Here is a 55,749-nt window from a genome sequence, read left to right as displayed (position 1 = left end):
CTGACCCTGTCGGCGCAGCGCGCGCTCGAGGTCAACCGGGAGGACCTGGCCCGCGAGGCCCTGACCCGCAAGTCGGGCCTGCAGAGCCAGCTCGACGACCTGATGACCCAGCACGCGACGCTGCAGGGCGAGGAGGAGAAGCTCGTCCGTGCCAGCACCCGCCTGCAGGCCAAGGTCGACGCCTTCCGCACCCGCAAGGAGACCATCAAGGCCACCTACTCCGCGGCCGAGGCCCAGACGCGCATCAACGAGGCCTTCACCGGCATCTCCGAGGAGATGGGCGACGTCGGCTTGGCGATCCAGCGAGCCGAGGACAAGACGGCCCAGATGCAGGCCCGCGCCGGCGCCATCGACGAGCTGCTGTCCTCCGGCGCGCTCGAGGACCCGACGGGCTCCTACAAGGACGACATCACCCGCGAGCTCGACTCCCTGGCCTCGTCGTCCCAGGTCGAGAACGAACTGGCCTCCCTCAAGGCGTCGATGGGGGCACTGCCCGCCGGGAACGGCGCGCAGGCCACCCCGCAGCTGTCGGCGGCGCCGGTCGACGCCGAGGTGACCGAGGTGCCGGACGCCCAGGCCGAGGGCAAGCCCGCCGGTCGGGGGGAGTGATCGGAGATGATCGTCCGCATCCTCAATGAGGGGCAGTACAGGCTCGACGATGACGAACTCGACCTGCTCAACGCTCTGGACGACGACGTCGAGTCCGCGGTCAAGGCCGGCGATGAGGACTGGCTGCGCCGCGCCCTCGGACGGCTCCTGGAGGAGGTCCGGAGTCAGGGCACCATCCTGGACGACGACCTCCTCCTGGACTCGGACGTGATCGTGCCTGACGAGGACGTCTCGCTGGAGCAGCTCCAGGAGTGGATCGGCGAGGGCGACTCCTTCGACGGGTTGCTCCCTTCGTGAGAGTCGTCGTCTGCACCGACCGGATCGGGGCCCTCGCGTCGTCTGACGCGGGGGCCGCGATCGCTCGTGCCTTCGTCGCCACGAGGCCGGGCGTCCACGTCGCCGTGGTGCCCATGGCCGCCGGTGGTCCCGACCTGGCCGCCGCACTGGACGCGCTGGGCGACGACTCGGTCGTCGTTCGGGACCCGGACGCCCACGCCCTCCCCCACAGCCACCACGACCACACCCACGGGGACGAGGAGCCGCTCGGCGTGGATCCCGCCTCCAGCTCGCTCGGGGTGGGGCGGGCGCTGGCGTCCGCCCTGGCCGAGCGACCGCGGCGCGTCGTCGTCGACCTCACCGGCCTGGTCACCCACGACGGGGGAGCCGGCATCCTGCACGCGCTCGGGGCGGTCTCCGACGTCCGGCTGGACGCCGGCGCCGGCAAGCTGCGCGACCTGACGGCGGTCGACCTCGCTCCCGCCCGCGACCTCGTCGGCGACACCGAGCTCGTGGCGGTCGTCGACTCCCACGAGATGGGGGACATGCTGCTCGGCCTGCGGGGCCTCACCTCGCGGCGCGGGCGTGCCGCGGGAACCGACCCCGCCGTGATGCTCGCCACCGACGCCGCCCTCGGCTCCCTCGCCGGCGCGGTCGGCGTGCCGGACGCCCCGGGCCTCGGCGCGGCCGGGGGAGCCGTCCTGGCGCTGACCGCCCTGGGGGCGTGGACGACGTCCGGGCCCTCGCTGTGCGCGGGGATCGCCCAGCTGGAGCGCACGGCGTCCGTCGCCGACGTGGTCGTGACCGGTTCGGACGTCCTGGACTTCGCCCACCGCGGCGGCGACGTGGTCACCGAGGTGGCGGCCCTGGGGGAGCGGACGCTCCGGCCCGTGGTCGTGGCGGCGCGCAGGGTCGACATCTCGGGGCGTGAACTGCGCACGTTCGGTGTCGAGGTCGCCTATCCGCTCGGCGGCGAGGACGACCTGGGGTCCGACGAACTGACCCGTCGCGCCGCGGGGATGGCGTCCAGCTGGACATGGTGAGCTTCGCTTGTGGGCAAGGCTGACCTAAACTTGGGTCGCACGCGTTGGAAAACGACGCCTTGTCGGGCGTTGCGCGGCATCTGACTCACCCGGAGGAACCATCTCATGAGCGTTGACACCCAGACCGAGGCCGTGGCCGACGGCATCATCCTGACCCAGGGCGCGGCCCAGAAGGTCTCCGACCTGGCCGCAAGTGAAGGAGAGGAGGGCTTGGCCCTGCGCATCTCCGTGGCACCGGGCGGCTGCTCGGGTCTTCGCTACCAGTTGGCCCTGGACGACCGTGAGCTCGAGGGCGACATCGAGAAGGAGTGGTACGGCGTCAAGGTCGTCACCGATCGCATGAGCGCCCCGTACCTCGCCGGCGCGACGATCGACTTCGTCGACACCATCCAGCAGCAGGGCTTCACCATCGACAACCCGAACGCGGGCGGCTCCTGCGCTTGTGGAGACAGCTTCCACTGACGAGACGGTGGCCTTGCAGGTCACGATCGGGACACGTTCGTCCCACCAGTCGACATCCCGGCGCTTCGTGAGAGGCGTCGGGATGTGTCTTTGGGTTAGTCTTTCGCCGAGCATCGACTTCCATGGCCGGGCGCTGCCCGGAAGCAAGGGTCGACCCAAGAATCGGAAGGGTGTGACAGTGGCTTCGAAGAGAACCTCCAAGGCCGCGCGACGCATCTGGGGAGCTGCAGCCGCCACCGTCGGCGCTCTGGCCCTCAGCGGGTGTTCGCAGGCGACGATGGAGCAGTGGGGCCGATGGGGGCTTCCGGAGGCCGCCAGTGACCGGGCCCCGTTCATCGGTAACCTCTGGAATGGGGCCTGGATCGCCTCGATGGTGATCGGCGTCCTCGTCTGGGGGCTGATCGGTTGGGCGATCTTCCGCTACCGCCGCAAGCACGACGACGAGGTGCCCCGTCAGGTCAAGTACAACCTGCCGATGGAGATCCTCTACACCTTGGTCCCCTTCCTGATCATCGGCGTCCTGTTCTTCTTCACCGTCCAGGCGCAGAACGGTGTCCTGGCCAAGGAGAGCGATGACGCGGTCCACAAGATCGACGTGATCGGGCAGAAGTGGTCGTGGACCTTCAACTACATGGAGGCCGACAACCCTGCCATCGGCGTCGACGCGCACACCGTCGGCACGGTTGAGGAGATCCCGACCCTCGTCCTGCCGCTCGACAAGCCGGTCCGGTTCAAGCTGAACTCCGCCGACGTCATCCACTCCTTCTGGATCCCCGACTTCTACTTCAAGCTGGACGTGATCCCCGGTCGCACGAACACCTTCGACGTGACCGCCACCAAGCCCGGCACGTTCCTCGGCAAGTGCGCCGAGCTGTGTGGTACGTACCACGCGGCCATGGTCTTCCACGTCGAGGTGCTGCCCGAGGCCGAGTACAACGCGTACGTCAAGAAGCTCGCCGCCGATGGCCAGACCGGCGCGCTGATCGTCCCCGAGTTCCCGTCCACCGGGCCGAAGCAGGAGGGCTGACCCCATGACCACCCTTGCCCGAACCGATTCCGGCGTGGCTGCCCGTCCGGCCCGCTCGAAGGATCTGGGAGCCATCATCTGGTCGTGGATGACCACGACCGACCACAAGGTCATCGCGAAGCTGTACATCTGGACGGCGCTGGCGTTCTTCGCCTTCGGCGGCCTCCTCGCGCTCGCGATCCGTGCGGAGTTGGCCTTCCCCGGCCTTCAGTACCTGCACTACGAGACCTTCAACCAGTTCTTCACCATGCACGGCACGATCATGCTGCTGATGTTCGCGACGCCGATGTTCGCGGCCTTCGCGAACGCACTCATGCCGCTGCACATCGGTGCGCCCGACGTCTCGTTCCCGCGCCTCAACATGTTCAGCTACTGGCTGTACCTGTTCGGCTCGCTGACGGCCTGCGCGGGCTTCCTCAGCCCGGATGGCGCCGCGTCCTTCGGCTGGTTCGCGTACGTCCCCCTGTCGGACGCCGTGCACTCGCCCGGCGTCGGTGGGGACCTGTGGCTCGCCGGCCTGTACATGCTGGGCCTGTCCTCGATCCTCGGCGCGGTGAACTTCGTGACCACCATCGTCACGATGCGTGCTCCCGGCATGACCATGTTCCGCATGTCGATCTTCACCTGGAACATCCTCGTGACGTCGATCCTGATCCTGGTGGTCTTCCCGGTGCTGGCGGCCGGCCTCCTGGTCCTGCTCAGCGACCGCGTGCTCGGCACGCACATCCTGGACGCCGCCACCGGTGGTGCCCTGCTGTGGCAGCACCTGTTCTGGTTCTTCGGTCACCCCGAGGTCTACGTGCTGGCGCTGCCGTTCTTCGGCATCATCACGGAGATCATCCCGGTGTTCAGCCGCAAGCCGATCTTCGGCTACGTGGGCCTCGTGGGTGCCACCCTGGCCATCGGTGCCCTGTCGATCTCCGTGTGGGCGCACCACATGTTCGTGACCGGCGCGGTGAACCTGCCGTTCTTCTCGTTCATGACGTTCATGATCGCCGTGCCGACGGGCGTGAAGTTCTTCAACTGGATCGGCACGATGTGGAGCGGATCAGTGAGACTCGACAGCCCCATGTTGTGGGCCGTCGGCTTCCTGACCACCTTCCTGTTCGGTGGCCTGACCGGCGTCATCCTGGCCTCGCCCCCGCTCGACTTCCAGGTGTCCGACACCTACTTCGTCGTCGCCCACTTCCACTACGTGCTGTTCGGCACCGTCGTCTTCTCGATGTTCGCCGGTTTCTACTTCTGGTGGCCGAAGTGGTACGGCTACATGCTCGACGAGAAGCTGGCCAAGCTGCATTTCTGGCTCGTCTTCGCGGGCTTCCACCTGACCTTCCTCGTCCAGCACTGGCTGGGCGTCGAGGGCATGCAGCGCCGTATCGCGGACTACCTGCCGGGTGAGGGCTTCACTCTGCTCAACCAGATCTCCACTGTCGGCGCGTTCCTCTTGGGAATCTCGATGCTGCCGTTCATGTGGAACGTCTACAAGAGCCACAAGACTGCCGAGCGCGTGACGGTCGACGACCCGTGGGGTTGGGGCCGCTCGCTGGAGTGGGCGACGTCCTGCCCGCCCCCGCGTCACAACTTCACCAAGCTGCCGCGCATCCGTTCCGAGGCGCCCGCGTTCGACCTGCACCATCCCGAGGTCGCCGGCATCGGCCCGCACCCCGTCAATCCGTTGCAGGAGGCGATCGTGGCCGAGGAGTCCGAGGCCGCCACGTCCGAGGAGGCCACCCGATGAGGACCGAAGCGAAGATCTTCCTGTTCCTGGTCATCTTCTTCGCGGTCGTGTCGCCGGTCTACGCGTACATGACCTTCCGGATGGAGGGCCGGGTCGAGCCCATCGGCACCACGGTGCTGCTGCTGACGCTCCTGTTCTCCGCGATGGTCTGGGGCATGCTCGCGCTGACCGGTCGCTCCAACGGTCCGCGTCCCGAGGACCGCTCCGACGGCGAGATCGTCGAAGGGGCCGGCGCCCTCGGCTTCTTCCCGCCGACCTCGATCATCCCGTTCTGGTCGACCGTGGCCATCACGGTGATGCTGCTCGGTGTCGTGTTCGGGTGGTGGTTGACCCTGCTGGGCATCGGTCTCGGCATCTACGCCGCCATGGGCTGGGCGTACGAGTACTACGTGGGCGACTACCAGCACTGAGGCGAACACCCACAGACGGGGACGGACCTTCGGGTCCGTCCCCGTTTCCGTCGCCAAAACGCGCTGGACGGCCCTGTGGGGCGATGGGACGCCGGACTTGGCAAAAGGGTGTGGGCTACTCGGACGAAGGTCCGCACGAGGCCCCTGTGGCCCTTGGGAGGGGCCTCTCCGGGAAGGCAGAGGCTTCTCCGGATTACCAGCTGCTGTGCAGCGGGCGGCCCTCCTCGTAGCCTGAGCGGCTCTGGACGCCGATGGTGGCGCGGGCGTGGAAGTCGGGCAACGTCCGCGCGCCGGCGTACGTGCACGACGAGCGGACGCCCGAGGTGATGAAGTCGACCAGGTCCTCCACGCCCGGCCGAGCCGGGTCGAGGTACATCCGCGAGGTGGAGATCCCCTCCTCGAACAGGCCGGCCCGGGCACGCTCGAAGAAGGTCTGCTGCTGCGTGCGGGCCCGCACGGCACGGGCGGAGGCCATGCCGAAGGACTCCTTGTAGACGCGGCCGTCCGGATCCTGCATCAGAGACCCCGTGGATTCGTGCGTTCCGGCGAACCAGGAGCCGATCATCACGGCCCCGGCGCCGGCCGCGAGCGCCAGGGCGACGTCGCGGGGATGCCGGACGCCGCCGTCCGCCCAGATGGCCTTGCCGGCGTCCGCGGCCGCCGCCGCGCAGTCGAGCACGGCCGAGAACTGGGGGCGCCCCACACCCGTCTGCATGCGCGTGGTGCACATGGCTCCGGGGCCGACGCCCACCTTCACGATGTCGGCGCCGGCCTCGATGAGGTCGAGGGTGCCCTCCGCCGTGACGACGTTCCCGCCCACGAGGGGAACCCGGTCGCCCGTGGCGGCCTCGTGTGCGTCGCGCACACCTCGGACCGCGGCAAGCGTCTCGAGCATGCGGTCCTGGTGGCCATGGGCGGTGTCCATGACGAGGACGTCCGCCCCCGCCGCGAGGAGGGCCCGGGCCCGCTCAGCGGCCTGACCGGAGATGCCGACGGCGGCACCGATGCGGAGGCGACCGGCGGCGTCGACGCTGGGGGAGTAGATGGCCGAGCGCATGGCGCCCTTGGTGGTGAGGACGCCGACGAGGTTGCCGGCGGGATCGACGGCGATCGCGATCTTGCGACGGCTGTCCGTCAGGGTGTCGAAGACCTCGCCGGGGGAGGCGGTCTCGGGCACGATGGTGAGGTCCGTGGTCATGACCTCGTGCACGGGCACGAAGCGATCCACTCCCGCGGCACCCGAGGCCGACAGCAGGCCGACCGGCCGTTCGCCGTCCAGCACCACGGCGATGCCGTGCGAGCGCTTGGGGATGAGGGGGAGTGCCTCGGCCACGACCATGTCCGGCGTGACGCGGATGGGGGTGTCGAAGACGGTGTGCGCTCCCTTGACGCGTTCGATGGTCGACGTCGCCGCTTGGTGCGACAGGTCCTGGGGGATGATCGCCATGGCGCCCCGCCGGGCCACGGTCTCGGCCATGCGGCGTCCGGAGACCGCTGTCATGTTGGCCACGACCAACGGCGTCGGAAGTCCCAGCCCGTCCGTGGAGGTGAGGTCGACGTCCATCCGGGATCGCACGGATGAGCGGTTCGGCGACATGAAGACGTCGTCGTAGGTCAGGTCGTGGTCGGGCTTGCCCGTCGTGAAGCGCACCGGCCCAGACTACCGCCGCAACGCAACGGGCCCCCTCCCGAAGAAGGGGGCCCGATGGATTCCGGTGACTCAGGTGAGCTGCTTGGGCCCATCCTCGTGGTGGTGCGCGTCCTCGATCTCGGACCGGGTCGGCTTGGGCACGTCGTCCCCGGTGAACCAGCTCGACAGACGGGCGCGCAACCCGGTGATCGAACCGGGGCCTGACAGCTTCACGCCGTGCTCGTCGTGCGCCGGCGTGGCCTCCAGCGGCTCGAACTGGCGGTGCTGGGTCAGCGTGAACGCCTCCTCCTGCGAGATGGGGGCGTGGGGCTCGTGGTACCCACCGGCGGGGGACTGGACGATGATGCCCGATTCCGAACCGTGCAGGACACGCTCCCGGTCGCGGCGCTGCAGTGAGACGCACAGCCGCTTGGTGATGATGAACGCGATGACCGGGCCCACGAAGACCGCGACGCGCAGGAACCAGGTGACAGCGTTCAACGAGACGTTGAACTGCGTCGCGATGATGTCGTTGCCGCCACCGGCCCACAGGAGTCCGTACGCGGTGATGCCTGCCACTCCGAGCGCCGTCCGGGTCGGGGCGTTGCGCGCGAAGTCGAGCACGTGGTGGTCGCTCTTGTCGCCGGTGAGCCACTGCTCGACGAACGGCCAGGCGGCCAGGGCGGTGTACAGGATCCCCATGAGGATCGCGAACGGGATGAAGATGTTCCACGACCACGTGGTGCCGCCCCAGTGCGACTCCCAGCCCGGCATGATGCGGACGGCGCCCTCGACCCAGCCCATGTACCAGTCCGGCTGCGAACCGGCGGTGACCTGCGCGGGGTTGTACGGGCCGTAGAGCCAGACCTGGTTGATCGCCATCGTGGCGCCCATCAGGACGAGGACGCCGAAGACGATGAAGAAGAAGCCGCCCGCCTTGGCCATGTAGACGGGGAAGAACGGGTAGCCGACGACGTTGTTCTCCGTGGCGCCCCGGCCCGGGAAGTGCGTGTGCTTGTGGTACACGAGCAGCGCCATGTGGGCGGCGATGAGGCCGAGCAGGATGGCGGGGACCAGGAGGATGTGCGCCATGTAGAACCGGGCGATGATCGCGTCGCCGGGGTACTCGCCACCGAAGACGAAGAACTCCATCCAGGTGCCGACGATCGGAATCGATCGGATCGCGCCGTCGGTGAACCGGAGGCCGGTGCCGGACAGCAGGTCATCGGGAAGCGAGTAGCCGGTCATGCCGGCGATCATGCCGAGGCTCAGGAGGACCACGCCGATGAGCCAGTTGAGCTCACGCGGCTTGCGGAAGGCGCCGGTGAAGAACACGCGCAGCATGTGCGCGGTCATGGCCGCCATGAACAGGAGGGCAGCCCAGTGGTGGATCTGGCGCACCAGCATGCCGCCACGGACGTCGAAGCTGAGCTGCAGGGTCGACTCGAACGCCTGGCTCATCTGGAGGCCGCGCATGAGCTCGTAGCTGCCGTGGTACTCGACCTCGGCCATCGACGGCTTGAACCAGATCGTCAGGAAGACGCCGGTCAGGAGCAGCACGACGAAGCTGTAGAGGGCGATCTCGCCGAGCAGGAACGACCAGTGGTCGGGGAAGACCTTGCGCAGGCCGTTCCCGATCTTGGCGAACCCCACCCGGTCGTCCACCCAGGCCGCGGGGCCGGACAGGGTCTTGATGGTGTTGGTCTCCTCCGGGCGACGCGCCTGGAGGATGTCGCTCTCCGGAGTGATGCCGATGGGCTTGGCCATCACCGATCACCGTCCTTGTAGTCGTTGCGGGAGTCGCGCTCGAAGTAGCTCGGGCCGACGGGGACCGTGAAGTCGCTCTGGGCGACGAGGTAGCCCTGGGCGTCCACCTTCAGGGGCAGCTGCGGCAGGGCGCGGGCCGCCGGGCCGAAGACGACGACACCGGAGTTGCCGAGGTCGAACGTCGACTGGTGGCAGGGGCACAGCAGGTGGTGCGTCTGCTGTTCCCACAGGGAGATGGGGCAGCCGACGTGCGTGCAGATCTTGCTGTAGGCGAGGATGCCGCCCACGTGCCAGTCCTGACGAGACTCGGGGACCTTGATCGAGTTCGGATCCATGCGCACGACGATCAAGGCCGCCTTGGCCTTCGCATTCTGGTAATCCTTGCCGTGGAGGTCGCGGAGGTTCTCGGGCTCGGCGTTGACGAGCTGGCCGATCTCGAGGTCGGAGGCCTTGAGCGGGATCCAGTTGGTGTCGTTCACCACGCGGACGCCGTCGGCCCAGATCGTCTTCTCGATGGTCTCGCGTCGGAGCGCGGCCACGGGCCACGGACCGAGGTCGGCCAGGGTCACCAGTGCGGGGACCGCGACGATGCCGAGCGCGCCGCCCAGGGACAGCAGGACCATCTTGCGGCGGGACACACCGGCATCGGCGACGCCGTGGCCGGCGGCCTCGACGAACGCGGCCCGCTCCTCCTCGCTGGAGGCTGCCGGGTGCCGGTACTGGGAGATCTCGGTGTCGGTCATCAGCTGGCGCGCCCAGTGGATCAGCCCGATGCCGATGAGCAGGACGGCGAGGCCACCGGTGAGGCCCAGCAGCACCGAGTGGACGTGCCAGTTGACGCCCAGCAGGTGGGCGGTGGCGTTGCCGGGGACCGCGAAGTAGATCACCACGAACGCGATCGCGAACAACGGCACCAGTCCGAAGATCGTGACCACTTGGCGGTAGGCCCGGTTGCCGGCGTCGGGGTCGACGTCGGACCACCGATCGACGTGCTCCTCGGGGCCCGGGTTGGGCACGGGGTAGCGCTCGGGGTCGTCCTCGATCGTGGCGAGGGTGGTCAAGTGGTCGTGGCTCATTTCGCGCGTGCTCCTCGAGAAGCGATCCAGGTGGCAACCAGGGCGAGACCGCCGATGCCGAGGACCCAAGCCGCGAGGCCCTCGGTCACGGGGCCGAGGCCGCCGAGGGAGAAACCGCTCGAAGGCTGCTCCTCCAACTCCTTCAGGTAACCGATGATGGAGGCCACGTCCTTGTCGGGGATGGCCCCCTCGGAGAAGACGGGCATCTGCTGCGGGCCGGTGCGCACGGCCTCGTAGATGTGCAGCGGCTCGACGCCGTGCAGGGCGGGGGCGTACTTGCCGTTGGGCAGTGCACCGCCGTTCGCCGCGGCCTGGTGGCACGCGGAGCAGTTGGTGCGGAACAGTTCACCGCCGCGGGCGATGTCCTCCTCGCTCAGCTGGCTGTAGTCGTAAGCATCGCTCTTGGGGATCTCCGGGCCCGGGCCGAGGGTCTGCACGAAGCTGGCGATGTTGTTGATCTCCTGCGGCGTGTACTGCACCACCTTGCGGGGAGCCTGGGCGCCCGGCTTGGCCATCGGCATGCGGTTCGTGGCCATCTGGAACTCGACGGCGGCCGCACCCACACCCACGAGGGACGGGCCCTGGGAGGTGCCTTCGCCGTTGAGGCCGTGGCAGGAGGAGCACGTCACCTGGAACAACGCCTTGCCCTCGGCGACCTGGGCGGACATGCCCGTGTCGGCCGCCACCTGCGTCGCGGGGGCGAGGGCGGCGTACAGCGCGCCCATCAGGACGAGGGCGAGCGCCAGCGAGAGGGGGCGCGCAGCCTTCCTTCGCTGAGCAGAGGAGGGCCGCCTCCTGATGTTTCGGAATCGCATCGATGCGCCTTTCGAAGTGAGGGGGACGGTCAGCGGATGAGGTAGATCACCGCGAACAGGATGATCCAGACGATGTCGACGAAGTGCCAGTAGTACGACGTCACGATCGCATGGACCCGCTGCTCATGCGTGAACGTCCGCGCCACGAAGGTGCGGCCGATCATGAGCAGGAAGGCAATGAGGCCACCGAGGACGTGGAGGCCGTGGAAGCCCGTGGCGAGGAAGAACGCGGAGGTGTACGCGTTGGTCTGCGGGATGAAGCCCTCCGACGCCAGCAGGGCGTACTCGTAGGCCTGGCCCCCGATGAAGAACGCGCCCATCAGGAACGTGAGGACGTACCACTCACGCATGCCCCAGGAGGCCGGGTTGAGGATGCTGCCGGTGCGCGACACATACCCCTTCTCCGCGCGGAACACGCCGATCTGGCAGGTGACGGAGCTGAGCACCAGGACCGTGGTGTTGATCAGCGAGAACCACGGCAGGTTGATGCCGAACCAGTCCTGCATGAAGTGGGCGGTGCCCCACTCCCACATGGTCTGCTCACCCGGTGCCGCCATGGCCGTCGTGTGGTTGCGGAGGTTGAAGTACGCGGCGAACAGGGCCGCGAAGAACATCAGCTCGCTGGCGAGCCAGATGATCGTACCGACCGCCAGCATGTCCGGCTTGCCCTTGATGCCGTGCAGGCGTGCCGGGGCAATCGGGTGGATGGCTCCATGAGGGATGACCGGGAGCGCACTCGACTTCGTTGTATTCGCCACGGGCGTCATTATTACCGGGAACCCTTCTCCGGGTCACGTTGCGGCGAGCCACGGTGGACAAAATGGGTCGGTTCGTTACCTGTCCGTGACTTGCCCCGCGCCAGTCTGGGCTCTCGTGCACGTCCCATGGTGGCGGGGCTACGATGACGAGGAATCCCGACTTGGAGAAGTGAGGACGCGATGAGCGAAGAGGCACCCGCCGCGAAGGCGACCATCTTGGTCTACTCCGACGACCGGAGCACCCGCGACCAGGTCAGGTTCGCGCTGGGGCGCCGAGTCGCCGCCGACCTGCCCGAGGTCGAGATCGTCGAGTGCGCCACCCACCAGGCGGTGAGCCGGGCTCTGGACGCCGGGGGCATCGACCTCGTGGTCATGGACGGTGAGGCCACCCCCGCCGGTGGGATGGGGTTGTGCCGCCAGGTCAAGGATGAGCACGCCAACTGCCCGCCGGTCGTCCTCCTGGTGGCACGCGTCGCCGACGCCTGGCTGGCCACCTGGTCCCGAGCGGACGCCGTGGTGGCCTACCCGATCGACCCCCTGCGCCTCCCCGCCGCTGTTGCGGACACCCTTCGGCTGCGTCTCGCCGGCAAGGCGCAGGCACGGTGAGCCCGACCTGGCCAGACCTGCTCACCTCACTGGTCAACCGCCAGGACCTTGACCAGGAGAACACCTCCTGGGCGATGAATGAGATCCTCGCCGGCGCCGCCACGCCCGTGCAGGTGGCCGGCTTCATGGTCGCGCTCCAGGCGAAGGGGGCGACCCCTGGCGAGCTCAACGGGCTCGTGACCGCGATGCTCGACAACGCTCGCCCCATCCAGTTGCCCTCCCGCGAGGCGGTCGACATCGTCGGCACCGGCGGCGACCGTGCCAACACGGTCAACATCTCGACCATGGCGTCGATGGTGGCGACGGCTGCCGGAGCGAAGGTCGTCAAGCACGGCAACCGGGCCGCGTCCAGCAAGAGCGGAACGGCTGACTGCCTGGAGGCCCTGGGTGTCGTCCTGGACCTCGACCCATCCGTGCAGGGCCGCGTGTTCGAGGAGACCGGCATCGTCTTCCTCTTCGCGTCCCACTACCACCCTTCCCTGCGGCATGCGGCGGTGCCGCGGCGTGAGCTGGGGATCCGCACCACCTTCAACTACCTCGGACCGTTGGCGAACCCGGCCCGTCCCCTCGCCCAGGCGATCGGCGTGGCCGATCCCGTGGTGGCGGCCCTGGTGGCCGACGTGGTGGCCGGACGCGGCAATCGCGGCCTGGTCTTCCACGGCGGTGATGGCCTCGACGAGCTGACCACCACCACGACGTCGGACGTCTGGGTCATCCGCGATGGTCGCGTGGTGAAGACGACGCTCGACCCGACCGAGCTGGGGATCGCGGTCGCGACGAAGGAGGCGCTCGTCGGGGGCGAACCCGCGTACAACGCTCAGGTCGTCCGTGACACCTTCGCCGGCCAGACCGGGGCCGTCCGGGACATCGTGCTCCTCAACGCAGCCGCGGCGATCCTTGCCTTCGACGGCCCCGACCTGGATGCCGACCTCACCGAGCAGTTCCGTGAGCCGCTGGCGCGCGCCACCGCCGCCATCGATTCGGGTGAGGCGAGCCGCCTGCTGGAACGGTGGGTGGCCCTCACCCAGTCGCTGGCCAGCTGAGCCCCGACCCGCCCAGCGTGGCGCGGGCCAGCAGAGCCAGGAAGGGCCCGGCCAACAGTCCCGGCCCGTAGGGGAACGCCCCCGTTCGGCCGGTCAGGCGGTGGGTGACGCCGACGCCGGCACCCGCAAGGGTGCCGAGCAGGAGGGCCCAGAAGACCAGCTCCACCGAGTCCACCGCGGTGACCGCGCCAATGGTCGCCGCCAGCCGGACGTCCCCGTACCCGAAGGCTCCCGTCACGCGCCACAGCACGTGGAAGAGGCCGCCGAGGGCGACGGCACCCATGACGGCGGCTAGCACCGGGGACCAGGCGCCGGCGGTGACGGCCACCACGAGCACGCCGGCCGATGCCATGAGCCAACCGGCGCGGGCCAGCGGCAGGGGCAACCACGTGGTGCGCGCGTCGATCATGCAGGCGATCACTCCCGCCGTCGACAGTGCCGCCCACGCCGGCCAGTGCTGCCACGGCAGGCTGAGCGCGACCACGAGACCCGCGGCGAGGCTCGTGGCGGCTGTGGCGGTCACGAAGGGTCGCGTGGACAACGAGTGGTACGGCGGCTTGCCGTCCGGGGCAGCCGGTTCGGGCAACGCGCGCAGGGTAGCAGGCGTGAGGACGGCGGTCACCAGGGCTGTCGTCGCCGCCCAGAGGATGGCGGTGGCGGGGGTGGGCCAGAGCACGGTTGCACCTTAGGCCGCGGCGAGGGCGCGGAGCGTCAGGGCCCGGTCGGCGGTCTCGATGGCCACGCGGGCCCGCACGGCGACCTCGGCGGACACCGTCTCCGGTTCGCCGTCGACCAGGGCGGCGGCATGGGCGGGGTCGCACCCGAGCAGCTGCGCGAGGTGACCCAGCGGGAGGCCCATCGAGAGCAGGTGGGCCGCGCGGGCGCAGGTCGGACCGGACTGGACGTGGGTGTGGCGGAGCCGGTCCAATTCCTCGGGTTGCACCGACCAGATCCTGTGGGCGGTCACGCGGGGGATGCGCCGCAGTCGCGGGGTCGGCTTGGGCTGGTCACCTTCGGGTGGCACGAGGCGGGAGGCCGTGCGGAGAGGGACGCCCGCGAAGGTCGCCACCACCTGCCACGGCAGGCCTGAGGCGCTGCAGAGCCGGTGGAGGTGGGCGGCGAACGGCGCGGCGTCGACCCATTTGTCGAGTTCGATGGTGCGGATGGGACGGGACATGGTGGCCTCCTGGGGATGTTCCAACCAAGAAGGCCTCTCGGAGGGCCGGATCGTGAGTGGCAGGCGTCACGTTCATCGAGCAAACGGCGGAACGGGGCGCGACCGTGGTGGTCGCGCCCCGTTCCCGGGTCCATCACAGGGATGTCAACGCTGGGCCTTCGTGAAGCCGGCGGCTTCTGCGGCAGCCTCGTTGGTGAACCAGACGTCGGCGATGGTGCGCTCATAGCCGCCCTTGCCCGGCACGTGGTACTTCATCGATCGTTCGTTGCCCTTGATGTCGAAGCCCTCCGGCGGCTCGGCCCCCACGTAGGAGTCGGCCCCGTAAGGGCTAGCCACGAAAGGGGCCGCATCGCCCTCCCCGGTGTCGGTCACGTCGCCTGCGCTCGTCGCGATGGGATCGTCGGTCGGCAGGGTCTGGCCGCCGTCCTCGATCCACTGCTCAGCGGCGTCCTCCTCGGTCTGCTCGTCGGCGGCCGCCGTGGCGAGGTCGTCGACGATCTTCTGCGTCGAGGTGGGGACGTACGGCTGGCTCGGCTCGTGGGCCTGCCAGCCGGAGTCATCGGGGGAGAGGAACTTCTTCACGGCGAAGACCACGACCGCGAGGAGACCGCCCGCAAGGAGGACACGACCCAGGGTGCCCCAGACCGACGACTTCTTCCTGGGGGCGGGAACCTCGGGGAGTTCGACCTTGGCGATGTCATCGGCTGCAGTGTGCAGGACGTCGCTCAGCGCGGGCAGGAGGCCGTACTGGACCTTGGTGCGAGCCGTCTCGACCGCGGGCGCGATGCGGGCGTAGGCGTCGTCAAGGGCGGGGGACACGCGCTCGAGGGCTTCGTCGAGCTTGGGGCGGGCGGCGTCCACAGCGCCGGCCGCAAGCTTGGCACCCCGCTTCTTGGCGTCCTTGGCGTAGGGGCCGATGTACTCGCCGGCCTGCTGGAGTGCGTCCTGCGCCCGCGGGGCCAGGTACTCCTGGGCCTGCTGCAGGTACACCTGAGCCTGGGCAAGGGCGTCCTTGCCGAGGTCGCTCGCGGCGTGGGTGGTGTCACCGACGGCGCGTTCGAACTGCTTCCGGTTCACGGGTTTCCTCCGTTGCGGTTGTGTGGTTCGCGTGATCGCGTGCCCCCACCGTACCCAAGGCGTGTCGCCGAACAACAGGGTCTGTTGGGTAACGTGGACCGCGCACGTTGCGCCGTCCGGCGCGAGTAACGACGCGAAAGGATCGACCGTGGCCCAGCAGGCGACGCTCCACACCAACCACGGGGACATCGTCCTCAACCTGTTCGCTGAGCAGGCTCCCAACACCGTCGACAACTTCGTCGGCCTCGCAACCGGCACCAAGGAGTACCGCGACCCCGAGTCCGGAGCCGCGACGACCGGCAGGTTCTACGACGGCCTCGTCTTCCACCGCATCATCGACGGCTTCATGATCCAGGGCGGCTGCCCGCTGGGCACCGGTACGGGCGGCCCCGGCTACCGCTTCGGGGACGAGTTCCACCCCGACCTGGCCTTCAACAAGCCCTACCTGCTCGCGATGGCGAACGCCGGCCCGGGCACCAACGGCTCGCAGTTCTTCATCACGGTCGCTCCGACCCCGCACCTGAACTTCCGCCACACGATCTTCGGCGAGGTGGCCGACCAGGCCAGTCGCGACGTCGTCGACACGATCGCCAACGTGCGCACCGGCCGTGGCGACCGCCCGGTCGAGCCTGTCGTGATCGAGTCGGTCGAGGTCACCGAGGCCTGAGCCCCAACGCCAGATCGGACGCCCCCGCCGCAGTGGCGGGGGCGTCCGTCGTTCGTGGGCCTCGAGATGCGTTCACTCCCCGAGGGAGAAGGCCGCCTCCAGGTCGTGGGTGGAGTAGGCGCGGAACGCCAGGTGGGTCTCCGTGGCCGTGACGCCGGGGACCTTGTTGATCTGGCCCGTGACGACGTCGGCGATCGACTCCACGTCGCGGGTGCGGACCATGGCGACGAGGTCGATGTCACCGGTCACGGAGTAGACCTCGGTCACGCCCTCCAGGGCGGCAACCTCTTCGGCGACCTCGGGCACCCGGTTGACCTCGGTCCTGATGAAGACGATGGCGGTGTTCATGGTTCCACCCTAATCCAGCACGGGGGCGCCCGGGAGCGCGTGCCGTGGCAGGTCGTCGAGCGCGATGGATCCGTGGAGCGGCCAGGCCCAGTCGCCGGTGATGTCGATGATGCGGGTACCCGCGCGCTCCAGCCAGGAGGCGACCCGCTCCGCCTCCTCGATCGTCGCGGCGGGCAGCCCCGGCAGCGGCTCCGCCACCTGCTCGGCCGCACGCAGCGCGTCCCGTGCCACGGCCTGGACGACCTCGCCCGGCCTGGCCAGCGCCGCTGCGGCGAGCCTTCCGTGCCGGATGACGTGGACCTCCCACCCCTCCTCGCCCCGGCTCGCGGCGACCACCTGGGGGCAGCGCGCCAGGGCCTCGATGCGGCGGGCCCGCGTCGAGGCGCGGACGAACGCCTCCAGTCGGGCCGTGAGCCGCCCGGCCTCCTCGAACCGCTCGGCCTCGATGAGCTTCGCGAGGCGCTCCCGCGGGGCTCGGAGGACCCCACGCACGTCGACCGTGAGGCTGGCGCGCACGGCGTCCGTCATGGTGGCGTAGTCGGCGCGGGAGGTCGTGCCGTCGCAGGGGGCGAGGCACTTGCCGAGGTCGCCCAGGGCACAGCGGCCCGTGCGTCTGCGCTCCGAGATGCGCTCGGTGCACTGGCGGATCGGGAAGGCCTCGTACACCGCCAGCGCCGCCTGTTCGGCGGCCTCGCGGCGGGAGAAGGGCCCGAAGTAGCGCGCGCCGTCGTCCGTGACCCTGCGCACCAGCGACAGCCGCGGGTACGCCTCATCCGTGAGCTTCAGCCACTGTTGCCGTTCGGGGAACTTCGACCGCTTGTTGTAGCGGGGGGCGTGGGCGGCGATGAGGCGCAACTCCAGGACCTCTGCCTCCAGCGGCGTCCGGCAGACGGTCGTCTCCACGCCCGTGCTGATGCGGACCATCTCCTCCATGCGCGGGCGCTTCTCCGCCGCGGTGAAGTAGCTGCGCACCCGGTTGCGCAGGTTCACGCTCTTGCCGACGTAGAGGACCTGCCGTCGGACGGTGCCGTCACGGTCCGGCAGGTCGGCGACGAACTGGTAGATGCCCGGCGCCGCGGGCACGTCGGACGCGAAGGTGCGCTTCGCACGCCGCTCCGGTGAGACCCCTCGGGTGAACTCCAGCAAGTCCTCCAGCGTGTGGACGCCGAGGTTCCCGACCCGCTCCAGCAGGCCGTGCAGCACGTGGACCGTCGCGCGGGCGTCCGTCAGGGCCCGGTGGTTCGGCGCCTCGGGGGCGTGGAAGTGCCGGGCGAGGGTGGCGAGCTTGACGTTCGGCACTTCGTCGCGCAGGAGGACGCCGCGGGCCAGGGCCACCGTGTCGACGACCCCGAAGCCCGGCCACGGGATGTCCTGGGCCGCGCACGCCCGCTTCAGGAACCCCACGTCGAAGCCCGCGTTGTGGGCGACGAGGACGGCGCCCCGGGCGAACTCGAGGAAGGGTGGGATCACCTGGTCGACGCGCGGGGCGTCCGCCACCATCACGTTCGTGATGCCCGTCAGGACGGAGATGAGCGGCGGGATGTGCGCGTTCGGGTTGACCAGCGTCTGGAACTCGCCCCTCACCTCGCCTCCCTCGACCCGGACGGCGCCCACCTCGGTGATCGACGCGTCCGCCCCCGCCCCCGTCGTCTCAAGGTCGACCACCACGAACGGCGTGGTCGCGAGGTGGCGGCCGAGGTCGTCGAAGCTGGGTTGGAGGGCGGACGTCGTCATGGCAGGAGACGATAGGGGCGGGGTCCGACGTTTCCGGGCAACCCGGGGGGCCGGGAATCGAACGGGCGCCGCGCCGGTTGGGATGAGCATGACCTTGATCGCCCAGCTCGCTGACCGCCACGTCGACGTCACGATCGTCGGTGCCGGACAGGCCGGGCTCGCCGCCGCCCACGAACTGGTGGTGCGAGGCTTCGTGCCGGGCGAGTCGATGGTCGTCCTCGACGGCAACGACGGCCCGGGCGGGGCGTGGCGGCACCGCTGGGACAGCCTGACCTTCGACCGGGCGCACGGCGTCGCGGACCTTCCGGGACTGCCGCTCGGGCGTCCCGACCCCCAGGTGCCCTCGCGCCTGGAGGACGCCTTCGGCCTGGCGGTCGTCCGGCCGGTGCAGGTGGTGGCGGTCCGGGAGGCCGGGCTCGCTGGACGACCCGGGGCGCTCCGGGTCGAGGCGACCGGTCCGGACGGGCCGTTCAGCTTCACCACCACACTGCTCGTCTCGGCGACGGGCACGTGGACGAACCCCTTCGTGCCGCACGTCCCGGGCATCGAGACCTTCACCGGGCGCCAGCTGCGCACGGTCGACTACACGCGCCCCGAGGACTTCGCCGACCAGCGCGTCCTGGTCGTCGGGGGAGGGCTGAGCGCGGTCCAGTTCCTGCTGCCGATCGCGAAGTTCGCCGCGACGACGACGTGGGCGACGCGGCGTCCGCCGAACTTCACCGCCTCGCCGTTCGTGAAGAGCGACTGGGGCGTGGCCGTCGAGCGGGCCGTCCGGGAGCGGACGGGTGCGGGGCTCCCGCCGGCGTCGGTGGTGCGGACCACGGGGATCCCGCTGTGGCGCGACTACCTCGACGGGGTGGACGCCGGCGTGCTGGTCTCGCGCGGCATGGTGCGCTCCTTCGGTCCGACGACGGCGCGCTTCGAGCCCGAGCCGGCGTTCGCCCACGGCGCCGAGGGGCTGGGGCCCAGCGCGTCCGGCGCGCTGGTGGTGCCGCGGTCCTGGCAGCCGTACGACGCGGTCACCGACGTGGAGGTGGACACGGTGCTGTGGGCCACGGGCTTCCGTGCCGCGCTCAAGCACCTCGCGCCCCTGCGGCTCCGTGAGCCCGGTGGCGGCATCCTCATGCCTGACGAGGTCCGCGTGGCGAAGGACGACCGGATCCTGCTCGTGGGCTACGGCTCATCCGCCTCCACCACCGGCGCGACGCGGGCCGGACGCCGTGCGGGCCGCGCGGCGGCGGCGCGGTTGGGGGTCCGGGGGACGGCGCGCGAGCTCGTGCGACAAGCCTGAACGTCGGCTCACACCCTCTCCGGAGAAATGTCGGACCGCCCTGCGAGGGTGGGCACATGGAGACGATGCTGGTCGATTGCCACGCCTGTGCCGCCCGCGGGCCGGCCTGTGGCGAATGCGTGGTCTCGGTGCTGCTGGGTGCACCGGGCGAGCAGGGGGCGGGTCTGGCCCCCGATGAACGGGCGGCGCTGGACGCCTTGGCCTCCGGCGGCCTCCTGCCGCCCCTCCGGCTGGTGCACGCCGTCGAGCGTGTGCCCGAGGAGAGGTGGCCCCGGACGCGCCGGGCCTAGCTCACTGCTGGCGGCCCCGTGCCGCGATCCGGTCGACGAACTGCAGCGACTGCTCGACGATGGTGTTCGCGTCGTGGTCGAGCGTGGCCACGTGGTAGCTGTTCGGCAGGTGCACCTCGGTGATGTCGGCCGACGACACCAGGCGCAGGATCGTGTCCGACGAGGAGCCGGGCACGACGTGGTCCACGGTCGAGCGGAACAGGATCATCGGGCACGTGACCAGGTCGAGCACCGATCGCACGTCGGTCCACAGCTTGTGCAACTCGTGCACGCCGTAAACCGGGGTCATGTCGTAGGCGCCCTCGTCGACGCCCTCCAGCGCGATGTCGTTGCCGATCGAGGGCGTCGCCGGCACGAGGTACTTCAACACGCCCGCGAAGCGCGCCATGGGGTCGACGGCACCGAGGGCGGGATTGACCAGCATCAGCCCCGCCACGTCGGTGTGGTGCTGGGCCAGCCGCAGGGCCAGCGAGCCACCCATCGACAGCCCGGCGATGAACACCTGCTCACACCGCTCCTGGAGGCGCTGGTACTCGGCGTCGACGCAGTCGTACCAGTCGCGCCAGCTGGTGACGTTGAGCTCCTGCCACACCGTCCCGTGCCCGGGCAGGAGGGGCAGCGCCACGGTGTGTCCGGCCTCGGCGGCCTGGTCGGCCCAGCCGCGCAGCGAGGCGGGCGAACCGGTGAAGCCGTGGCAGAACAGGATGCCCACGTCGTCGCCGTCGGCGTGGAAGGGGCGCAGGTGGTCCGGGTTCGCCATGGCGCCATCGTAGGGGTGCGCGACCATTAGGCTGCCCGGCAGGAGGTAAGCGATGAGTTGGTACGGGTTCTTCAAGGTGCCCTTCGTGCAGTTCGTCAAGCACGGGTACAAGGCCACGATCACGGGGGCCGAGAACATCCCGAGCACGGGCGGGGTCATCCTCGCCAGCAACCACGTCTCCTACGCCGACACCTTCCTCACGCCGGCGCTCATCGACCGCCAGGTCACGCTCCCCGTCAAGGCGGAGGCATTCCGCCGCGACCAGGGCCTCGTGTGGGGCGTCATCGGCTGGTTCCTCAAGGCCGTGGGCATGGTGCCGATCGACCGCACGGGCGGACGCGCCGCGATCGACGGGCTCGGTCCGGTCATCGAGGCGCTCGAGCAGGGGCGCGTCGTCGGCATCTACCCCGAGGGCACTCGGTCGCCCGACGGGCGGCTCTACCAGGGCAAGACGGGGGTAGCGCGCCTCGCGCTGACCACCGGCGCACCGGTGGTTCCGGTCGGGATCCTCGACGCGCAGATCACCGGCAAGAAGTTCGGCATCCCGTGGGTCGATCGCCCGCGCATCGTCGTCGGCAAGCCGTTGGACTTCTCCCCGTGGAAGGGCCTGCAGGAGGACCGCGCGATGGGGCGCTGGGTCACCGACGAGGTCATGGCCGCCATCCAGCAGCTCACGGGCCAGACGTACGTGCAGGCCTACGCGTCCTCGATCAAGTCGGGGTCGATGGACGCCGCGGAGGCGGATCGTCGCGTCCGGGAGCGCCCCGGAGGCGGCCCCGCGCCCACGCCGCCCCCCAACGCGTCCGCCTGAGGGGCGCAGCCGGCTGGGTACCGCGTGGCGGTACCGGTCGGGGAGGGGGTGGGGTGCCGACTATTCTGGGCCGGTGTCCACGACCATCCCTTCGCTGACTGACCTCCACACCATGGGAGCGGCCCAGCAGCCGACCTATCCCGACGCCGAGGCGCTTGCGTCCGTGGTGAGTGAGTTGCGGCAGCGGCCGCCGTTGGTGTTCGCGGGCGAGGCGGACGAGTTGAAGTCCCGCATCGCCGACGTCGCGGCCGGCCGGGCGTTCATGCTCCAGGCCGGTGACTGTGCGGAGACGTTCGGCAACGTGACCGCGGTGAACATCCGCAACGCGCTGCGGGTCCAGCTGTCCATGGCGGTCGTGCTGCAGTACGCCGCTCAGGTGCCGGTCGTGAAGGTGGGCCGCATCGCCGGCCAGTACGCCAAGCCGCGCAGCAGCAACGACGAGACCCGCGACGGGGTGACCTTGCCGTCCTACCGCGGCGACGCCGTCAATGGAATCGACTTCAACGCGGCGTCCCGCTCCCACGACCCGCGGCGCCTGCTCGAGGTCTACAACTCCTCGGCAGCCACGCTGAACCTTGTCCGGGCGTTCGTCCACGGCGGCTTCGCCGACCTGCGGACCGTCCACAGCTGGAACACCGACTTCGTCCGCAACTCGAGGGTGGAGGCGAAGTACGAGCAACTCGCCGACGAGATCGAGCGCGCGATGGCCTTCATGATCGCCTGTGGCGTGCACGACGATGCGTTCCGCACTGTCGACTACTGGGCCTCGCACGAGGCGCTGCTCATGGAGTACGAACACGCGCTGACCCGCATCGACTCCCGCACGGGGTTGGCCTACGGCACGTCCGGGCACCTGCTTTGGATCGGCGAGCGCACGCGCCAGATCGACGGCGCGCACGTCGAGCTGCTGAGCAAGCTCCGCAACCCGGTCGGCGTCAAGCTCGGCCCCTCGACGACGCAGGCGCAGGCGCGCGAGATCGTCGAGCGGCTCGACCCCGACAACGAGCCGGGACGCCTCACGCTCATCACGCGCATGGGGGCCGGCAAGGTCCGGGACGCGCTGCCGCCGATCATCGAGGCCGTGGAGGCCACCGGGCGCAAGGTCGCCTGGGTCTGCGACCCGATGCACGGCAACACCTACTCGACGGCTCGTGGCTACAAGACGCGTGCCTTCCCCGTCATCTGGGACGAGGTGGACGGCTTCTTCGACGTGCACGCCGAGCTGGGCACTTGGCCGGGCGGCGTCCACATCGAGCTGACGGGCAACGACGTCACCGAGTGCGTGGGCGGTGTCGACGAACTCGACGAGGACGCGCTCGCGGACCGCTACGAGACCGCCTGCGACCCGCGCCTGAACCGCAACCAGGGCATCGAGCTCGCGTTCTACCTCGCCGAGCGCCTGCGGAACGACATCCTGCGCCGCGGCAGCAACCCGGTGCAGGAGTTCGTGCCGCGGGAGATGTGATGATCGACCTCCGGTCGGACACGCTCACCCAACCGACGGACGCGATGCGCGCGGCGATGGCCGCCGCACCGGTCGGGGACGACGTGTACGCCGAGGACCCGACGATCGGCGAGCTCGAGGCTCGGGTGGCCGCGCTGCTCGGCCACGAGGCGGGCCTGTTCTGCGCGACCGGTTCGCTGGCGAACGTCTTGGGCGTCGCGCAGCACGTCCGCCCGGGGCAGGAGGTGCTCTGTGACTCGGGTGCGCACATCGCCCGAGCCGAGATGGGTGCCCACGGGGCGCTGACCGGCGTGACCATGCGGACGTGGGTGACGTCCGACGGGCGTGTCGACCCCGCCGCGGTGGAGGCCCTGCTGTCTCCCGACGCCGGCCCCTACCTCGTCTCGACGGCCTGCGTCGAGGTCGAGAACACGCACAACTTCGGTGGCGGGACGGTGCAGGCGCTCGACGCGTTGGGGGCCGTGTCGTCCCTCTGTCGGGACGCGGGGGTCGCGCTGCACCTGGACGGCGCGCGCCTGTGGAACGCCCACGTGGCGACCGGCGTGCCGCTGGCCACCTACGGCGCGCTGTTCGACACGGTCAGCGTGTGCTTCAGCAAGGGGCTGGGGGCGCCGGTCGGATCGGTTCTCGTCGGCTCGGCCGAGGCCATGGCGTCCGCGCGTGTGCTGCGCAAGAGGCTGGGGGCCGGCTGGCGTCAGGCCGGCCTGCTCGCCGCGGCCTGCCTGCACGCGCTGGACCACCACGTGGAACGGCTGGCGGACGACCACGCCGCGGCACGCGCCCTCGTGGAGCCCCTGCGCGCGGCGGGGGTGGCGGTCACCGATCCCGAGACCAACATCGTGGTCGTGCCCACCGGCACGCGCCCGGCCGCGGAGGTCGTGGCGTCGGCGTCCGAGCGTGGGGTGCGGATCTCGGCGGTCGGCTCGCGGGTCGTCCGAGCGGTGACGCACCTGGACGTCACGGTCGACCAGTGCCACGACGCCGGTGCGGTGCTGGCGGACCTCCTGGGCTGATCGGCGGTCAGGCGTCCAGGGCCGCGATCGCCTCGTCGACGGCCTGGCGGCTGCCCGGACGCACCACGCGTGACACCTCGACGCCGTCCCTCAGGAAGATGAGCGTCGGCCACAGCTTCACGCGGAACGAGCGACCCAGGGGACGGCCCTTGCCGTCCTCGGCGCGGATGCGGGTGATGTCAGGGCGCTCGGCCAGCGCCGGCTCGACGAAGCGGGAAGCCGCGCGGCAGTAGCCGCACCAGTCGGTGCCGAACTCGACCACGACGGCTCCGGGCATGGCGTCGACGGCGTCGCGGGTCGGTTGGTCGTGGAGGTAGCCAGTGCTCATGCGCCGAGCTTAGGTTGGTCCCATGCAGATCACGCACCTGGGCCATGCGTCCGTCCTGTTGGAGGTGGCCGACCGACGGATCATGTTCGATCCGGGCAACTTCTCGGACGTCTGGCACGGCCTGACGGACTTGGATGCCATCGTCGTCACACACCTGCACCCCGACCACATCGACCCCGACCACATCGGAGCGTTGATCGCCGACAACCCGGGCGCACAGGTGTGGGTGGAGCCGGGTGTGCTGAGTCACCACCAGCTGCCCGACGGCGTCCAAGGCATCGCGGAGGACGAGACGGTCGAGCTGGGCGGCGTCAGCATCGAGGCGGTCGGGGGCCTGCACGCGGTGATCCACCGCGACATCCCGCGCATCGGCAACGTCGGCCTCGTCGTGAGCGCCGAGGGGGAGCCGACGTTCTTCCACCCCGGCGACTCACTGGACACCGCGCCGGCGGGGGTCGACGTGATCGCGATCCCGATGATGGGGCCGTGGGCGGCCATGAAGGAGCACATCGACTTCCTGCGTGAGGTGGGGGCGCCCCAGGGGTTCGGCATCCACGAGGCGCTGCTGTCCGAGCGCGGCTGGAAGCTGGCGTTCGGGCGCTACAACGAGATGACGTCCACGACGGTGCACGACCTGCGTGACCGGACGCCGTGGGTCCCGACTCCGTGACGGTGGTAGACAGGTCGCCATGACGTCTCCCTCCACCGGCGTGCTCGAGTGGCTCGACCGCCTCATCGGCATCGACACCACCAGCCGCGACCCGAACCTGCCCCTCGTCGAACTGGTCGCCGAGCATGCACGGTCGCTGGGGTTGAGCGCGCACCTGTTCCCCAACGCGGACGGCACCAAGGCGAACCTCGTGGTGACGGTGCCCGACGCCGACGGCGGCACGGACGGTGGCGTCATGCTGAGCGGCCACAGCGACGTCGTCCCGGTGGACGGGCAGGCCTGGACGTCCGACCCCTTCGCGTTGGTCGAGCGCGATGGATTGCTGTACGGACGCGGCGTCACCGACATGAAGGGCTTCGACGCGGTCGTCGTCAACGCGCTCGCCGACCTGGTCGCCCAGCCCCTGCGCGAGCCGGTGCACGTGGCGCTGTCCTACGACGAGGAGATCGGCTGCGTCGGCGCCCAGCCGCTCGTGGACGGCCTGCGCTCGGTGGGCATCCTGCCGCGCGTGTGCTTCGTGGGGGAGCCCACGTCGATGCGGATGATCCGTGCCCACAAGTCGATCAACGTGCTGAAGGTCACCTTCCACGGCGTGGCGGCCCACTCGAGCCTGACCGCGGATGGTGTCAACGCGATCGAGTACGCCGCATCCGCGGTGCGGTACTGGCGTGACCAGTGCGACCGGTGGCGTGCTGAGGGTCCGTTCGACGACGCCTACCCCATCCCCTACACGACCGGTTCGGTGAACCTGATCAGCGGTGGCAACGGCGTGAACATCGTCCCGGCGGAGTGCACGCTGACGTGCGAGTTCCGATCCATCGCGGAGACGGACGACGAGCAGGTCTTCGCCGACTTCGAGGCGCACTGCCGTGAGCTCGAGCGGGCCATGAAGGCCGAGCACGCCGACGCGTGGGTCGACTTCGAGGTCGAGACCGCGACGGTCGGCCTCGACACCCCCGAGGGCGATCCCGTCGTCGAACTGGGCCGCGAGCTCGGGTTGGCCGTCGAGTCGGACAAGGTCACCTACGGCACCGAGGCCGGCATCTACTCGCTCGCGGGCATCTCGACGGTGGTGGTGGGTCCCGGCGACATCGCCCAGGCCCACAAGGCGGACGAGTTCATCGACCCCGACCAGCTCGCCCAGTGCGAGGCCTTCATCGGGCGGCTCATCCAGCACGTGCGGGTCTGAGCTCGGGGGAGCCTTCGGCGTCGGGAAGGGGAGCCTTCGGCGTCGGGAAGGGGAGCCCTCGGCGTCAGACGAGGTTCAGCGTGACCTTCGAACCCTTCGGGATGCTGGTGCCCTCACCCGGGTCGACGCTCAGCACCATGCCGAAGCCGCCGTTGACGAGGCGCCTGAACTCGGGGACGAGACCGGCGTCACGGAGCTTGGCGGCGGCGTTGTCGGCGCCCATTCCCCGCAGGCCCGACGGAACCGTCACCATGACCGGGCCCTTGGACACCACGGCCGACACCGATCCGCCGCGCAGCAGCGTGCCCCCGGTGGGGTCCTGGGAGATGATCGCGCCCTTGGGGACGGTGTCGTGGTTCTCCTCACCGAGGGAGAGCTTGAGGGCGTTCGCCTTGGCCCAGGCCTGCAGGTCGCCGGCGGGTTTGCCGGCGAAGCTCGTCACCTCCACCGGCGCGGGTCCCTTCGAGACCACGAGGTCGATGGGGGCGTTCCGCTTGGCGGCCGACCCGGACTCGGTACCCTGCGAGATCACCACGCCGGAGGGGATCGTGTCGTCGTACTCCTCGGTGACACGCCCGACCGACAAGGACGTCCCGGTGATCGCCTGCTCGGCCTCGTCGCGCTGCTTCCCGGCCACGGAGGGCACCTGGAACCGCTCGGGGCCCCGCGAGATCCACGCCGTCACCGTGCCCTCGCGCAGCACGCGGTCGCCCTCGGAAGGTTCATGACGGATCACCTGACCGGCGGGGACCGTCTCGCTGTACTCCTGCTGGAACTCCACCCGCACGTCGGACGCCAGGGCCGCGGCCTCGGCGTCCGCCTGCGTCAGGGAGGCCAGGGTCGGAGTGGTGGTCCACCGGCCCTCGAGCAGGTACCAGCCGCCTCCGCCGGCAGCGCCGAGGATGGCCAGCGTGGCGATCACCGCCACGATCCGGCCCCACCTCCTGCGCGGTTGCCGCGACGCGTGGGAGCCGCGGGGCCGGGTCGTCGGGGTCGGGCTCGGGGACAACTCCGGCAGCGCGCGCGTGTGCGGGGACTGCGGTGAGTAGGGGACGGGGCCGGTGCTGTAGAAGGGGGCACCGTCGACCGACACGTCGAACGTCGGTGACACGGGGGTCACCGGGGTGAAGCGCCGCTCGGCGCCGAGGTGCGGCGGCAGGGTGGGGACAGGGGTGGTGGCGCCGTCGGCCGGCTCCGGCTCCGTGCGGTGCATGCGGGCCGCGAGCGCCGGGTCGTCGACGATGCCGCGAGCCAGCGCGTCCTTCGCGGCGCGGAGGTGCCCGAGCAGGACGCCGGCGTCCGCGGGCCGGTTGGCGCGCTCACGATTGGCGGCGGTCATGACGAGGGCGTCCACGTACGGTGGGATGCCGCCGCGACCGTCGCGCCACGTCGCGGAGACCTCCATCGACGGTGCCGGGATCTGGTTGTGCACGTGGCTGTAGGCCACCTGGATCGGCGTCTCGCCCTGATGGGGCTTGCGACCGGTCAACAACTCGTACAGCACGATGCCGAGGGAGTACACGTCGGAGCGGGCGTCCCCCCGGCCGCGCGTGACGAGTTCCGGCGCGATGTAGCTGACGGTGCCGATCACCAGGCCCGTCGTCGCGGCGTTCGACTGCGCGGTCACCGCGCGGGCGAGCCCGAAGTCGGCGACCTTGACCTGGCCACGCTCGGAGATGAGGACGTTCTCGGGCTTGATGTCCCGGTGAATGATTCCCGCGGCGTGGGCGGCCGCCAGCGCGGACGCCACCGGTTCGAGGAGTTCGATGGCCCGCTGGGGATCCATGGGGGCCTCGCGGGTGATGAGCTGGCGCAGGGTGAAACCCTGGACGTACTCCATCACGATGTAGGGCCGCCCGTCGTCCATGCCCTGGTCGAACACGCTCACGACGTTGGGGTGCGACAGGTGGGCGGCGGCCCTGGCCTCGGCGTCGAAGCGGGCGGCGAAGTCGTCGGAGTCGCCGAGCCCGTCGTTCATCACCTTGATCGCGACCACGCGGGAGAGCCGCAGGTCGTTGGCGACGTAGACGGTGGCCATGCCCCCGCGCGCCAGCTTCTTGACGACCTCATATCGGTCGTCAAGCACTTGGCCCACCAGGCCACCGTTGCGGTCAGTCGTCAACACAGTTCTCCGGCATGGATCGGGGAAGAGAGGCATGCCAGCCCGCTTCGAGTGTAGGCAGGCGCGCGACACGCCCTCGCCTCGACCCGCCGGTGATGTGGCAGGCTTGCCTTGTGACCGCACTGATGGGGATTGAAACCCGGCTGAAGCTCGCCCGCCTGATCCACATCCTGCCCGACGAGCCGGTGTCGGCGGGGCCGCAGGCCCGCGCGTCCTACACCGGCGGCGCCGACGCGGTGATGCTGGACGAGAACCTCGCCGAGGCCATCGCCGACGACACCGCCGCTGTCGCGCTGGACGCCATCACCGAGGCGGCCCGCGCCACGCAGGGCCTGACCGCCTACTTCGGGCGGCCCGTCCGCGCCGCGGCCCTGTCGCCGGACCTCTTCGTCCTCGCCGACGACGAGGCCGACCCGGCCCGCACCCGCCGGATCGTGGGGGAGTGGACGCTGATCGGACGCCGGTGCAACTCGACCGAGGAGACCGAGGCCGCGCTGGCCCACCCCGACGTCGCCTTCCTGCTCGTGGGCCCGGGGCCGAACCTGATCCGGCACGCCGCCGAGAAGGCGCCGCAGCACGATCCGACGTCCAAGCCGTGGTTCGCCGTCGGTGGCATCACCCTGGAGTCGCTGGACGCCGTCCTGCGCGCCGGTGCCATGCGCGTCGCGGTGGGCGGGGCCATCACCCGGGCGTCCAACCCCGAGGCGGCCGCCCTCGCGATCAAGGATCGGCTGCGCACCGCCTGGAACGCCGACCCCCGGATGGAGGAGGTCACCAGCTCTGCGTTCGGCACGTCGCCGAAGCTGACCTTCGACCCCAACTTGGTCCCGCCGAGCGACGGCCGGCACCTCTGACGGCAACGGGCCTCGCGGCCCGATCACCCCGCTCTAGAAGTCTCGACGCACGGCGAGCCGGGCCAGGTTGGCCAGGCCCTCGCGTCCCGCGTCGCTGAGGTTGGCGTCCGCCAGGGCGGCCAGGGCGGCGTCGTATTCGCGGTGGATCTCCTCCTCCACGGCGTCGCGCGCGCCGGAGGCGTCGATGATGGCGCGGGCCCGGGCAACGCCCGCGGCGTCCAGATGGGGGTCCCCGAACAGCGTGGCCAGTTCGGCGGCGTCCGACTCGGTGGCCCGTCCGAACGCCTCGGCGGCGAGCAGGGTGAGCTTGCCGACGCGGAGGTCCTCGCCGGAGTCCTTGCCGGTGAGCGCCTCGTCGCCGTAGATGCCGAGCACGTCGTCGCGGTACTGGAACGCGCGGCCCAGCGGCTGGCCGAACGCGGTCAGGTCGTCGAGCTGCCCGGCGGACGCCCCGGCGATCGCGGCACCCAGCATCAGGGGGCGGCGGATCGTGTAGGAGGCTGACTTCCACGTGACGACGGTCCGGGTCAGCGCCGTCAGCTGCTCGCGTCCCTGCGGGGTGCGGCTCAGGGGGTACGGGTGGCGAGCCTGGGCGACGACGTCCAGGTACTGGCCGGCGGTCACCTCGGTGCGCACGGCCTCGACGTGCGGACGCCCGCGCTCGACCTCGTCGGGCCCCAAGCCGGCCCGGCGGAACATCTCCTCCGACCACACCAGGAGCAGGTCACCGAGCAGGATCGCGCCAGCGCGACCGAACTGCTCGGGGTCGCCGCGCCAGGACTCGCCGCGGTGGTCCGCCTCGAACTGGCGGTGGGCGGCGGGGACGCCACGGCGGAAGTCGGAGGCGTCCATCACGTCGTCGTGCATGAGCGCCGAGACGTGGAGCACGTCCAGCGAGGCGGCGGCCGTGACCACGGCGTCCGGGAGGTGGAGCGTGTCGGCCACGGCGGCGTACGCCCAGGCGCAGAACGCCGGACGAAGGCGCTTGCCGCCGTCGGTGAAGACGCGGGCGCGTTCCAGGAGCGGCGCCGTCGCGGGGTCGATGCCGTCGAGCACGAGGGACTGGCCGTCCAGGAACGAGGTGATCGCAGCCGACACCGCCGCGCGGAACTGGGCGGAGACGGGGCTGGAGGAAGCGAGGCTGACCACGTTGCGAGCGTACCGGCGCCCGCGCAGCGCCCCTGAACTAGGGTGGCCCGCATGTCTGTCTCCATCGTCGAACGTTTGGCCCGCCATGATGGCCCGACGTTCAGCGTGGAGTTCTTCCCGCCGTCCGACGACGCCGGCGTCCAGCAGCTGATCAAGACCGTCGACAGCCTGCGCCAGCACCGGCCCGACTGGATCTCGGTGACCTACGGTGCCACGGGAGCGAGCCGCTACAAGACCTTCGCCGCCGTGGGGGCGATCCGGGGGACGACCGACATCCCGTTGATGGGCCACCTGACGGTGGCCGGGCAGCCGCTGGGGGAGGTCCGGCGTGCGCTGGACGCCTACGCGCGGCTCGGCGTCACCCACATCCTCGCGCTCCGGGGCGACCCGCCCGGCGGCGGCGCGTTCGAGCCCCACCCGGACGGCTTCATCAACGCCACCGAGTTGGTGCGGTTCATCAAGGGCTACGGCGACTTCACGGTCGGCGTGGCGGCCTTCGCGAACCCGCACCCGGAGGGCTCGCCCGAGTTGGATGCCCGGATCCTGCTGGACAAGCAGGAGGCCGGCGCCGAGTTCGCCGTCTCGCAGATGTTCTTCGACCCGCAGGCGTACGTGTCGATGGTCGGACGGTTCCGCTCGCTCGGCGGCACCATGCCCGTGATCGCCGGCATCATGCCGATCACCGTCGCGTCGCAGATCGAGCGCTTCAGTGCGATGTCCGGGGCTCCGTTGCCCGCCGACGTCGTGGACCCGCTGCGCGCGGTGGGCGACGACAAGGAACGCTTCCGCCAGGTGGGCGTCGAGTTGGTCACCCAGATCTGTCGCGACGTCATCGAGGCCGGCGCCCCCGGGTTGCAGTTCTTCACGCTGAACCGCTCGACGGCCACATCGGAGATCCTGGGTCGGCTGCGCGCCGAGGGGCTCGCTGAGGCTTCCTGAACCCTGGGCTGGGTTACTGCCGAGGGCTCGGGTTCCCTACGCCGAGGGCTCGGGTTGGTGGTGCCGAGGGCTCGGATCGCATTGACGGAGCGCGTCTGGGTGATGCGGCCGGGGTGTTCAGGCCAATGTCGTAAGGCGACCGCGGGGCGCCGGCCACGGGTCCGCGCGTCGGGCCTGCTTGAGACGTCACGCACCGCCAGAGCAGCTCGTCCCGAACCTCGAGCCATGAACGACAAGTGGTTGGGGGCGACCAAGGGTGGGGGCGAGGGGCGGTCCCATTCCGGCTCACCACAGCCCAACAAGTCCGATGAAGTGTGGCGACGAAGGCGACCGAGGCTCTGGGCGCGCCGGTCACCCGGAGGTGAGCCCAGACTTCCCGAAGGATGGCCAGCAGTCAGCTCGAGTCTCGTACGGGAAACTCCACTCACGAGGCCGGCCGAGCCCTCGGCGCAGGGAAAGGGAGCCCTCGGCGCCACCAACCCGAGCCCTCGGCGCAAGGAACCCGAGCCCTCGGCGGGTGGGTCAGTCGGCCGGACGCCACGTCCCGGGGCGGTCGATGTCGACGGTCACCAACCGCTGGGTCGGACGCGTGAGGGCCACGTAGAGCACCCGGACTCCGCCGGGGGACTCCGCGACGATCTCGTCCGGGGCCACGACCACGACGGCGTCGTACTCCAGGCCCTTGGCCTCCAGGGGCGACACGAACAGGATCCGCTGCAGGTTGGCCGGGTTCATGCGGGTTCCCAGCCGCGGGGGCAGGAGTTCACGCAGGGCTTCCAGACGCGACGGGGGCGCGATGATCCCGACGGTGCCACCGACCGAGTCGGTGAGCCGGTCGACGATCCGGACCAGGTCGCTCACCAGCGCCGACGAGCTCGTCACCACGAGTTCCGGCTCGTGGCCGGTCGACCGGACCGCGCGCGGCAGGTCGGCGCGCGGGTAGGACTCCTTGACGACCTTGGAGGCCAGGTCGAACACCTCGGCCGGGGACCGGTAATTGACCGACAGGCGGAACTCGCGGTGCGGCGCGTTGCCGATCAACTCGCGGACCGCGCGTCCGACCTCGTCCAGGTCCGGCCAGGAGCTCTGGGCGATGTCGCCGACGATCGTCCACGAGGCCTGCGACCCGCGGCGACGCAGCATGCGCCACTGCATCGGCGTGATGTCCTGGGACTCGTCCACCAGCAGGTGGGTGTACGTCTCGTGGCGGTCCTCGGTGAGGTCCTGCTCGACGGTCCGACGCAGCTTGTCGGCGGTGGTGACGAACTCGGTCACGTCCTCGCCGCCCTCGATGAACAGGCTCGGCCCGGTGTCCTCGACGGGTTCGGGCCCGAGGATGGCGACGAGCTCGTCCAGGAGCGCCATGTCGGCGACGGTCCACTGGTGGCCGTCCGCGTAGGACGCCGCGAGCAGCGACTGCTCCTGGGCATTGAGCACCTTGTCGGCGACCCGGGCGGTGACGCGCGGGTCGGCGAGCCGGCGCAGCACGTCCGTGGCAGACAGGGGAGGCCACCAGGCTTCCACGAACTCGCGGTACGCGGCGGAGTCGGTGATGAGGTCGGGGACGGCCTCGGGGTCGACGTCCGCGTCGGCGGGGACCTGCGCGGCCAGGGCGGCCACGAGCGCCTTCTCCGCGGCGGCGCGCCCGAGGTTGACCCGTTGGTGGGAGAGCACGCCGGTGCGGATGCGGGTCAGCTGGGAGTGGTCCAGCTTGAGCACGTTGCCCTTGACCGTGACCAGCAGGGTCGGGGGCTCCGCGTCGGGGTCGCCGAGCGGCAGGTTGACGAGCGCCTTGAGCACCGGGACCATGCGCAGCGAGCCCTTGACGTAGGCCGTCTCGGCGCCGTCGACGATCGACGCGGACAGTCCGCCCAGCACGTCGCCGGCCACCTGCCCGATTGCGCGCAGCGTGACGGAGTCCTCACCGAGGGAGGGGAGCACGCGCTCGATGTAGTTCATGAACACCGGCCCCGGACCCACCACGAGGATGCCGCCGCGCTCGAACCGGCGGCGGTTGGAGTACAGGAGGTAGGCGGCGCGGTGCAGCGCCACGACGGTCTTGCCCGTGCCGGGCCCGCCGCTGATGATCGTCACGCCGGCGTGTTCGGCGCGGATCGCCAGGTCCTGCTCGGCCTGGATCGTCGCGACGATGTCCTTCATGCGGGTCCCGCGCGAGCGGGACAGGGACGCCATGAGCGCGCCCTCGCCGATGATCGGCAGGTCGTCGGTGTTGGAGTCGGCGTCCAGCAGGTCGTCCTCGATGCCGACGACCTTGTCGTTGCGGCAGCGCAGCACGCGGCGGCGTACGACGTCCATCGGCTGTTGCGGCGTGGCTCGGTAGAACGGCTCGGCGGCGCGGGCGCGCCAGTCGATCACGAGGGGTTCGTACTCCTCGTCGCGGACGCCGATGCGCCCGATGTAGCGCACCTCGCGGTGCTCGGGCTCCTCGAGGTCGAGGCGTCCGAAGACGAGGCCCTCGTGCTCGGCGTCCAGCACGGCGAGGCGCTTGGCGGCCTGGAAGGTGAACGCGTCGCGCTCGAACAGTGCGGTTCCGTCCTCCTCGCGCATCCACGTCTGCCGGTCGGACTGGAAGATCTGCTGGCCCGTCTGGGCCGCGGTGCGGGCCGACTCGGTCGCCTCGTCGAGGCGCGCGTAGACGGCATCCACATGAGCCTGCTCGTGGGCGAGCTCATGGACGAGGAGTTCAGAGTCGTTCAAGGCGGAGGGTCCCTGTCCTGTCTGTTTTCGGCCAGAGACCAACTCTACCCCTTCGAATCAACGCGCGAGCGCCTTGTTCGTGGGGCGGATGTCCTCACCGGTCAGGAACTCGTGAGCCGCGTACGTCGCGAGCGCTCCGCTGAGGAGCTGGGCCCAGGGCTCCGTGCCGCCCGGGCTGGACGCCGAGGCATGGAACAGGCCCGGACGCCGCGGGTCGCGCAGGGCGGGGCGTGCCAGCAGTTGGTCGAGGAAGGAGTCGCGGCGCGACCACCGGGGTGGCTTGCGCCACCGGACGCCGGGGTCGCGGGTGTCGATCGTGGCGTCAGCACCGTCGGGCGCCACGTCCGTGACGGTCACCCCCCGTTCCTCGAGCCGGTCGTCCAGCACGTCCACCAGCGCGGACGCCGGCCGCGCGTCCCCGGAGGTGTCCTCCAGGCGCCAGCGCCCGAAGGTCCGCTCGACCGACAGACGGGCGGTGAGCCAGGCGGGTGCGGCGTCCGGCGCCAGCCCGCGGTCGGACGCCAGCGCCACGACCCGGGTGGCCAGGGCGGGGTGCGGGAGCGTCCTCGCGACGTCGGCGAGGCTCCGGCGCGGGTGGAGGCCGGCGCGGGCGACGGCGTCCGGGGTCAGTTCGGCCTCCAGGCCGAGGGGGCGCAGCGCCTGCCAGGTGTCGTCGGCGGCGTCCACGAAGTCGCGCCAGGCCCGGGCGTTGGACTCACCGAGGGCGGCGGCGTCGGCGTACCAGACGTCCCCGCGGTCGGTGGGGGAGCCGGCGGGGTCCGGTACGAGGTCGAGCCCGTGCAATCCCAGCGCGCCGGCGGCGGGGCGTCCGGACTTCTTGAACAGGTCCCGCCAGGGGGCGGGGAAGTCGAGCGTGTCGCCGAGGGCCGAGCGCAGCGCGTCCGCGTCGCCGGGTGCCTCGACGAGGGTGACCTCGTGGCCGACCCGTGCCAGTCGGACGGCCGCCGCGACGCCGGCGAACGTGCGGCCGAGGACGGTGACGCGGCTCACGTCAGGCAGGTGTGGGGGAGTCGGTGCGGTTGCGCCAGCGTTGGAAGGCCGCCCAACCGCGTCGGACGCGACGGGAGATCCGCCACAGCACGAGGACGCCGACCACGAGCAGGACCGCGACCACGATGGCGGCGGCGACCGGGGCCAGCGCGACAAGGGTGGCCACGCCCGTCACCGCCACGTCGCCGGCGGAGGAGGCTGCCACGTTGGTGAACGGCTCGGGTGAGGTGTTCACCGCGAGCCGTATGCCCGCCTTCGTGAGGTGGCTGACCAGCGCGGTGATGCCGCCGACCGAGGCCAGCGTGACTGTGGCGAGGTCGCCCGTGGCGCCCGCGTACAGGGCGCCGATGACCGCTCCCGCGATGGGGCGGATGACGGTGGAGACGGTGTCCCACGCGCTGTCGACGTAGGGGATCTTGTCGGCGACCACCTCGATGGCGCACAGGACGGCCACGATGATGAGGACCTCGGTGCGCTGGAACCCGGCGGGGATCCCCTCGATCCCGGCGAAGCGGCCCAGCACGCCGAGCACGAGCACCGTGCCCCACGCGTTGATGCCGCTGGCCCAGCCCGAGGCGAAGGCGGCGGGAAGCATCTCCATGGGCTCAGGTTAGTACCGGTAGGGTGGGCGCCGTTCCGGCCCTTCTGGGGCACCCCACCCAACAGGAGGCACCATGAGCGATGCGCTGGAGTTCCTGAAGGGCGTGGACAAGCTACACGCCTTCTACACCGAGCACGTCCGTATGCTGGCGCACGCCTATCACCTCACCGACGAGGAAGCGGCACACATCCTCGACACGCACGACTTCCGCAATGTCGCCCGCTCGATCCTGCGCCCGCCGCGGGTCGACGTGATGGACGATTCGTTCCGCCAGCAGTGATCTGCCGGGGTGGCCGCGCGGTCGCCTGGGTGGTCGTCCTGTCCTTGGGGCTGGGTGGTTGCGCGGCGTCCCCGCCGGCGGCGATGTCCTCGCCGGGGGCGACGACCGCTCCCGCAGCGACGGCCACGCCCGCACCGACGGCCGCGCCTCAGCCCGTCACGTCGGCGTCCAGCGCGGCGCCGGCCCTCGGCCCCAGTTGGACCGTCGAGACACTCTCCCACGACGACCCGACCCGCGCGGTGCACCTCCAGTGGCCCGTCGTGCCGGGGGCGTACGCGCTGACGCGCCTGATGGCGACGGACCTGGGCGCGCGGGAGGCCCGTTTCCTGGCCGACACGTCCCCCTCGAAGACCGCACCCCCGGAGTTGCATGCCACGTGGGAGACCGTGCTGGACTCGCCGGGCTGGGTCGGCATCCGCACCTTTGTTTCAGAGTTCGTCGGCGGCTCAGGGGCGGAGTCGTCGTCGGTCCGCTACGGCGAGCGTGCTGCCGGACGGGCGCTGCGCTCAGCCGAACTCATCGCGCCGAGCGCGCGTCGTTCGGCCGCGGACGCCGTGGTGGACGCGCTGCGTGCCCAGGGGCGTCCCGTCCTGGAGGATCGCGCCGCGATTCCGGAGGTGTCGGACCGCCTGCTCGATGACCTCGTGTTCGGCCCGCGTGGCGAACTGGTCGTCCGGGTCGCCGCGAGCCTCGTGCTGCCGTCGGAGGACGGCGTGGCCGAGGTCACGCTGGCACCCTCGGTCGTCGACGGGTTCCTCTCGGAGCAGGGCTGGCTCGTCCGGGAGGCGGCCACCGGACTGGTGCACTCGGCGTCCCCGTCGGCGGCTGGGCCGGTGGCGCCCCCGCCCAGGGACCCGGTCGACTGCTCAGCGGTGGCGTGCGTGGCGCTGACGTTCGACGACGGTCCCGGCAAGTCCACGCCGCGGCTGCTCGACGAACTCGCCGGGCTCGGCACGCCGGCGACCTTCTTCGTGCTCGGGTCCTCGGTGCGCGTCGCACCCGACGCGGTGCGGCGGATGGTCGCCGAGGGGCACGAGGTCGGCAACCACAGCCATGACCACCAGCAACTGATCCGGCTCGACGCCGCCGCGCAGCGCGCCCAGGTGGACCGGGCCCAGGCGGAGATCGCGCGCGCCGGCGTCCGGGCCACGCTGTTCCGACCGCCGTACGGCGAGTACGACGTCACGACTCAGCAGGTGGCCGGCCTCCCCCTCGTGCTGTGGGACATCGACACCCTCGACTGGAGGACCCACTCGGCGGACGCCACGGTGACGGCCGCGGTGGGCGGCGCCAAGTCGGGTTCGATCGTGCTCCTCCACGACACCCCGTGGACGGTGGACGCCGTGCCGCGCATCATCGAGGGCCTGCACCAGCGCGGATTCACGCTCGTGACCGTGTCGGAACTGCTGGGGACGACCGAGCCCGGGAGCGTGCGCTCGCGTCGGTGAGGTTCCTGGTTTCCGCCCCCTCCAGCCCTCTGGACGAACCCTCTTGACGGACTGTCGGAGGGGGTGCGTAGAGTGGTGAATCCATCGAACAAGTGTTCGAAAGAGGGCTTTCCGGGGGTGAACCATGCGACGCTATGACGAACCGATCGCGGTGCGCGCGGGCGAGGTGGACGGGCTGCCCGGGCCGGTGGAGTTCCTGTGGCGCCGCAAGCTGTGGCGCGTGCTGGGGGTGGAGTCGCGTTGGCGTGAGACTGCGGACTGGTGGCGGTTGAAGGAGTCCGACGACCTGCTCGCCGAGGCCGAGGTGTACCGCGTGCTGGCCAGTTCGGGGCGTTCGTCGTTGCCGGGCGTGTACGAATTGGCGCACCCGGTCAACGGCGAGGAATGGATCCTGCGGACGGTGGTGGACTGATGTCCGCCGAACAGGTCCGCACCATCGGCGTCCCGGACGCAGCCGACGACATCGCCGCAGCCCTGGCCGCCGCCGAGGACGCCGTACGTCCCGCCGAGCGCTACCTGGCCGCCCACCGTGCCGCGCTGCGGGTGGCCGCCGGCGTGCTGGCGCGCCGGCGTCCGCGGTTGCGGGAGCGGGTGGGCATCTGGACGGTGCTCGCCCGCGTCGCGCCCGAGCTGGGGGAGTGGGCCGAGTACTTCGCGATGATCCAGCTCAAGGTGCGGGCCGTCGATGCCGGGGCCGTGGGCATCATCAGCACGCGTCAGGCCGACGACCTCGTCCGCGACGCGCACGCGTTCGCTCGGGCGGCGGCCAGCCTGGGGGCGTCGCATGCCTGATCCCTTCGTCCACCTGCGCGTGGCGTCCGGGTACTCGCTGCAGTACGGGGCGTCCCACCCCAGCGCGCTCGTCGAGGCCGCCGCCGGCCACGACATGGACACGCTGGGACTCACCGACCGCGACGGCCTCTACGGGGCGGTCCGGTTCGCGAAAGCGTGCCTGGCCAGCGGCATCGCGCCGGTGGTGGGGGCCGACCTCGCGGTGGCGAACGACCCACGGCGTCCGGAGCGGGGCAGTGCGCGGGCGGTCGTCCTGGCCGAGTCGCGAGAAGGGTGGGGGTCGCTGTGTCGGCTGGTCAGCGCCACCCACGCCCGCGGCGAGCGGGGGGCGCCGGTCACCACCCGGGAGCTGGTGGGGGAGCACCGCGACGACGTCGTGGTCGTGCTCGGTCCCGACTCAGACCTGGGGGTCGCGCTGGCCCGCCGCGACGACCGGGCCGCCGAGGGGGTGCTGGCCGACTGGCTGGAGGTCGTCGCGCCCCACCAACTCGTCGTCGGCGTGACCAACCACCACCTCGCGGGAGCCGGACCGGGGTCGGCGCGGCTGGCCGGGCGCATGCTCGGGTTCGCGGACGCCCACGGCCTGACCGGCGTCCTCACCAATGCCGTCCGCATGGCGCACAAGTCGGACGCCCCCGTCGCCGACGTGCTGGACGCCGCCCGCCGCCTCGTGCCGTTGGACGTCCGCAACGTCGACCGGCGCAACGCCGAGGGGTACCTGAAGTCCGGCAAGGAGATGCTGCCCACCGCCGAGGAGGTCGCCCTCCTGGCCGGTCGCCGCGACGCGTCGAGGCTCATCGGCGACACCCGCCACCTCGCGGCGCGGTGCCGCCTCGACCCGGTCACCGACATCGGGCTGGGTGAGATCCACCTGCCCGAGTTCCCGGGCGGGTTGGTCGAGCTCCGCGCGCGGTGCGAATCCGGCTTGGCCGCCCGCTATGCCGCACCCACGGCGTCCGTGCGTGATCGGCTCGACGACGAGTTGGCGGTCATCGAGCAGATGGGGTTCGCCGCCTACTTCCTGACCGTGGCCCAGGTCGTCGACACGGTGAAGGAGATGGGCATCCGGGTGGCGGCGCGCGGCTCGGGCGCGGGGTCGCTGGTCAACTACTGCCTGGGCATCTCGGGGGTCGACCCGATCCGCTACGACCTGATCATGGAGCGGTTCCTCTCGCCGCTGCGCCGCGCGCTGCCCGACATCGACATCGACGTGGAGTCCGCGCGTCGGCTCGAGGTGTACGACCGGGTGTTCGCCGACTTCGGCGCCGACCGGGTCGCGGCGGTGGCGATGCTGGAGACGTACCGCGTCCGGCACGCGATCCGCGACGTGGGGGCCGCGATGAGCCTCCCGCCGGGCGACATCGACCAGATCGCCAAGTCGTTCCCGCACATCCGGGCCCGCGACGTCCGGCACGCCCTGCGCGAGTTGCCCGAACTGCGCCGGGCCAACCTCGGTGACGCGCAGTTGCGGGTGCTGTTCGAGCTGGTCGAGGGGCTGGACGGGCTGCCCCGCCACGTGGCGCTGCACCCGTGCGGGGTGATCCTGTCCGACGCGACGCTGGGCGACCGGACGCCGGTGGAGTCCTCGTTCGGCGGCTACCAGATGAGCCAGTTCGACAAGGATGACGTGGAGGACCTGGGCCTGCTGAAGCTCGACATCCTCGGCATCCGAATGCAGTCGTCGATGGCGCACGCGCTGGACGAGATCGAACGGGTTTCCGGGGAGCGCATCGACATCGACGCGCTGGCGCCCTACGACGACCCCGACGTGTACGGGATGATCTCGCGCGCCGAGACCATCGGCTGCTTCCAGATCGAGTCGCCCGGCCAGCGGGAACTGGTCGGCAAGTTCTCCCCGAGCGAGTTCAACGACCTCGTCATCGACATCAGCCTGTTCCGGCCCGGCCCGGTGAAGTCGGACATGGTGGTGCCGTTCCTGAGGGCCCGCAACGGCTGGTCCGAGGCGGTGTACCCCCACCCCAACCTGAAGCCCGCCCTGGCCGAGACCAAGGGCGTCATCGTGTTCCACGAGCAGGTGATCAAGGTCGTCGCCGCCATGACGGGCTGCTCGTTGGCCTACGGCGACGAGGCCCGGCGCGCGCTCGGCTCGCCCGAGGGGCAGGAGGACGTGAAGCGCTGGTTCTTCCCGGCCGCCCGCAAGCTCGGCTACGACGAGCGGCTCATCTCCGATGTCTGGGCCATCCTCGTCTCGTTCGCGTCCTTCGGGTTCTGCAAGGCCCACGCGGCGGCGTTCGCGCTGCCCACCTACCAGTCGGCGTGGCTGAAGTGGCACCACGGCGCGGCCTTCATCGCCGGGCTGCTCACGCACGACCCGGGCATGTACCCCAAGCGGCTGATCCTCGCGGAGGCGCGGCGCATGGGCATCCCGGTGCTGGGGTTGGACGTCAACGCCTCGGGGGACGTGTACCGGGTGGAGGAGGTGGAGGGCGGGGCCCTCGGCATCCGGATCGCCCTGACCGACGTGAAGGGCATCAGCGAGGCCGAGGTGGAGCGCATCGTCACGGGGCAGCCCTACAGCGGACTGGTCGACTTCTGGCACCGCGCGCGGCCGGGATCCGACGTCGCCGAGCACCTCGTGCTGGCGGGCGGTTTCGACTCCCTCTACGGCATCGACCGGCCGCACGGGCTGGGAACGCGCGGGCGGGTCACCCGTCGTGACCTGCTGCTCACCCTGGCCGACCTCGAACGGGCCGACCGCGTGGACGCCCGGGCCCACGGCCGCGCACGAGGGCTCGGGTCGGGTGGCGCGACCGGCCACCAGGCCGTCCAGGTGGCGTTCGACTTCACCCCCTCCAACCCTGAGCTTGTCGAAGGGCCGCTCGACGTGGTGGTGTCCGGGCTGCCCGAGATGACCTCGCAGGAGCGGATGGCCGCCGAGCTGGCCGTGCTGGGCCTGGACGCCACCCGCCACGTCATGGAGGACCACCGCGACTTCATCGAGGCGATCGGCACGACGAAGTCGGACGAGCAGATGAAGCGGCGCAGCGGCAGCCGGCTGCTGGTGGCCGGGGTGAAGGTGGCCACGCAGACGCCGCCGGTGAAGTCGGGCAAGCGGGTGGTCTTCCTGACCCTGGACGACGGGACGGGGCCGGTCGACCTCACCTTCTTCGAGGACGCCCAGGGTCCCTTCGCACGGACGGTCTTCAACGCGTGGCTGATCGTGGGGGTGGGGGAACTGCGCCGGACGGGCGCCCGTGGCGTCTCCCTGAGGGCGCTGGGCGCGTGGGACCTGCTCCACCTCGAGGCGCTGTGGCGCTCCACGCTCGAGGCGACCGGCGACGAACGGGCCGCGGTCGGCGCCGTCCACGCCCTGATCGACGCCGAACTCGCGGCGCAGGCGTCCGTCGTGGTCGAGAACGAACGGCTCAAGGCGGACTGGAACGCGAAGTCCCAGGATCGGCCGTACGCCGACGGCGAGGGCGGGTCGCAGGGGGAGCGGGCCCGGCGCCGCGCCGATACCGAGCATGCCGGGGCGGCCGGCGGCATGGGGCAGCGCCGGGTGCTCATCCACCCCAGCGGGTTCGTGCAGTCGCCCTACACCGACGTCGCGCCGGCCGGCGAGTCGCCCAAGTCGGTTCCGCAGCGGTACGCCGACCCGGGCCGCAAGCTGTGGCACTCCAGTCCGGGGTCGTCGGGCCGCTGAGGCGTGGTGGCGCGAATGCGTCGAACGAGTTCGAACGGAGAGCTACGTCGTCACCCCCAGCTGTTGCATGAGGACAGGGATCTCGAAGTAGATGCGGGCCTTCTTGATGAGGTCATCCTCGAGGTCGTAGACCACGCAGATGGGGACCTTGATGTCCTTTCCGGTGGCGGGAATTCCCGCGAACTCGCCGATGTGCTATCCGATCACCTCGCCCTCCACCACGGCGCGCCCATCACCGATGACCGACCAATCGGTCGTGGCGGTCGCGTCGAAGGCGACATGGTAGAAGTAGTTGAGCATCGCTTGGACCCCTTCGGGGGTCTTGGTGTCCTCACCGGTGGCCATCATGGTGAAGACGACATCGTCCGCCATCATGCTGACGTCGGAGTGCTCCGAATCCCAGTATTTCTGCATGGTGCGCGTGGTGCCTTCAAGGGACACCTCAATCCTCGTTCAATTGTCAACCTTGGGGACGATTTGTCCCATTTTCCAGCGTACGCCGGGCCGGCTTCGTGCGAGGAAGAAAGATGGAGGGCGTTGATCGGATCACCAGGCTCCGCAAATGGAAACCTGCCCTGCTGCAAGTGCGCGCAACATTGCCGGTTCGAAGGTGCACTGCCCTAGCATGAGGGAACGTGAACACCGCCCCCGGGTACACGTCCCCCGTTCAAGCATCCCCTCTTCGCATGCGCAACCCCATCGCCGGCGGCGCGTCCGGTGCGATCGGCGCCCTGGTCCTCACGCTCGCCCTGTGGGTCCTGATGTCCGTCCTCGTGGTCGGCAACGCCCTGGCCGCCAGGGCGTTCGAGCACTGGGCCACCACCGTGGCGATCGCCGCCTACCTGACCCTGAGCACCCTCCTCACCTTCGCGACGGCCATGCACCTGCTCGCCCGGATCGGCGCCGCCCGCCGCTTCGCGACCCACGTCCCGGTCTCCTTGGCGGTGGCGCGGGCCACGGTGCGCGAGCGCCGCCCCTCCATCACCGTGCTGGTGCCCTAGTATCGCGAGGAGCCCCAAGTCATCCGCCGCACGCTGCTGTCGGCCGCGCTGCTGGAGTACCCCGACGTCCGCATCGTCCTGCTCATCGACGATCCGCCCCACCCCCCGCAGGGGTCCGGGGCGGCGTCCCTGCTGGCCGACGCCCGCGCGATGCCGGCGCGGGTCGAGGCCCAACTCGAGCCCGTCCGCCGCCGCGTGGAGGCCGACTACGGCCGGTTCCTGGAGGGTGGCCCGACCGGTGCGGCGAGGACGGGCGACCTGTGCGCCGTCAGTGACTGCTTGGCGGCCGTGGCGTCCGCGCTGCGGAACTGGGCGGTGGAGTGGCGGGCGGGCGACCACGGTGATCGCCTGTTCGCGGACGACGTGCTGCTCGCGCTGGCCCGGGAGTACGAGGCGGAGGCCGAGCGCACCGCGTCCGTCGCCTCGGGCGGCACGGTGTCGCGCGAGGCCGTGGCGTCGCTGTACACCCGGCTGGTCGACACCCTCTCGGTCCGGGTCACCTCCTTCGAGCGCAAGGCGTACGCGCACCTCTCGCACGAGCCGAACAAGGCGATGAACCTGAACTCCTACCTCAGCGTCATGGGTGGGCAGCTCGGCGACCGGCGGTTCCCGACGTCCGACTACGTGCTCACCCTGGACGCCGACAGCGTCCTCCTGCCCGACTACGCCCTGCGCCTGGTGCACTTCATGGAGCAGCCGGCCAACCGACGTGTAGGGGTCGCGCAGACGCCCTATTCCGCCTTCCCCGGTGCCACCAGCGAGCTCGAACGGATCGCCGGGGCGACCACCGACATCCAGTACCTCCTGCACCAAGGCATGACCCACTACGGGGCCACCTTCTGGGTCGGCGCCAACGCGGTGCTGCGCAGGGAGGCGCTGGACGCCATCGCCACCACGACGCTGGAGGACGGGCACCCCATCACCCGGTACATCCAGGACCGGACCGTGATCGAGGACACCGAGTCGAGCCTTGACCTGCTCGTCCAGGGCTGGTCGCTGCACAACCTCCCGGAGCGGCTGGCCTACAGCGCCACGCCGCCCGACTTCGGCTCGCTCGTCATCCAGCGGCGGCGGTGGGCCAACGGCGGGCTCATCATCCTCCCCAAGCTGGGCGAGTTGTTGCGCACGCGTGCGCGGCGCGGCGAGCGCACCCCGCTGCCCGGGCTGCTGCTCCAGTTCCACTACCTCACCTCGATGCCGGTCACGGCCACGGGACTGCTGCTCATGCTGCTGGTCCCCGCCCACCTCCTGGACGGGATCGTCGTGCCGTGGTTGGTGCCCCTCCTGGCAGCCCCCTACCTGGTGACGCACGCCGGGGACCTCGCCCGCAACGGGTACCGGGCCAGTGACACCTTCCGCGTGTACGGATTCAACATGCTGCTGGTGGCGGTGAACCTCGCGGGCGGATTGCGTTCCCTCCAGCAGGCGTTCAACGGGACGAAGGCACCCTTCCTGCGGACGCCCAAGATCGCCGACCGCGTGTCCGCCCCGCCGTACTTCATCCTGTTCCCGGCGGCGCTGGGGCTCCAGGGCCTGGTGGTGGCCCTCGTGGCCCTGGTCACGCTGGGGTCGCCCCTCGGGCTGTACGCCGGGTTCACCGCCGTCCTGACGCTGTACGGGTTGGGTGCCTCGTCGGCACGCGCAACGCGATCGATGACGTGGTGGCCGGGCTCCTCATCCGTGCCGGTCAGGTGCGGGCAGCGCTCGGGATCGGGCGGACGCGCGCGACAGCTGTCCCCGCAGTCGTGGAGCGCGCGCCAGCGGAGGGCGTCACGTTGACCGCGTGAGGCGCGATCCGGGCCGGGGTGGCCGGGCCGGGGTGGGCGGGGCTGCTTGACGAAGGGTCGGAGCCACGGCCTAGCATGTGATTCGAATCGGTGTTCGAATCTAGGAGGTGTCGTGCCTGTCCTCGCCCACGTCGACATGGACGCCTTCTACGTGGCCGTCGAGCTCCGCCGCCGTCCCGAGTTGCGGGGCAAGCCGGTGTGGGTCGGGGGCGCCAACCGCGGGGTGGTGCTGTCGGCGTCCTACGAGGCCCGCGCGTTCGGGGTCGAGGGGGGCATGTCGTCGACCCGGGCGCGTCGGCTGTGCCCCGAGGCGATCGCCATCAAACCCGACTACGACGCCTACGAGGCCGCCTCGGACGGGGTGTTCGCGATCTTCTCCACGATCACCCCGCACGTCGAGAAGGTCTCTCTCGACGAGGCGTTCCTCGACATCACCGGAACGCGTCGCCTCCTGGGGGAGCCGGAGGAGGTGGGGGAGCTCATCCGGGCGCTGGTGGCCGACGAGCAGGGCATTCCGTGCTCGGTGGGCATCGCGCCGACCAAGCTGATCGCCAAGATGTCCTCGAACAAGGCCAAGCCGAACGGGCTGTTCCGCGTCCATCCCGGCGAGGTGATCCCGTTCCTGCACCCCCAGGCGGTCGAGAAGATCTGGGGGGTGGGGCCGTCCACCACCGAGAAGCTCAACAAGCTGGGCCTCTACACGGTCGCCGACGTCGCGCACACGCCGAAGTCCACCCTGCAGCGGGCCTTCGGGGCGCGCGCCGGGGAGGAGTTGTGGGAGTTCGCGTGGGGCATCGACGGACGCCGCGTCGTCGCGACCGAGCCGAGCGACCGCAGTGTCGGCAGCCAGGAGACGTTCTCGAAGGACACCGACGACCTGGACCTCGTCCGCACCGAGTTGCTCCGTACCAGCGCGCGGGTGGCGTCGCGCATGCGCATGGCGCGCGTCGTCGGCCGCACCGTCACCCTCAGCCTGCGCTTCGCCGACTTCCGCACCGTCCAGAAGTCGCTCACCTTGCCCTACCCGACCGACGCCACCAATGAGGTGTACGCCGCGTCCCTCCGACTGTTGCGCGCGTTCCGGCTCGAGCGACCCCGACTGCGCCGGGTGGGCATCCGGGTCGAGCACGTGTTGGACGTCGACCAGGTCGCCACCCAACCGGCCCTGGACGAGCCTGATCGAGGGTGGCGCGAGGCGGAACGTGCGGCCGATGCCGCCATCGCCCGATTCGGGCCGCACGCGGTCTCGCGGGCCACGTTGACGAGACGGTCCGGTTCCGTTTGAGTCAGTGGGCGCCTACACTTGTCCCACATCCCTCACTGGGGTGCCGCCCACGAGGAAGGGAGGCGCGATGGCACTGTCCGACAAGGAGCAACGGCTCCTGGAGCAGCTCGAGGCCGCCCTCGCGGCTGAGGATCCGAAGCTCGCCAACACGCTCCGTGGTACGACGACGCGCAAGCTTCACCGTCGCCGGGCCGCGATCGCGGGGCTGGGCTTCGTGGTCGGTCTGGCCGCCCTCATCGGCGGCATGCAGATCACGTGGATCATCAGCGTCGTCGGTTTCGTCATCATGCTGGCGTCGACCGTTGTCGCCATCAAGTCGTGGCGTGTCGTGGAGACGCAGTCACATGGTCGACGGCCCGAGGACTCCGCGTTCACCGACCACATCGACGATCCTTGGCGACGAGGCGACGACGCCTTCTGACCTGCTCCTCGACGAACCGAACCGAGCTCAGCGCGCGGCCCTGCGGGGCGGCGCGTTGCTGCTTCCCGCACGCCGTCCCGTGCGTCCGCGCTCCTGCTCCGTGAGGGCGGCCGTGATGGCGACCACCTGGGGCTCCCACCGACCCGCCAGGTCGAAGTTCTCGCTCCGGTCGTAGAGCGCCCGCTCGGTGGCCGCAGCCAGGCCGCGCAGTGCCGCCGTCGCCGTCTCGTCGCCGCCCAGTGCGCTGACGAGGCGCTCCGCGGCGAACCGGGGGGAGCCGTCCGGCCACGGGAGTCGCAGGTCGGCGACCACCTCGCGCACCTCGTCCCACGCGGCCAAGGTGTCGGCCCGGGCATCGCCGGTGCCGGCCAGCCGCATTCGGCGACGGCGGGCGCGCAGCATGCGGGGCACCAGGAGCGCCGCCGCCCCGGCCACGGCGACGAGCACCACGAGCAGAACCGGAACCCAGGCCCCGAGGTCCACCTGAGGGCTCGACCCCTCGGGCGTGGGGGCGGGCTCCTCCGTGGGGATGACGTCCGCCGGAGCGGGCGACGGGCTCTCCTGGGCCGTCGCCGGAGCCGCGGTCGGTCCGGGCGTCCCCCCGGGCTGCGGGGCATCGACGCTGCCGGTCCCCGCGCTGCCGCGCGAGGGGGTGGGCTCGAACGCGACCCACCCCAGGCCGTCCAGCCACAACTCGGGCCACGTGTGCAGGTCCCGCGCGCTCACACCCCAGGTGTCGCCCTCCTGGGTGCCCGGGACGAAGCCCACGGCCATGCGGGTCGGAATGCCCACCTCCCGCGCCATGATCGCCATGGCCCCGGCGAACTGCTCGCAGTAGCCGGTCCGTGACCGGAACAGGAAGTCGTCGATCGTCGCGAGGCCATCGCCGGTGCCGGCCGTGACCGCCGTGGAGTAGGTGAAGTCCGGCGAGCGCAGGTACGCCTCGATCGCCTGCGCCTTGGCGCCCGCTGTCGGCGCGGCCGCCGTCACGGACTGCGCCAGCGTGCGGACGCGTTCGGGCACCTCGGCGGGCAGGCTCTGGGTGAGGTCGCGGTTGGGGCCTCCCGTCGACCCGGCGCCGGCGACCGCGGCGGCGTCCGGGCGCACCTCGAGGCTGCGCACCTGGTAGCTGATCCCCTGGGTGGCGCTGGTGCGCCCGCTGCCCGCCAGCGCCATCACGTCCAGCGTGTCCAGGGCGAAGCCCCACTGTCCGGGGGCCTCGAACGAGGTCGGGGCGTAGGGGACGGGGAGCCACTCGCTGGAGAAGTCTCCGATCTCGACGGACGTCGTCCGGACGGTCCCTCGCGGGGACCCGGGCGGCTCCGGCATCCGGCCCGTCGCGACCCGGACGTCCGAGAGCGCGAACCCGGCCGTCGACAGTGCGGGCAGGGTCGCGAGCTTGAGGTAGGTGCCCCCCGGGCTGTCGGTCCGGTACCGGATCACCACCTCGTCCGATCCCTGGACGAGGTTGCGCTTGAGGTCCAGCGACGGGTCTGTCATCTGGAGCGGCTCGTTGGTGGGACGCGGCTGGAAGGTCGGGACCAGTCGAGCCACGGCCCACGTCGCCCCGAGCGCGCCCACGGTCATGGCTGCCGCTGTCAGGAGGGCCGCCATGCGGGCACCCGGACGGTCGGCGCGACCCCACGGGCTCGCGGCCAGCAGGACCAGGACGATGCCGATCGCCAGCAGGACGAACTCGCTGAACAGGGTCGGGGTGGTGAGTCCGACGGCCATGACCAGGTACATCGCCACGAGCGGGATGGCGGCGACGCCGGGTCGCTCGGTGCTGATGGCCAGCACGTCCGCCGCGATCGCCAGCAGCGCCGGGCCGATGACGATGACCACGGTGGCCCCGGGGTGGGGGAAGAGGGGGGCCGAACTGCTCTGGATGAAGGCGATGCCCTCGCCGAGCAGGGCGGGAAGGCGCTCCAGGTGTTGGGCGCCGTTGGCCCAGGCGACCGCCCCCACGGTGCCGGCCACGGCCATCACGAGTTCGGCCACGGCCACGCTCGTCGAGGGCCACCGCAGGCGTCGCGCGATCCAGCCGGTCGCCAGCACCAGCACGATGACGACCCCCGCCGCCTGCAGGGCCGCCGTGTGGCGGGTCAGCTGCGTCCAGGGCAGCAGTTGCAGGGAGAAGGCGACCGCCAGGGCGAATCCGAGCCGCGTCTCGATCCTCATCGTCCCGCCCCCTCCGGGGCCCAAGCGCGCGCGATGTCCGAGGTCGCCTCCACCTCACGGACGACCCAACCGTGGTCCACCAGGACTGCGCGGCCGTCGTCGAAGGCGGGCCGGGCGTCGGCGTCCGGGGTCATGACGAGCGCGGTGCGCTCGTGGCGGGACGCCGTGGTCGCGGCCAGCAGGTCGGCGGTGCCCCGGTCGAGGCCGCCGAGCAGGGCGACGATGCGGTTCTCGGACGACGCCTGGGCCATGTGCAGTGTGGCCTCGTGGAGGTCCTGGACGGCGGTGACGTCGGCGTCCACCAGGGGGTCGAGCCACTCGGCGGACGCGGCGACCCGGTTCGCCGACACCTCGTGCCGGACGCCCTCGGCGTCGATGAGCGTGACGGAGTAGCCGTCCGACAGCAGCCGGAGTCCGATGGACGCCGCCGCCGAGACCAGCCACTCGAAGGTGGGGCGTTCGCCGCGGGCGTCCGGGTGGGTGGCCGCGCGCGAGTCGAGCAGCACCCAGGCGGTGGGATCCCAGGCGGCCTCCTCGCGGCGCACCATCAAGGTCCCGCTCCGGGCGGTCGAGGGCCAGTGGATGCGCCGGACGTCGTCGCGGGCCTGGTACTCGCGGACCAGGGCATCGTCGGGACCCGAGACCGCGGTCTGGGGGATCGGTGTCTCCCCGGTCACGCCGTAGGCGGCCGCCCTGCTGGCCGGCAGCGCCACGACGGCGGGCGTGACGACCAGCGGCGTGGGTTGCGCGATCCTGACGGTGTGGACCCAGAACCCCAGCACGTCGGTGAACCGGACGCGGAAGCCGTCCAGTGTGTGTCGCCCGCGCCTGCGCGCCCGGATCGTGTAGGAGGTCTCGGTGGTGGCACCCGGGTGGTCGGCGTGCAGGCGCGCATGGTGCGGCGCGCCCAGCAGGGCGCCCGGGTCGTCCTCGGCGATGACGTACCCGCCCGGGCTGGCGCGCACGGCGGTGGCCACGATGCGTACCTCGGCCGACTCGCGGACGCCGACCACGCCCGGAACGACCGTTCGCCTCAACCGGAACGCGGGACGCAGCACCAGCAGGGCCAGCAGGGTGACCACCGGCAGCAGCATCAGGAACAGGGCGGGCCAGACGGCGTCCTGGTTGCCCAGGGACATCCCGAACACCAGGACGACCGCACCCAGCCCCCAGAAGAGGAGGGTGCGGACGGTGGGGCGGGGGATCGGGGCCATGCCGTCCCTAGGTGCGCCGCGGCGCGGGGACCGCGGCCACGAGCGACGACACGACGTCCGCGGTGGAGGCCTGGGCCGTGTGGGCGCGATGGCTCAACAGGACGCGGTGGGCCAGCACGGGCACCGCGAGCGTCGAGGCGTCCTCGGGGATGACGTAGCCGCGGCCCAGCATGGCCGCGCGGGCGCGCGCGGCGCGCAGCAACTGCAGGCTCGCGCGCGGGGAGGCGCCGAGCCGCAGCTGGTCGGACGCCCGCGTGGCCGCGACCAGGGACACCACGTAGTCCTTCAGCGCGGCGTGGACGAAGACCTCCGCCACCGTGGCGCGCGCCGAGAGGATGCCCTCGGCGTCCGTCACGGGGCGCAGCGCGTCCAGCGGGTTGCTCGCCCCGTGGTGCTCCAGCATGTCGATCTCGGCCGCGCGGGTGGGGTAGCCCATCGAGATGGCTGCCATGAACCGGTCGCGCTGGGCCTCCGGCAGCGGATAGGTGCCCTGCATCTCGATCGGGTTCTGGGTGGCGAACACCATGAACGGGCGCGGGAGCTCATGCGTGGTGCCGTCGACGGAGACGTGCGCCTCCTCCATCGCCTCCAGCAGGGCGGACTGGGTCTTGGGTGAGGCGCGGTTGATCTCGTCGCCGATCACGATGTTGGCGAACACGCCGCCGGGCTTGAACTCGAAGCCGTGCGTCTGGGGGTTGAAGATCGACACGCCGGTGATGTCGCTGGGCAGCAGGTCGGCCGTGAACTGGATGCGGCGCACGGAGCAGTCGATCGACTTCGCCAACGTGCGGGCCAGCATCGTCTTGCCCACGCCGGGCACGTCCTCGATCAGGAGGTGACCACCGGCGAGCAGGACCACCAGGGCCATGTCCACGGCCTCGGCCTTGCCCTCGATCACGGACCCCACGGAGTCACGCAGCCGCCGGGCCAGCTCGGTCACCTCGGACACGTCGACAGCGGTGGAGTTCATCGTCACGCGCCCACACTACCGGCCGCCTCGAGGCCGGCACAGGAGGGGCGGCAGTGCCCCCGATGGCCCCCACGCGAACGAATATGGCGGCGTCCATTGCCCTGAGTGGGGGGAAGTGGGTTAAAGTGGGTCCAAGTGGAGGACGAGGGATGCTGGAGGGAGGGGTCCCATGTTCTTGGGCACCCACTTCCCGAAGGTGGACGACAAGGGTCGCTTCGTCCTCCCGGCGAAATTCCGGGACGAACTCGGCGACGGGCTGGTGATCGCGAAGGGGCAGGAGCGCTGTCTCGCGATCTACACCGTCGAGGAGTTCCAGCGGCAGGCGCAGGCAGCCATGAGCGGGCCCTCGACCCTGAAGGGGATCCGTGACTTCCAGCGCATGTTCGCCGCGGGGGCCTCGCAGGAGGTTCCCGACGGACAGGGACGCGTGACGATTCCGCCGGTTCTGAGGAACTACGCGGGACTGGACAAGGAGATCGCCGTGATCGGTGCGTTCAACCGGGTCGAGGTCTGGAACCTCGCCGCCTGGGAGGCGTACCAGTCGGCGCAGGACGACGAGTTCGCCCGCATGGACGAGGAGATCTTCCCCGGTGGGGCAACCCGCCCCAACGAGTGAGAAGGACCCCGCGATGAGGCTTCGACCCGGTCGGACCCCCTGACACCACTTCCCCGGTGCCAGGTGGCCCTCCCGGTTCGAAACCCCATCGTGGGGGAGCGACGAAGGAGGCGGACATGGCGCAGGCCACCCCGACGGGGCACGTGCCCGTCATGGCGGCGCGCATCGTCGAACTCCTCGCCCCCGCCCTCGAGTCGGGTGGCACGTACGTCGACTGCACCCTCGGACTCGGCGGTCACGCCCGCCTGGTCCTCGAGGCCTGCCCCCGGGCGCGCCTGGTCGGCATCGACCGCGACGCGGACGCACTGGCCATCGCCCGGGAGCGACTGTCCGAGTTCGGTGACCGCGTCAACCTCTACGAGGCCGTCTACGACGAGTTGCCGGACGTCCTGGCGGAGGACGGGACGCCGAAGGTCCAGGCGATCCTCGCCGACCTCGGCCTCTCCAGCCTCCAGATCGATCGCCGTGAGCGCGGCTTCGCCTACGCGGTGGACGCCCCGCTCGACATGCGCATGACGCCGGCGTCCGGCCCGACGGCCGCCGACGTGCTCAACACGTACGACGCGCGCGAGTTGGCCCGCATCCTGCGGACCTACGGGGAGGAGCGGTTCGCCGACCGCATCGCCCGGCGCATCGTCGCCGCCCGCGCCGAGGAGCCCTTCACCACCTCCGCGCGCCTCGTCCAGGTGCTGACGGACGCCATCCCCGCGGCCACGCGCGCCACCGGCGGCCACCCCGCCAAGAGGACGTTCCAAGCGCTCCGCATCGAGGTCAACCGAGAACTCGAGGCGCTCGAAGGGCTCATCCCCGCGGCGTTGGAGGCGCTCGCCCCGCGCGGACGCTTCGCGGTGCTCTCGTACCACTCGCTGGAGGACCGCCTCGTCAAGCAGGCCTTCGCCGCCGCCACGACCGACACCGCACCCCGGGGCCTCCCCGTCGTGCCGGCCGAGCACCGGGCCAAATTCCGGCTGCTCACCCGCGGCGCCGAACGTCCCACCGCCGACGAGGAGGCGGAGAACCCCCGCGCGGCGTCCGCCCGGCTGCGCGCGACCGAACGATTGGAGGCACCGTGACCGCTTGGCAAACCATCCGCGAGGCACCGCGACGCCTCGGCGAGGCGGCGGGGCAGGTCCGTCCGCAGTTGCGTTCCATCACGAGTCCTCCGCGACGCATGTCGTCGGCCACGTTCGCCATGCTCGTCGTCGGACTGTTCGTCAGCGGCATGGTGGGCATGTTGTTGCTCACCACCGTGCTGCAGGACCAGGCCTTCGCGGTGCAGAAGGCGCAACGCGAGGCGAGTGAGCTGAGCTATCGGGCGTCCGACCTGGAGTCCCAGCTCAACCGCGCGGAGGCGCCGGCGGCGCTCGCTCGGGAGGCCGCCGCGCTCGGCATGGTCCCGAACCCGCACGCGGTCTTCATCGACCTCGGCACGGGCGAGGTCCGGGGCATTCCGACACCCGCCACGGGCAACGAGATCCCGTCGCTGACGCGCCGGATGGACACCGCGGTCGGGGACGCCCCCGAGGCGAGCGTGGCGCCCGCGGCGTCCGGCACCGCTCCGGAGGCCGCCGCCCCTGTGGAGGCCGCGCCGGCGACCCCCGGCCCCGAGGCCACCGCCCCCGAGGCCGCCGCCCCTGAGGCGGCCGAGCCAGCCGCGCAGCTCGCCGCGGAGCCCGCCCCGCTGACACCCGAAGTCGCCCCATGAGCGCGCCGTCCGGCCGCGGGCCGTCCAGGCGTGGGACGGGTGGCCGCGGCTCGTCCGTGCGGCGTTCGCGTCGACGGACCCGACGCATCCCGCTCGCGTCCTCGGCGTTCCGGCTGCGCGTCCTGATCATCACCGTCGCGGTGCTGTTCTCGGTCGTGGGGGCGCGCGCGTTCCAGATCCAGGTGGTCAGCGCGGACGCCATGGCCGCCGAGGCCGCCGACAAGATGACCGTCGGCCGCGACGTGCCCGCCGAGCGCGGCACCATCACCGGACGCGATGGGCAGGTGCTCGCCCAGACCGAGGCCACGGTCAACGTCATCGCAGATCCCTCGATGATCGCCACCAACGGCAAGGAGCCGGAGGCGATGCGCGAGGCGGACCGCATCAAGGGCGAGGTCGCGCCCGCCGAGATGGCGCAGATCATCTCCGCGCACACCGGTGTCCCCGCCGACGAGATCGAGCAGAAGCTGCGCCGCACCACCACGACGAACTCCGCGGGCGAGACCGTCCCGGTGAAATACGCCCAACTCGCCAAGCAGGTGCCGTCGAGCACGTGGGTCCGGCTGAACGCCGCCCTCAACGAGGTCGTCCGCGACGAGGACGGGAGGGTCGTCCGTGGCGGGTACGTGGGGGTGTTCCGCGAGTCGAACCCCCGTCGCATCTACCCGATGGGCACGGTCGCGAGCAACATCGTCGGCTTCATGAGTGAGGGCAAGGGCCGCTCGGGCCTGGAGATGGCGCAGGAGGAGTCGCTGGCCGGTGTCATGGGTCGGGAGCAGTTCGAGACCTCGCCCAACGGGAAGATCCCGCTGGGCAACCAGACGTTGAAGCCCGCCGTCGACGGCCAGGACTACCAGCTCACCATCGATCCCGACCTGCAGTGGATGGTCGAGAAGCGCCTCGCCGAGCGGGTCGACGAGGTGTCGGGCAACTGGGGTGTCGCGGTGGTCATGGACGTCGAGACCGGCGAGTTGCTGTCTCTGGCGAACTACCCGTCCTACGACTCCAACGACCCGGGCGAGGCCAGGCCGGGCGACACCGGCAACCGCGCGATCTCCGCGGTGTACGAGCCCGGCTCGGTGCAGAAGGTCCTCACCATCGCGTCCCTGCTGGACGCAGGGGTGACGACGCCCGACAAGACCTATCGCATCGGGCCGACCATCAAGGTCGGCGAGCACGAGGTCAAGGACGCCTTCCGGCACGGTGACATCGACATCACGACGCGGGGCATCCTGGTGAAGTCGTCCAACGTCGGCGCGATCACCGCGGCGCGCGACCTCGAGCCCGAGCAGTTGCGCGACTACCTGGCGGGCTTCGGGCTCGGCCAGAAGGCCGGCCTCGGACTGCCGGGCGAGTCGGCGGGCAACCTGCCCGGCGCGGACATGCCCCAGTTCCAGGCCGACTCGATGTCCTACGGCTACGGCGTCTCCATGACGGCCGTCCAGATGGCCGCGGCGGTCGCGGCGGTCGCGAACAACGGTGTGTACACGACCCCGACGGTCATCAAGGCGAGCGGGCCGCACAACGGGACCCTGACCCCGGTCGACCCGCCCGTCACGCGCCGGGTCGTCTCGGAGGAGGCCGCTCGCCAGACGGTCGAGATGATGGAGCAGCGCACCCTCGACAGCGAGGCCCAGCTCTCCATCCCGGGCTACCGCGCCGGGTCCAAGACCGGCACCGCGCGCCTGACCGCGGCCACGGGCGGCTACGCCGGCCAGGTCGCCTCCATCGTGGGGGTGGCGCCGGTCGAGGATCCGCAGATCCTCGTCTACGTCCTCATCGCCCGTCCAGACACGATGGGTGCGGGCCTCGGCATGGCCGGACCGGTCTACCGTGATGTCATGTCGCTGGCACTGCCCCGTTATGGTGTGCAGCCCAGCAACGACACCAAGCAGGCCAAGCTCCCCCTCTTCAAGGAATGATGCGACCGGTGATGTGCGACCCCGTCCTGCGGCCCGAGGCCGCGCCCGGAGTGCCCCTGGCCCGCTTGGTGCCAGGGGCGTCCGGCGTCCTGCGGGGGGTGGCGCTCGACTCACGCCGGGTCCGGCCCGGCGACCTGTACGTCGGCCTTCCCGGCGCGAGCACACACGGGGCCCGCTTCGCCGCGCAGGCCGCCTCAGCCGGGGCGCTGGCCGTCCTGACGGACGCCGCGGGCTCGGCCCTGGCCGCCGACGCCGGCCTCCCGATCATCACCGTCGACGAGCCGCGCCGGGCCATGGCGGAACTCGCGGCCGACGCCTATGGCCGCCCCGGCGACGCCGTGGACCTGTTCGGCATCACCGGAACCAACGGCAAGACGTCCACCGTCTTCCTGCTCGAGGCGGCGCTGACCGCCCTGGGTCGCCGGGTCGCCACCGTGGGGACCATCGGCTTCCGCGTGGCCGGACGCCCCCTGCCGACCAGTCGCACCACCATCACCACCCCGGAGGCACCCGACCTGCAGGCCCTGCTCGCGGTCATGCGGGAGGCCGGTGCCGACACGATCGCCATGGAGGTGAGCAGCCACGCCCTCGCGCTGCACCGCGTCGAGGCGCTCACCTTCGACGCGGCCGCCTTCACGATGTTCGGTCAGGACCACCTGGAGTTCCACCACACGCTCGAGGACTACTTCGCGGCCAAGACCCAGCTCTTCCTCGGCGGGCGGACCAGGCACGCCGTCATCAACACCGCGGACGCGTGGGGCGCACGCCTCGCCGACCTCGTCCGGGCGGACGGGTCGGCCGCCCTCACCACGACCCGCGCGCCGGACGCCGACCTGCGCGTCGTCGGCTCCGAGCCGCTGCCCGAGGGAGGAGCGTCCGTTGAGCTGGCGCACCCCGGCGGCACGACCCGGTTCACGCTGTCGATGCTCGGCGACTTCAACGTCGCCAACGCCGTGACGGCCCTGGGGTTGGTCCACGCCGCCGGCCTG

54 protein-coding genes (2 of these 54 running past the window's edge) are annotated in these 55,749 nt (G+C 71.1%); 33 read left to right on the top strand and 21 right to left on the bottom strand.

From position 1 onward, the window contains the following. From AC5YDV_RS03270 to AC5YDV_RS03240, 7 genes are all read left to right on the top strand, one after another. Positions 1-609, top strand: partial view of a PspA/IM30 family protein gene (locus AC5YDV_RS03270; protein WP_496182166.1) — the 3' portion only. The gene continues 213 nt to the left of window position 1, outside the view; only the last 609 of its 822 coding nucleotides appear in the window; its start codon lies beyond the left edge, outside the window; it ends in the stop codon at positions 607-609. A 6-nt stretch (positions 610-615) separates the two neighbouring features. After that, entirely contained in the window at positions 616-906 is a 291-nt protein-coding gene (pspAA, locus tag AC5YDV_RS03265) for a PspA-associated protein PspAA (RefSeq protein WP_496182165.1), read from the top strand. Then, positions 903-1,928: a glycerate kinase gene (locus AC5YDV_RS03260; protein WP_496182164.1), complete on the top strand. Its 1,026-nt coding sequence runs from the start codon at positions 903-905 to the stop codon at positions 1,926-1,928. Before pspAA ends, AC5YDV_RS03260 begins: the two co-directional genes overlap by 4 nt. A gap of 105 nt (positions 1,929-2,033) precedes the next feature. After that, a complete protein-coding gene (locus AC5YDV_RS03255; RefSeq protein ID WP_496182163.1) occupies positions 2,034-2,390 on the top strand; it encodes a HesB/IscA family protein in 357 nt (118 codons plus the stop codon). A gap of 178 nt (positions 2,391-2,568) precedes the next feature. Continuing rightward, positions 2,569-3,417 carry an aa3-type cytochrome oxidase subunit II gene (gene ctaC, locus AC5YDV_RS03250; RefSeq protein WP_496182162.1) on the top strand — a complete coding sequence of 283 codons (849 nt, stop codon included), beginning with the start codon at positions 2,569-2,571 and terminating at the stop codon, positions 3,415-3,417. Positions 3,418-3,421: 4 nt separating this feature from the next. Then, positions 3,422-5,155, top strand: coding sequence for an aa3-type cytochrome oxidase subunit I (gene ctaD, locus AC5YDV_RS03245; protein WP_496182161.1), 1,734 nt, complete (start codon positions 3,422-3,424; stop codon positions 5,153-5,155). After that, positions 5,152-5,565, top strand: a complete 414-nt coding sequence (locus tag AC5YDV_RS03240; RefSeq protein WP_496182160.1) for a cytochrome c oxidase subunit 4 — start codon at positions 5,152-5,154, stop codon at positions 5,563-5,565. The genes ctaD and AC5YDV_RS03240 overlap by 4 nt, the downstream gene beginning before the upstream one ends. A gap of 193 nt (positions 5,566-5,758) precedes the next feature. Here the strand turns inward: AC5YDV_RS03240 and AC5YDV_RS03235 are convergent, their stop codons facing one another. The 5 genes from AC5YDV_RS03235 to ctaE all read right to left on the bottom strand — a co-directional run bounded on the left by AC5YDV_RS03235 (position 5,759) and on the right by ctaE (position 11,620). Continuing rightward, positions 5,759-7,216: a GuaB1 family IMP dehydrogenase-related protein gene (locus tag AC5YDV_RS03235; RefSeq protein ID WP_496182159.1), complete on the bottom strand. Its 1,458-nt coding sequence runs from the start codon at positions 7,214-7,216 to the stop codon at positions 5,759-5,761. Between the two features lie 69 nt (positions 7,217-7,285). Further along, complete coding sequence (gene qcrB, locus AC5YDV_RS03230; protein ID WP_496182158.1) at positions 7,286-8,962, bottom strand: cytochrome bc1 complex cytochrome b subunit; 1,677 nt, start codon at positions 8,960-8,962, stop codon at positions 7,286-7,288. Continuing rightward, complete coding sequence (gene qcrA / locus AC5YDV_RS03225; RefSeq protein WP_496182157.1) at positions 8,962-10,038, bottom strand: cytochrome bc1 complex Rieske iron-sulfur subunit; 1,077 nt, start codon at positions 10,036-10,038, stop codon at positions 8,962-8,964. The genes qcrB and qcrA overlap by 1 nt, the downstream gene beginning before the upstream one ends. Beyond that, positions 10,035-10,853 (bottom strand): cytochrome bc1 complex diheme cytochrome c subunit, encoded by an 819-nt coding sequence (gene qcrC, locus AC5YDV_RS03220; protein WP_496182156.1) that lies wholly within the window; start codon positions 10,851-10,853, stop codon positions 10,035-10,037. The genes qcrA and qcrC overlap by 4 nt, the downstream gene beginning before the upstream one ends. 29 nt (positions 10,854-10,882) lie before the next feature. Beyond that, positions 10,883-11,620, bottom strand: coding sequence for an aa3-type cytochrome oxidase subunit III (ctaE, locus tag AC5YDV_RS03215; RefSeq protein WP_496182155.1), 738 nt, complete (start codon positions 11,618-11,620; stop codon positions 10,883-10,885). Positions 11,621-11,791: 171 nt separating this feature from the next. Here ctaE and AC5YDV_RS03210 point away from each other — a divergent pair, with 171 nt between their 5' ends. Both AC5YDV_RS03210 and trpD read left to right on the top strand, forming a co-directional pair. After that, positions 11,792-12,217, top strand: a complete 426-nt coding sequence (locus tag AC5YDV_RS03210) for a response regulator (RefSeq protein WP_496182154.1) — start codon at positions 11,792-11,794, stop codon at positions 12,215-12,217. Beyond that, positions 12,214-13,260: an anthranilate phosphoribosyltransferase gene (gene trpD / locus AC5YDV_RS03205; RefSeq protein ID WP_496182153.1), complete on the top strand. Its 1,047-nt coding sequence runs from the start codon at positions 12,214-12,216 to the stop codon at positions 13,258-13,260. Before AC5YDV_RS03210 ends, trpD begins: the two co-directional genes overlap by 4 nt. On the opposite strand, the gene AC5YDV_RS03200 is transcribed toward trpD, so the two are convergent. The 3 genes from AC5YDV_RS03200 to AC5YDV_RS03190 form a co-directional block, all read right to left on the bottom strand. Next, positions 13,238-13,936: a prepilin peptidase gene (locus AC5YDV_RS03200; RefSeq protein ID WP_496182152.1), complete on the bottom strand. Its 699-nt coding sequence runs from the start codon at positions 13,934-13,936 to the stop codon at positions 13,238-13,240. The two genes, trpD and AC5YDV_RS03200, sit on opposite strands and share 23 nt — an antisense overlap. Positions 13,937-13,945: 9 nt before the next feature. Beyond that, positions 13,946-14,437 (bottom strand): hypothetical protein, encoded by a 492-nt coding sequence (locus tag AC5YDV_RS03195; RefSeq protein ID WP_496182151.1) that lies wholly within the window; start codon positions 14,435-14,437, stop codon positions 13,946-13,948. Positions 14,438-14,581: 144 nt separating this feature from the next. After that, the gene (locus AC5YDV_RS03190; RefSeq protein ID WP_496182150.1) at positions 14,582-15,514 is read right to left on the bottom strand and encodes a sunset domain-containing protein; all 933 of its coding nucleotides are present in this window, start codon (positions 15,512-15,514) and stop codon (positions 14,582-14,584) included. A gap of 148 nt (positions 15,515-15,662) precedes the next feature. On the opposite strand from AC5YDV_RS03190, the gene AC5YDV_RS03185 reads away from it, so the two are divergent. After that, positions 15,663-16,181, top strand: coding sequence for a peptidylprolyl isomerase (locus AC5YDV_RS03185; RefSeq protein ID WP_496182149.1), 519 nt, complete (start codon positions 15,663-15,665; stop codon positions 16,179-16,181). 72 nt (positions 16,182-16,253) lie between these two features. Here AC5YDV_RS03185 and AC5YDV_RS03180 read toward each other — a convergent pair whose 3' ends face one another. Next, on the bottom strand, positions 16,254-16,529 hold the full coding sequence (locus AC5YDV_RS03180) for an Lrp/AsnC family transcriptional regulator (protein ID WP_496182148.1): 276 nt from the start codon (positions 16,527-16,529) through the stop codon (positions 16,254-16,256). A gap of 9 nt (positions 16,530-16,538) precedes the next feature. Next, a complete protein-coding gene (locus AC5YDV_RS03175) occupies positions 16,539-18,263 on the bottom strand; it encodes a DEDD exonuclease domain-containing protein (RefSeq protein ID WP_496182147.1) in 1,725 nt (574 codons plus the stop codon). 88 nt (positions 18,264-18,351) lie between these two features. Here AC5YDV_RS03175 and AC5YDV_RS03170 point away from each other — a divergent pair, with 88 nt between their 5' ends. Together AC5YDV_RS03170 and AC5YDV_RS03165 are read left to right on the top strand one after the other, a co-directional pair. After that, positions 18,352-19,554: an FAD-dependent oxidoreductase gene (locus AC5YDV_RS03170; protein ID WP_496182146.1), complete on the top strand. Its 1,203-nt coding sequence runs from the start codon at positions 18,352-18,354 to the stop codon at positions 19,552-19,554. A gap of 56 nt (positions 19,555-19,610) precedes the next feature. Further along, positions 19,611-19,844, top strand: coding sequence for a hypothetical protein (locus AC5YDV_RS03165; protein WP_496182145.1), 234 nt, complete (start codon positions 19,611-19,613; stop codon positions 19,842-19,844). Position 19,845: 1 nt separating this feature from the next. Here the strand turns inward: AC5YDV_RS03165 and AC5YDV_RS03160 are convergent, their stop codons facing one another. Beyond that, positions 19,846-20,604, bottom strand: a complete 759-nt coding sequence (locus AC5YDV_RS03160) for an alpha/beta hydrolase (protein WP_496182144.1) — start codon at positions 20,602-20,604, stop codon at positions 19,846-19,848. 52 nt (positions 20,605-20,656) lie between these two features. Between AC5YDV_RS03160 and AC5YDV_RS03155 the strand changes: the two genes are divergently transcribed. The 3 genes from AC5YDV_RS03155 to AC5YDV_RS03145 all read left to right on the top strand — a co-directional run bounded on the left by AC5YDV_RS03155 (position 20,657) and on the right by AC5YDV_RS03145 (position 23,893). Beyond that, positions 20,657-21,415 (top strand): lysophospholipid acyltransferase family protein, encoded by a 759-nt coding sequence (locus AC5YDV_RS03155; RefSeq protein WP_496182143.1) that lies wholly within the window; start codon positions 20,657-20,659, stop codon positions 21,413-21,415. 112 nt (positions 21,416-21,527) lie between these two features. Further along, complete coding sequence (locus AC5YDV_RS03150) at positions 21,528-22,880, top strand: class II 3-deoxy-7-phosphoheptulonate synthase (RefSeq protein WP_496182201.1); 1,353 nt, start codon at positions 21,528-21,530, stop codon at positions 22,878-22,880. Then, a complete protein-coding gene (locus AC5YDV_RS03145) occupies positions 22,880-23,893 on the top strand; it encodes a threonine aldolase family protein (protein ID WP_496182142.1) in 1,014 nt (337 codons plus the stop codon). The genes AC5YDV_RS03150 and AC5YDV_RS03145 overlap by 1 nt, the downstream gene beginning before the upstream one ends. A gap of 7 nt (positions 23,894-23,900) precedes the next feature. Here AC5YDV_RS03145 and AC5YDV_RS03140 read toward each other — a convergent pair whose 3' ends face one another. After that, positions 23,901-24,221, bottom strand: coding sequence for a thioredoxin family protein (locus tag AC5YDV_RS03140; protein ID WP_496182141.1), 321 nt, complete (start codon positions 24,219-24,221; stop codon positions 23,901-23,903). A gap of 22 nt (positions 24,222-24,243) precedes the next feature. On the opposite strand from AC5YDV_RS03140, the gene AC5YDV_RS03135 reads away from it, so the two are divergent. After that, a complete protein-coding gene (locus tag AC5YDV_RS03135) occupies positions 24,244-24,891 on the top strand; it encodes an MBL fold metallo-hydrolase (protein ID WP_496182140.1) in 648 nt (215 codons plus the stop codon). Between the two features lie 19 nt (positions 24,892-24,910). Continuing rightward, on the top strand, positions 24,911-26,080 hold the full coding sequence (argE, locus tag AC5YDV_RS03130; protein WP_496182139.1) for an acetylornithine deacetylase: 1,170 nt from the start codon (positions 24,911-24,913) through the stop codon (positions 26,078-26,080). A gap of 64 nt (positions 26,081-26,144) precedes the next feature. On the opposite strand, the gene pknB is transcribed toward argE, so the two are convergent. After that, on the bottom strand, positions 26,145-28,175 hold the full coding sequence (gene pknB / locus AC5YDV_RS03125; RefSeq protein ID WP_496182138.1) for a Stk1 family PASTA domain-containing Ser/Thr kinase: 2,031 nt from the start codon (positions 28,173-28,175) through the stop codon (positions 26,145-26,147). 140 nt (positions 28,176-28,315) lie between these two features. On the opposite strand from pknB, the gene AC5YDV_RS03120 reads away from it, so the two are divergent. After that, entirely contained in the window at positions 28,316-29,056 is a 741-nt protein-coding gene (locus tag AC5YDV_RS03120) for a thiamine phosphate synthase (RefSeq protein WP_496182137.1), read from the top strand. Between the two features lie 33 nt (positions 29,057-29,089). On the opposite strand, the gene AC5YDV_RS03115 is transcribed toward AC5YDV_RS03120, so the two are convergent. After that, complete coding sequence (locus AC5YDV_RS03115; protein WP_496182136.1) at positions 29,090-30,205, bottom strand: polyprenyl synthetase family protein; 1,116 nt, start codon at positions 30,203-30,205, stop codon at positions 29,090-29,092. A 51-nt stretch (positions 30,206-30,256) separates the two neighbouring features. On the opposite strand from AC5YDV_RS03115, the gene AC5YDV_RS03110 reads away from it, so the two are divergent. Further along, positions 30,257-31,144 carry a methylenetetrahydrofolate reductase gene (locus AC5YDV_RS03110; RefSeq protein ID WP_496182135.1) on the top strand — a complete coding sequence of 296 codons (888 nt, stop codon included), beginning with the start codon at positions 30,257-30,259 and terminating at the stop codon, positions 31,142-31,144. A 522-nt stretch (positions 31,145-31,666) separates the two neighbouring features. Here AC5YDV_RS03110 and AC5YDV_RS03105 read toward each other — a convergent pair. The 3 genes from AC5YDV_RS03105 to AC5YDV_RS03095 are packed head-to-tail and all read right to left on the bottom strand — an operon-like array spanning position 31,667 to position 35,474. Then, positions 31,667-33,862: a HelD family protein gene (locus tag AC5YDV_RS03105; protein ID WP_496182134.1), complete on the bottom strand. Its 2,196-nt coding sequence runs from the start codon at positions 33,860-33,862 to the stop codon at positions 31,667-31,669. Between the two features lie 57 nt (positions 33,863-33,919). Next, a complete protein-coding gene (locus tag AC5YDV_RS03100; RefSeq protein ID WP_496182133.1) occupies positions 33,920-34,873 on the bottom strand; it encodes a phytoene desaturase family protein in 954 nt (317 codons plus the stop codon). A gap of 1 nt (position 34,874) precedes the next feature. Then, positions 34,875-35,474, bottom strand: coding sequence for a DUF4126 domain-containing protein (locus AC5YDV_RS03095; RefSeq protein WP_496182132.1), 600 nt, complete (start codon positions 35,472-35,474; stop codon positions 34,875-34,877). A gap of 73 nt (positions 35,475-35,547) precedes the next feature. Between AC5YDV_RS03095 and AC5YDV_RS03090 the strand changes: the two genes are divergently transcribed. From AC5YDV_RS03090 to AC5YDV_RS03070, 5 genes are all read left to right on the top strand, one after another. Continuing rightward, entirely contained in the window at positions 35,548-35,754 is a 207-nt protein-coding gene (locus tag AC5YDV_RS03090) for a hypothetical protein (RefSeq protein WP_496182131.1), read from the top strand. 29 nt (positions 35,755-35,783) lie between these two features. Beyond that, entirely contained in the window at positions 35,784-37,202 is a 1,419-nt protein-coding gene (locus AC5YDV_RS03085; RefSeq protein WP_496182130.1) for a polysaccharide deacetylase family protein, read from the top strand. 124 nt (positions 37,203-37,326) lie between these two features. After that, positions 37,327-37,614 carry a DUF6504 family protein gene (locus AC5YDV_RS03080; protein WP_496182129.1) on the top strand — a complete coding sequence of 96 codons (288 nt, stop codon included), beginning with the start codon at positions 37,327-37,329 and terminating at the stop codon, positions 37,612-37,614. Beyond that, on the top strand, positions 37,614-37,994 hold the full coding sequence (locus AC5YDV_RS03075; RefSeq protein ID WP_496182128.1) for an SAV_6107 family HEPN domain-containing protein: 381 nt from the start codon (positions 37,614-37,616) through the stop codon (positions 37,992-37,994). Before AC5YDV_RS03080 ends, AC5YDV_RS03075 begins: the two co-directional genes overlap by 1 nt. Beyond that, complete coding sequence (locus tag AC5YDV_RS03070) at positions 37,987-41,658, top strand: DNA polymerase III subunit alpha (RefSeq protein WP_496182127.1); 3,672 nt, start codon at positions 37,987-37,989, stop codon at positions 41,656-41,658. Before AC5YDV_RS03075 ends, AC5YDV_RS03070 begins: the two co-directional genes overlap by 8 nt. Positions 41,659-41,853: 195 nt before the next feature. On the opposite strand, the gene AC5YDV_RS03065 is transcribed toward AC5YDV_RS03070, so the two are convergent. Beyond that, positions 41,854-42,072 carry a nuclear transport factor 2-like protein gene (locus AC5YDV_RS03065; protein ID WP_496182126.1) on the bottom strand — a complete coding sequence of 73 codons (219 nt, stop codon included), beginning with the start codon at positions 42,070-42,072 and terminating at the stop codon, positions 41,854-41,856. Positions 42,073-42,344: 272 nt separating this feature from the next. Between AC5YDV_RS03065 and AC5YDV_RS03060 the strand changes: the two genes are divergently transcribed. The 4 genes from AC5YDV_RS03060 to AC5YDV_RS03045 all read left to right on the top strand — a co-directional run bounded on the left by AC5YDV_RS03060 (position 42,345) and on the right by AC5YDV_RS03045 (position 46,152). Beyond that, positions 42,345-42,659, top strand: a complete 315-nt coding sequence (locus tag AC5YDV_RS03060) for a hypothetical protein (protein WP_496182125.1) — start codon at positions 42,345-42,347, stop codon at positions 42,657-42,659. 150 nt (positions 42,660-42,809) lie between these two features. Continuing rightward, positions 42,810-44,438: a glycosyltransferase family 2 protein gene (locus tag AC5YDV_RS03055; protein ID WP_496182124.1), complete on the top strand. Its 1,629-nt coding sequence runs from the start codon at positions 42,810-42,812 to the stop codon at positions 44,436-44,438. A gap of 120 nt (positions 44,439-44,558) precedes the next feature. Then, positions 44,559-45,731, top strand: a complete 1,173-nt coding sequence (gene dinB, locus AC5YDV_RS03050; protein ID WP_496182123.1) for a DNA polymerase IV — start codon at positions 44,559-44,561, stop codon at positions 45,729-45,731. Between the two features lie 67 nt (positions 45,732-45,798). Then, a complete protein-coding gene (locus AC5YDV_RS03045; protein ID WP_496182122.1) occupies positions 45,799-46,152 on the top strand; it encodes an SCO2097 family morphological protein in 354 nt (117 codons plus the stop codon). Between the two features lie 27 nt (positions 46,153-46,179). Here AC5YDV_RS03045 and AC5YDV_RS03040 read toward each other — a convergent pair whose 3' ends face one another. Genes AC5YDV_RS03040 through AC5YDV_RS03030 form a run of 3 tightly spaced genes read right to left on the bottom strand, consistent with a single transcriptional unit; the run spans position 46,180 to position 50,517 of the window. Further along, complete coding sequence (locus AC5YDV_RS03040; RefSeq protein WP_496182121.1) at positions 46,180-48,333, bottom strand: transglutaminase TgpA family protein; 2,154 nt, start codon at positions 48,331-48,333, stop codon at positions 46,180-46,182. Next, positions 48,330-49,547, bottom strand: coding sequence for a DUF58 domain-containing protein (locus AC5YDV_RS03035; RefSeq protein WP_496182120.1), 1,218 nt, complete (start codon positions 49,545-49,547; stop codon positions 48,330-48,332). Before AC5YDV_RS03035 ends, AC5YDV_RS03040 begins: the two co-directional genes overlap by 4 nt. Positions 49,548-49,554: 7 nt before the next feature. Beyond that, positions 49,555-50,517, bottom strand: a complete 963-nt coding sequence (locus AC5YDV_RS03030) for an AAA family ATPase (protein ID WP_496182200.1) — start codon at positions 50,515-50,517, stop codon at positions 49,555-49,557. A gap of 169 nt (positions 50,518-50,686) precedes the next feature. Between AC5YDV_RS03030 and mraZ the strand changes: the two genes are divergently transcribed. From mraZ to AC5YDV_RS03005, 5 genes are all read left to right on the top strand, one after another. Continuing rightward, positions 50,687-51,133: a division/cell wall cluster transcriptional repressor MraZ gene (gene mraZ / locus AC5YDV_RS03025; protein WP_496182119.1), complete on the top strand. Its 447-nt coding sequence runs from the start codon at positions 50,687-50,689 to the stop codon at positions 51,131-51,133. Between the two features lie 116 nt (positions 51,134-51,249). After that, positions 51,250-52,206 carry a 16S rRNA (cytosine(1402)-N(4))-methyltransferase RsmH gene (gene rsmH, locus AC5YDV_RS03020; protein ID WP_496182118.1) on the top strand — a complete coding sequence of 319 codons (957 nt, stop codon included), beginning with the start codon at positions 51,250-51,252 and terminating at the stop codon, positions 52,204-52,206. After that, positions 52,203-52,838 carry a cell division protein FtsL gene (gene ftsL, locus AC5YDV_RS03015; protein ID WP_496182117.1) on the top strand — a complete coding sequence of 212 codons (636 nt, stop codon included), beginning with the start codon at positions 52,203-52,205 and terminating at the stop codon, positions 52,836-52,838. Before rsmH ends, ftsL begins: the two co-directional genes overlap by 4 nt. Next, the gene (locus AC5YDV_RS03010) at positions 52,835-54,760 is read left to right on the top strand and encodes a peptidoglycan D,D-transpeptidase FtsI family protein (RefSeq protein WP_496182116.1); all 1,926 of its coding nucleotides are present in this window, start codon (positions 52,835-52,837) and stop codon (positions 54,758-54,760) included. Before ftsL ends, AC5YDV_RS03010 begins: the two co-directional genes overlap by 4 nt. Positions 54,761-54,771: 11 nt before the next feature. After that, positions 54,772-55,749, top strand: the 5' portion of a protein-coding gene (locus AC5YDV_RS03005) for a UDP-N-acetylmuramoyl-L-alanyl-D-glutamate--2,6-diaminopimelate ligase (RefSeq protein ID WP_496192328.1). 510 nt of this gene lie beyond the right edge of the window; 978 of the gene's 1,488 nt are visible here — the first part of the coding sequence; its start codon is at positions 54,772-54,774; its stop codon lies beyond the right edge, outside the window.

The sequence above is a fragment of the Propioniciclava sp. LT432 genome, from assembly GCF_059515965.1.
This window is presented reverse-complemented; position numbering and strand designations above follow the sequence as displayed.

Coding starts and splice junctions, on each gene's coding strand:
- pspAA (WP_496182165.1), top strand. CDS start 616: ATGATCGTCCGCATCCTCAATGAGGGGCAGTACAGGCTCGACGATGAC.
- AC5YDV_RS03255 (WP_496182163.1), top strand. CDS start 2,034: ATGAGCGTTGACACCCAGACCGAGGCCGTGGCCGACGGCATCATCCTG.
- ctaD (WP_496182161.1), top strand. CDS start 3,422: ATGACCACCCTTGCCCGAACCGATTCCGGCGTGGCTGCCCGTCCGGCC.
- AC5YDV_RS03240 (WP_496182160.1), top strand. CDS start 5,152: ATGAGGACCGAAGCGAAGATCTTCCTGTTCCTGGTCATCTTCTTCGCG.
- qcrB (WP_496182158.1), bottom strand. CDS start 8,962: ATGGCCAAGCCCATCGGCATCACTCCGGAGAGCGACATCCTCCAGGCG.
- qcrA (WP_496182157.1), bottom strand. CDS start 10,038: ATGAGCCACGACCACTTGACCACCCTCGCCACGATCGAGGACGACCCC.
- qcrC (WP_496182156.1), bottom strand. CDS start 10,853: ATGCGATTCCGAAACATCAGGAGGCGGCCCTCCTCTGCTCAGCGAAGG.
- ctaE (WP_496182155.1), bottom strand. CDS start 11,620: ATGACGCCCGTGGCGAATACAACGAAGTCGAGTGCGCTCCCGGTCATC.
- AC5YDV_RS03210 (WP_496182154.1), top strand. CDS start 11,792: ATGAGCGAAGAGGCACCCGCCGCGAAGGCGACCATCTTGGTCTACTCC.
- AC5YDV_RS03195 (WP_496182151.1), bottom strand. CDS start 14,437: ATGTCCCGTCCCATCCGCACCATCGAACTCGACAAATGGGTCGACGCC.
- AC5YDV_RS03180 (WP_496182148.1), bottom strand. CDS start 16,529: ATGAACACCGCCATCGTCTTCATCAGGACCGAGGTCAACCGGGTGCCC.
- AC5YDV_RS03175 (WP_496182147.1), bottom strand. CDS start 18,263: ATGACGACGTCCGCCCTCCAACCCAGCTTCGACGACCTCGGCCGCCAC.
- AC5YDV_RS03170 (WP_496182146.1), top strand. CDS start 18,352: ATGACCTTGATCGCCCAGCTCGCTGACCGCCACGTCGACGTCACGATC.
- AC5YDV_RS03165 (WP_496182145.1), top strand. CDS start 19,611: ATGGAGACGATGCTGGTCGATTGCCACGCCTGTGCCGCCCGCGGGCCG.
- AC5YDV_RS03160 (WP_496182144.1), bottom strand. CDS start 20,604: ATGGCGAACCCGGACCACCTGCGCCCCTTCCACGCCGACGGCGACGAC.
- AC5YDV_RS03155 (WP_496182143.1), top strand. CDS start 20,657: ATGAGTTGGTACGGGTTCTTCAAGGTGCCCTTCGTGCAGTTCGTCAAG.
- AC5YDV_RS03150 (WP_496182201.1), top strand. CDS start 21,528: ATGGGAGCGGCCCAGCAGCCGACCTATCCCGACGCCGAGGCGCTTGCG.
- AC5YDV_RS03145 (WP_496182142.1), top strand. CDS start 22,880: ATGATCGACCTCCGGTCGGACACGCTCACCCAACCGACGGACGCGATG.
- AC5YDV_RS03140 (WP_496182141.1), bottom strand. CDS start 24,221: ATGAGCACTGGCTACCTCCACGACCAACCGACCCGCGACGCCGTCGAC.
- AC5YDV_RS03135 (WP_496182140.1), top strand. CDS start 24,244: ATGCAGATCACGCACCTGGGCCATGCGTCCGTCCTGTTGGAGGTGGCC.
- argE (WP_496182139.1), top strand. CDS start 24,911: ATGACGTCTCCCTCCACCGGCGTGCTCGAGTGGCTCGACCGCCTCATC.
- AC5YDV_RS03110 (WP_496182135.1), top strand. CDS start 30,257: ATGTCTGTCTCCATCGTCGAACGTTTGGCCCGCCATGATGGCCCGACG.
- AC5YDV_RS03095 (WP_496182132.1), bottom strand. CDS start 35,474: ATGGAGATGCTTCCCGCCGCCTTCGCCTCGGGCTGGGCCAGCGGCATC.
- AC5YDV_RS03090 (WP_496182131.1), top strand. CDS start 35,548: ATGAGCGATGCGCTGGAGTTCCTGAAGGGCGTGGACAAGCTACACGCC.
- AC5YDV_RS03080 (WP_496182129.1), top strand. CDS start 37,327: ATGCGACGCTATGACGAACCGATCGCGGTGCGCGCGGGCGAGGTGGAC.
- AC5YDV_RS03075 (WP_496182128.1), top strand. CDS start 37,614: ATGTCCGCCGAACAGGTCCGCACCATCGGCGTCCCGGACGCAGCCGAC.
- AC5YDV_RS03070 (WP_496182127.1), top strand. CDS start 37,987: ATGCCTGATCCCTTCGTCCACCTGCGCGTGGCGTCCGGGTACTCGCTG.
- AC5YDV_RS03065 (WP_496182126.1), bottom strand. CDS start 42,072: ATGCAGAAATACTGGGATTCGGAGCACTCCGACGTCAGCATGATGGCG.
- AC5YDV_RS03060 (WP_496182125.1), top strand. CDS start 42,345: ATGCGCAACCCCATCGCCGGCGGCGCGTCCGGTGCGATCGGCGCCCTG.
- AC5YDV_RS03055 (WP_496182124.1), top strand. CDS start 42,810: ATGCCGGCGCGGGTCGAGGCCCAACTCGAGCCCGTCCGCCGCCGCGTG.
- AC5YDV_RS03045 (WP_496182122.1), top strand. CDS start 45,799: ATGGCACTGTCCGACAAGGAGCAACGGCTCCTGGAGCAGCTCGAGGCC.
- AC5YDV_RS03040 (WP_496182121.1), bottom strand. CDS start 48,333: ATGAGGATCGAGACGCGGCTCGGATTCGCCCTGGCGGTCGCCTTCTCC.
- AC5YDV_RS03035 (WP_496182120.1), bottom strand. CDS start 49,547: ATGGCCCCGATCCCCCGCCCCACCGTCCGCACCCTCCTCTTCTGGGGG.
- AC5YDV_RS03030 (WP_496182200.1), bottom strand. CDS start 50,517: ATGAACTCCACCGCTGTCGACGTGTCCGAGGTGACCGAGCTGGCCCGG.
- mraZ (WP_496182119.1), top strand. CDS start 50,687: ATGTTCTTGGGCACCCACTTCCCGAAGGTGGACGACAAGGGTCGCTTC.
- rsmH (WP_496182118.1), top strand. CDS start 51,250: ATGGCGCAGGCCACCCCGACGGGGCACGTGCCCGTCATGGCGGCGCGC.
- AC5YDV_RS03010 (WP_496182116.1), top strand. CDS start 52,835: ATGAGCGCGCCGTCCGGCCGCGGGCCGTCCAGGCGTGGGACGGGTGGC.